The sequence below is a fragment of the Vibrio sp. 10N.222.54.E6 genome (assembly GCF_041473955.1).
Classification (GTDB): domain Bacteria; phylum Pseudomonadota; class Gammaproteobacteria; order Enterobacterales; family Vibrionaceae; genus Vibrio; species Vibrio tasmaniensis_A.
The window spans coordinates 271,059-328,729 of record NZ_JBFRTD010000013.1 but is presented as its reverse complement, the minus strand read 5'-3'; the positions used below and the strand labels follow the sequence as shown (position 1 = coordinate 328,729).

Annotated in this window: 57 protein-coding genes (2 of these 57 cut by a window edge); 11 read left to right on the top strand and 46 right to left on the bottom strand. The window is 43.4% G+C overall.

Annotated features, from left to right (window positions below):
* The 15 genes from AB4513_RS09260 to AB4513_RS09190 all read right to left on the bottom strand — a co-directional run.
* Nucleotides 1–349, bottom strand: the 5' portion of a protein-coding gene (locus tag AB4513_RS09260) for a hypothetical protein (RefSeq protein WP_009846824.1). The gene continues 8 nt to the left of window position 1, outside the view; 349 of the gene's 357 nt are visible here — the first part of the coding sequence; its start codon is at nucleotides 347–349; the stop codon falls past the left edge of the window.
* An 89-nt stretch (nucleotides 350–438) separates the two neighbouring features.
* Entirely contained in the window at nucleotides 439–873 is a 435-nt protein-coding gene (locus AB4513_RS09255; protein WP_017078753.1) for a GNAT family N-acetyltransferase, read from the bottom strand.
* Between the two features lie 77 nt (nucleotides 874–950).
* Entirely contained in the window at nucleotides 951–1,358 is a 408-nt protein-coding gene (locus AB4513_RS09250; RefSeq protein WP_009846826.1) for a VOC family protein, read from the bottom strand.
* An 87-nt stretch (nucleotides 1,359–1,445) separates the two neighbouring features.
* Nucleotides 1,446–1,883 carry an NUDIX pyrophosphatase gene (locus AB4513_RS09245; protein ID WP_009846827.1) on the bottom strand — a complete coding sequence of 146 codons (438 nt, stop codon included), beginning with the start codon at nucleotides 1,881–1,883 and terminating at the stop codon, nucleotides 1,446–1,448.
* A 25-nt stretch (nucleotides 1,884–1,908) separates the two neighbouring features.
* A complete protein-coding gene (locus AB4513_RS09240; protein WP_009846828.1) occupies nucleotides 1,909–2,325 on the bottom strand; it encodes an NUDIX hydrolase in 417 nt (138 codons plus the stop codon).
* 56 nt (nucleotides 2,326–2,381) lie between these two features.
* Nucleotides 2,382–3,227, bottom strand: a complete 846-nt coding sequence (locus AB4513_RS09235; RefSeq protein ID WP_009846829.1) for an MBL fold metallo-hydrolase — start codon at nucleotides 3,225–3,227, stop codon at nucleotides 2,382–2,384.
* 18 nt (nucleotides 3,228–3,245) lie between these two features.
* Entirely contained in the window at nucleotides 3,246–3,734 is a 489-nt protein-coding gene (locus tag AB4513_RS09230; RefSeq protein WP_009846830.1) for a GNAT family N-acetyltransferase, read from the bottom strand.
* A 62-nt stretch (nucleotides 3,735–3,796) separates the two neighbouring features.
* Nucleotides 3,797–4,429, bottom strand: coding sequence for an RraA family protein (locus AB4513_RS09225; protein WP_009846831.1), 633 nt, complete (start codon nucleotides 4,427–4,429; stop codon nucleotides 3,797–3,799).
* A 263-nt stretch (nucleotides 4,430–4,692) separates the two neighbouring features.
* Complete coding sequence (locus AB4513_RS09220; RefSeq protein ID WP_102258496.1) at nucleotides 4,693–5,553, bottom strand: NAD(P)-dependent oxidoreductase; 861 nt, start codon at nucleotides 5,551–5,553, stop codon at nucleotides 4,693–4,695.
* Nucleotides 5,554–5,671: 118 nt separating this feature from the next.
* On the bottom strand, nucleotides 5,672–6,418 hold the full coding sequence (locus tag AB4513_RS09215; protein ID WP_017061792.1) for a hypothetical protein: 747 nt from the start codon (nucleotides 6,416–6,418) through the stop codon (nucleotides 5,672–5,674).
* A gap of 311 nt (nucleotides 6,419–6,729) precedes the next feature.
* Nucleotides 6,730–7,143: a GFA family protein gene (locus tag AB4513_RS09210; protein ID WP_102258497.1), complete on the bottom strand. Its 414-nt coding sequence runs from the start codon at nucleotides 7,141–7,143 to the stop codon at nucleotides 6,730–6,732.
* A 78-nt stretch (nucleotides 7,144–7,221) separates the two neighbouring features.
* Entirely contained in the window at nucleotides 7,222–7,356 is a 135-nt protein-coding gene (locus AB4513_RS09205) for a hypothetical protein (protein ID WP_009846836.1), read from the bottom strand.
* Between the two features lie 94 nt (nucleotides 7,357–7,450).
* Nucleotides 7,451–7,825 carry a VOC family protein gene (locus tag AB4513_RS09200; RefSeq protein WP_017097421.1) on the bottom strand — a complete coding sequence of 125 codons (375 nt, stop codon included), beginning with the start codon at nucleotides 7,823–7,825 and terminating at the stop codon, nucleotides 7,451–7,453.
* 78 nt (nucleotides 7,826–7,903) lie between these two features.
* Nucleotides 7,904–8,602: a pseudouridine synthase gene (locus tag AB4513_RS09195; protein WP_009846838.1), complete on the bottom strand. Its 699-nt coding sequence runs from the start codon at nucleotides 8,600–8,602 to the stop codon at nucleotides 7,904–7,906.
* Nucleotides 8,602–8,763 carry a hypothetical protein gene (locus AB4513_RS09190; RefSeq protein WP_009846839.1) on the bottom strand — a complete coding sequence of 54 codons (162 nt, stop codon included), beginning with the start codon at nucleotides 8,761–8,763 and terminating at the stop codon, nucleotides 8,602–8,604. Before AB4513_RS09190 ends, AB4513_RS09195 begins: the two co-directional genes overlap by 1 nt.
* Nucleotides 8,764–8,972: 209 nt before the next feature.
* On the opposite strand from AB4513_RS09190, the gene AB4513_RS09185 reads away from it, so the two are divergent.
* Nucleotides 8,973–9,374, top strand: a complete 402-nt coding sequence (locus tag AB4513_RS09185; RefSeq protein ID WP_009846840.1) for a YkgJ family cysteine cluster protein — start codon at nucleotides 8,973–8,975, stop codon at nucleotides 9,372–9,374.
* Between the two features lie 53 nt (nucleotides 9,375–9,427).
* Here the strand turns inward: AB4513_RS09185 and AB4513_RS09180 are convergent, their stop codons facing one another.
* From AB4513_RS09180 to glpT, 9 genes are all read right to left on the bottom strand, one after another.
* On the bottom strand, nucleotides 9,428–9,829 hold the full coding sequence (locus AB4513_RS09180) for an NUDIX domain-containing protein (protein ID WP_009846841.1): 402 nt from the start codon (nucleotides 9,827–9,829) through the stop codon (nucleotides 9,428–9,430).
* A 228-nt stretch (nucleotides 9,830–10,057) separates the two neighbouring features.
* Entirely contained in the window at nucleotides 10,058–10,438 is a 381-nt protein-coding gene (locus tag AB4513_RS09175; RefSeq protein ID WP_009846842.1) for an STAS/SEC14 domain-containing protein, read from the bottom strand.
* A 113-nt stretch (nucleotides 10,439–10,551) separates the two neighbouring features.
* Complete coding sequence (locus AB4513_RS09170) at nucleotides 10,552–11,148, bottom strand: class I SAM-dependent methyltransferase (protein ID WP_009846843.1); 597 nt, start codon at nucleotides 11,146–11,148, stop codon at nucleotides 10,552–10,554.
* Nucleotides 11,141–11,647, bottom strand: a complete 507-nt coding sequence (locus AB4513_RS09165; protein ID WP_102258498.1) for an HAD family hydrolase — start codon at nucleotides 11,645–11,647, stop codon at nucleotides 11,141–11,143. The genes AB4513_RS09170 and AB4513_RS09165 overlap by 8 nt, the downstream gene beginning before the upstream one ends.
* A 43-nt stretch (nucleotides 11,648–11,690) precedes the next feature.
* Complete coding sequence (locus AB4513_RS09160; RefSeq protein WP_050634411.1) at nucleotides 11,691–12,191, bottom strand: GNAT family N-acetyltransferase; 501 nt, start codon at nucleotides 12,189–12,191, stop codon at nucleotides 11,691–11,693.
* Between the two features lie 39 nt (nucleotides 12,192–12,230).
* Nucleotides 12,231–13,175: a D-2-hydroxyacid dehydrogenase family protein gene (locus tag AB4513_RS09155; RefSeq protein ID WP_102258499.1), complete on the bottom strand. Its 945-nt coding sequence runs from the start codon at nucleotides 13,173–13,175 to the stop codon at nucleotides 12,231–12,233.
* Nucleotides 13,176–13,270: 95 nt separating this feature from the next.
* Nucleotides 13,271–13,735: an ASCH domain-containing protein gene (locus AB4513_RS09150; RefSeq protein ID WP_102258500.1), complete on the bottom strand. Its 465-nt coding sequence runs from the start codon at nucleotides 13,733–13,735 to the stop codon at nucleotides 13,271–13,273.
* A gap of 262 nt (nucleotides 13,736–13,997) precedes the next feature.
* Nucleotides 13,998–15,053, bottom strand: coding sequence for a glycerophosphodiester phosphodiesterase (gene glpQ, locus AB4513_RS09145; protein ID WP_102258501.1), 1,056 nt, complete (start codon nucleotides 15,051–15,053; stop codon nucleotides 13,998–14,000).
* A gap of 78 nt (nucleotides 15,054–15,131) precedes the next feature.
* Nucleotides 15,132–16,505, bottom strand: a complete 1,374-nt coding sequence (glpT, locus tag AB4513_RS09140) for a glycerol-3-phosphate transporter (RefSeq protein ID WP_017097431.1) — start codon at nucleotides 16,503–16,505, stop codon at nucleotides 15,132–15,134.
* A 554-nt stretch (nucleotides 16,506–17,059) separates the two neighbouring features.
* Between glpT and AB4513_RS09135 the strand changes: the two genes are divergently transcribed.
* Nucleotides 17,060–17,779 (top strand): membrane lipoprotein lipid attachment site-containing protein, encoded by a 720-nt coding sequence (locus AB4513_RS09135; RefSeq protein WP_102258502.1) that lies wholly within the window; start codon nucleotides 17,060–17,062, stop codon nucleotides 17,777–17,779.
* A gap of 177 nt (nucleotides 17,780–17,956) precedes the next feature.
* Nucleotides 17,957–18,457: a hypothetical protein gene (locus tag AB4513_RS09130; protein ID WP_102258503.1), complete on the top strand. Its 501-nt coding sequence runs from the start codon at nucleotides 17,957–17,959 to the stop codon at nucleotides 18,455–18,457.
* Nucleotides 18,458–18,561: 104 nt separating this feature from the next.
* Here the strand turns inward: AB4513_RS09130 and AB4513_RS09125 are convergent, their stop codons facing one another.
* The 4 genes from AB4513_RS09125 to AB4513_RS09110 form a co-directional block, all read right to left on the bottom strand.
* Nucleotides 18,562–18,816 carry a DUF3297 family protein gene (locus tag AB4513_RS09125; RefSeq protein WP_029223190.1) on the bottom strand — a complete coding sequence of 85 codons (255 nt, stop codon included), beginning with the start codon at nucleotides 18,814–18,816 and terminating at the stop codon, nucleotides 18,562–18,564.
* Between the two features lie 243 nt (nucleotides 18,817–19,059).
* On the bottom strand, nucleotides 19,060–19,518 hold the full coding sequence (locus AB4513_RS09120) for a GNAT family N-acetyltransferase (RefSeq protein WP_102258504.1): 459 nt from the start codon (nucleotides 19,516–19,518) through the stop codon (nucleotides 19,060–19,062).
* Between the two features lie 64 nt (nucleotides 19,519–19,582).
* A complete protein-coding gene (locus tag AB4513_RS09115) occupies nucleotides 19,583–19,717 on the bottom strand; it encodes a hypothetical protein (protein ID WP_276605430.1) in 135 nt (44 codons plus the stop codon).
* Between the two features lie 24 nt (nucleotides 19,718–19,741).
* A complete protein-coding gene (locus tag AB4513_RS09110; RefSeq protein ID WP_102258505.1) occupies nucleotides 19,742–20,875 on the bottom strand; it encodes a PcfJ domain-containing protein in 1,134 nt (377 codons plus the stop codon).
* A 235-nt stretch (nucleotides 20,876–21,110) separates the two neighbouring features.
* Between AB4513_RS09110 and AB4513_RS09105 the strand changes: the two genes are divergently transcribed.
* The 4 genes from AB4513_RS09105 (at nucleotide 21,111) to AB4513_RS09090 (ending at nucleotide 25,411) form a co-directional block, all read left to right on the top strand.
* Nucleotides 21,111–21,533, top strand: coding sequence for a universal stress protein (locus tag AB4513_RS09105; RefSeq protein ID WP_012604051.1), 423 nt, complete (start codon nucleotides 21,111–21,113; stop codon nucleotides 21,531–21,533).
* Nucleotides 21,534–21,714: 181 nt separating this feature from the next.
* The gene (locus tag AB4513_RS09100; protein WP_102258506.1) at nucleotides 21,715–23,115 is read left to right on the top strand and encodes a DASH family cryptochrome; all 1,401 of its coding nucleotides are present in this window, start codon (nucleotides 21,715–21,717) and stop codon (nucleotides 23,113–23,115) included.
* On the top strand, nucleotides 23,112–24,671 hold the full coding sequence (locus AB4513_RS09095; RefSeq protein WP_102258507.1) for a cryptochrome/photolyase family protein: 1,560 nt from the start codon (nucleotides 23,112–23,114) through the stop codon (nucleotides 24,669–24,671). The genes AB4513_RS09100 and AB4513_RS09095 overlap by 4 nt, the downstream gene beginning before the upstream one ends.
* Nucleotides 24,671–25,411, top strand: coding sequence for an SDR family oxidoreductase (locus AB4513_RS09090; protein WP_102258508.1), 741 nt, complete (start codon nucleotides 24,671–24,673; stop codon nucleotides 25,409–25,411). The genes AB4513_RS09095 and AB4513_RS09090 overlap by 1 nt, the downstream gene beginning before the upstream one ends.
* Before the next feature lie 147 nt (nucleotides 25,412–25,558).
* On the opposite strand, the gene AB4513_RS09085 is transcribed toward AB4513_RS09090, so the two are convergent.
* The 7 genes from AB4513_RS09085 to AB4513_RS09055 all read right to left on the bottom strand — a co-directional run bounded on the left by AB4513_RS09085 (nucleotide 25,559) and on the right by AB4513_RS09055 (nucleotide 34,326).
* Nucleotides 25,559–26,443 carry a PA4780 family RIO1-like protein kinase gene (locus AB4513_RS09085; RefSeq protein ID WP_029221996.1) on the bottom strand — a complete coding sequence of 295 codons (885 nt, stop codon included), beginning with the start codon at nucleotides 26,441–26,443 and terminating at the stop codon, nucleotides 25,559–25,561.
* Nucleotides 26,444–26,532: 89 nt separating this feature from the next.
* The gene (locus tag AB4513_RS09080) at nucleotides 26,533–26,676 is read right to left on the bottom strand and encodes a DUF2256 domain-containing protein (protein WP_076671818.1); all 144 of its coding nucleotides are present in this window, start codon (nucleotides 26,674–26,676) and stop codon (nucleotides 26,533–26,535) included.
* Between the two features lie 423 nt (nucleotides 26,677–27,099).
* Nucleotides 27,100–30,816, bottom strand: coding sequence for an SbcC/MukB-like Walker B domain-containing protein (locus AB4513_RS09075; protein ID WP_102258509.1), 3,717 nt, complete (start codon nucleotides 30,814–30,816; stop codon nucleotides 27,100–27,102).
* A 5-nt stretch (nucleotides 30,817–30,821) separates the two neighbouring features.
* Nucleotides 30,822–32,075 carry an exonuclease subunit SbcD gene (gene sbcD / locus AB4513_RS09070; protein WP_102258510.1) on the bottom strand — a complete coding sequence of 418 codons (1,254 nt, stop codon included), beginning with the start codon at nucleotides 32,073–32,075 and terminating at the stop codon, nucleotides 30,822–30,824.
* Between the two features lie 233 nt (nucleotides 32,076–32,308).
* Nucleotides 32,309–32,965, bottom strand: a complete 657-nt coding sequence (locus AB4513_RS09065; RefSeq protein ID WP_102258511.1) for a glutathione S-transferase family protein — start codon at nucleotides 32,963–32,965, stop codon at nucleotides 32,309–32,311.
* A gap of 291 nt (nucleotides 32,966–33,256) precedes the next feature.
* Nucleotides 33,257–33,853: a LysE/ArgO family amino acid transporter gene (locus tag AB4513_RS09060; protein WP_041472819.1), complete on the bottom strand. Its 597-nt coding sequence runs from the start codon at nucleotides 33,851–33,853 to the stop codon at nucleotides 33,257–33,259.
* 14 nt (nucleotides 33,854–33,867) lie between these two features.
* A complete protein-coding gene (locus AB4513_RS09055; RefSeq protein ID WP_102258512.1) occupies nucleotides 33,868–34,326 on the bottom strand; it encodes a GNAT family N-acetyltransferase in 459 nt (152 codons plus the stop codon).
* Nucleotides 34,327–34,552: 226 nt separating this feature from the next.
* Here AB4513_RS09055 and AB4513_RS09050 point away from each other — a divergent pair, with 226 nt between their 5' ends.
* The gene (locus AB4513_RS09050) at nucleotides 34,553–35,878 is read left to right on the top strand and encodes a sensor domain-containing diguanylate cyclase (RefSeq protein ID WP_017099858.1); all 1,326 of its coding nucleotides are present in this window, start codon (nucleotides 34,553–34,555) and stop codon (nucleotides 35,876–35,878) included.
* 126 nt (nucleotides 35,879–36,004) lie between these two features.
* Nucleotides 36,005–36,748, top strand: a complete 744-nt coding sequence (locus tag AB4513_RS09045) for a class I SAM-dependent methyltransferase (RefSeq protein WP_017099857.1) — start codon at nucleotides 36,005–36,007, stop codon at nucleotides 36,746–36,748.
* Nucleotides 36,749–36,888: 140 nt separating this feature from the next.
* Here AB4513_RS09045 and AB4513_RS09040 read toward each other — a convergent pair whose 3' ends face one another.
* From AB4513_RS09040 to dmeF, 6 genes are all read right to left on the bottom strand, one after another.
* Nucleotides 36,889–38,883, bottom strand: a complete 1,995-nt coding sequence (locus AB4513_RS09040; protein ID WP_102258625.1) for a TonB-dependent receptor domain-containing protein — start codon at nucleotides 38,881–38,883, stop codon at nucleotides 36,889–36,891.
* 253 nt (nucleotides 38,884–39,136) lie between these two features.
* Nucleotides 39,137–40,057, bottom strand: a complete 921-nt coding sequence (locus tag AB4513_RS09035; RefSeq protein WP_102258513.1) for a LysR family transcriptional regulator — start codon at nucleotides 40,055–40,057, stop codon at nucleotides 39,137–39,139.
* Nucleotides 40,058–40,276: 219 nt separating this feature from the next.
* The gene (locus AB4513_RS09030; protein ID WP_102258514.1) at nucleotides 40,277–41,275 is read right to left on the bottom strand and encodes an acetyltransferase; all 999 of its coding nucleotides are present in this window, start codon (nucleotides 41,273–41,275) and stop codon (nucleotides 40,277–40,279) included.
* A 282-nt stretch (nucleotides 41,276–41,557) separates the two neighbouring features.
* On the bottom strand, nucleotides 41,558–43,282 hold the full coding sequence (locus tag AB4513_RS09025) for a methyl-accepting chemotaxis protein (protein ID WP_102258626.1): 1,725 nt from the start codon (nucleotides 43,280–43,282) through the stop codon (nucleotides 41,558–41,560).
* 613 nt (nucleotides 43,283–43,895) lie between these two features.
* Complete coding sequence (locus AB4513_RS09020) at nucleotides 43,896–44,312, bottom strand: MarR family winged helix-turn-helix transcriptional regulator (RefSeq protein WP_102258515.1); 417 nt, start codon at nucleotides 44,310–44,312, stop codon at nucleotides 43,896–43,898.
* Entirely contained in the window at nucleotides 44,290–45,297 is a 1,008-nt protein-coding gene (gene dmeF / locus AB4513_RS09015; RefSeq protein ID WP_102258516.1) for a CDF family Co(II)/Ni(II) efflux transporter DmeF, read from the bottom strand. Before dmeF ends, AB4513_RS09020 begins: the two co-directional genes overlap by 23 nt.
* Nucleotides 45,298–45,671: 374 nt before the next feature.
* Here dmeF and AB4513_RS09010 point away from each other — a divergent pair, with 374 nt between their 5' ends.
* Nucleotides 45,672–47,189, top strand: a complete 1,518-nt coding sequence (locus AB4513_RS09010; RefSeq protein ID WP_240797153.1) for an arylsulfatase — start codon at nucleotides 45,672–45,674, stop codon at nucleotides 47,187–47,189.
* 67 nt (nucleotides 47,190–47,256) lie between these two features.
* On the opposite strand, the gene AB4513_RS09005 is transcribed toward AB4513_RS09010, so the two are convergent.
* Nucleotides 47,257–48,171: a LysR family transcriptional regulator gene (locus tag AB4513_RS09005; RefSeq protein WP_012604073.1), complete on the bottom strand. Its 915-nt coding sequence runs from the start codon at nucleotides 48,169–48,171 to the stop codon at nucleotides 47,257–47,259.
* Nucleotides 48,172–48,365: 194 nt separating this feature from the next.
* Nucleotides 48,366–49,277, bottom strand: coding sequence for a LysR family transcriptional regulator (locus AB4513_RS09000; RefSeq protein ID WP_102258518.1), 912 nt, complete (start codon nucleotides 49,275–49,277; stop codon nucleotides 48,366–48,368).
* 119 nt (nucleotides 49,278–49,396) lie between these two features.
* Here AB4513_RS09000 and AB4513_RS08995 point away from each other — a divergent pair, with 119 nt between their 5' ends.
* Nucleotides 49,397–50,656, top strand: coding sequence for an adenylosuccinate synthase (locus AB4513_RS08995; protein WP_102258519.1), 1,260 nt, complete (start codon nucleotides 49,397–49,399; stop codon nucleotides 50,654–50,656).
* An 86-nt stretch (nucleotides 50,657–50,742) separates the two neighbouring features.
* Here AB4513_RS08995 and AB4513_RS08990 read toward each other — a convergent pair.
* The 3 genes from AB4513_RS08990 to AB4513_RS08980 form a co-directional block, all read right to left on the bottom strand.
* A protein-coding gene (locus tag AB4513_RS08990; RefSeq protein WP_102258520.1) for an IS3 family transposase occupies nucleotides 50,743–51,947 on the bottom strand; the annotation gives its coding sequence in 2 pieces (ribosomal slippage) (nucleotides 50,743–51,560 and nucleotides 51,560–51,947; 1,206 coding nt in all).
* Nucleotides 51,948–52,270: 323 nt separating this feature from the next.
* The gene (locus AB4513_RS08985; protein ID WP_102258521.1) at nucleotides 52,271–54,946 is read right to left on the bottom strand and encodes a DEAD/DEAH box helicase; all 2,676 of its coding nucleotides are present in this window, start codon (nucleotides 54,944–54,946) and stop codon (nucleotides 52,271–52,273) included.
* Nucleotides 54,939–57,671 carry the 3' end of a sacsin N-terminal ATP-binding-like domain-containing protein gene (locus tag AB4513_RS08980; RefSeq protein ID WP_017104387.1) on the bottom strand. 4,818 nt of this gene lie beyond the right edge of the window, so 2,733 of the gene's 7,551 nt are visible here — the last part of the coding sequence; the start codon falls outside the window, past its right edge; it ends in the stop codon at nucleotides 54,939–54,941. Before AB4513_RS08980 ends, AB4513_RS08985 begins: the two co-directional genes overlap by 8 nt.

The following is a 57,671-nucleotide window of genomic DNA, read 5'->3' as shown; positions in this document are numbered from 1 at the left end:
CATCGCTAGTGTCTCGAGAACCGTAGTTTGGGAAGTTGATATTAAGAACGTTATCATCCTCAAGTGTGAATAGAACGCTTCCATTCTCGACACCAGTTTCGTTCCTATCTGAACAACCTAGAAACAGCTCCCAATCAAACGAATATTGAAGGCGGTATTGATTCGCATTGATGTGTAGAACGTCTTTGATTTTAATACCGTCCACCACGTGTGCCATATCATCGATGTATGACAGGTCTGGGATTAACTTTTCTTCGAAATCACTCTTATGCTCGGTTAAGAAATTGAGCAGCTCAGAACACAACTCGGAGCCTTGAATCAATGGTTTAGACAGACTAAAAAACAACATTTCTAAATACTCCAAGGATTGTTTTGATATTGGGAAGATGCGCGCGAACCTGTTACAAATTAACGCTCAGCCAACACTAACCTTTAAGGCTAAACGTTACTATTATCCGAGCTATTAAACGAGTACATTCGAACTTCATCTCGAGGAAACCAGCCCAATTTTTCGTAAAACTGTTGAGCGTTGATGTTGTCGTTATAGACAAACAAGTGGGTCTTCGGGATGCCTAACCCTGCAAGTGCGTTGACCGCCTCTGCGACAAGCTTACAACCTAACTTTTGTCCTCTAAAGTTGGCCGAGACAGCTAAATGTTGTAAATACCCACGACGTCCATCCGTTCCTACTAACACAGCGCCAATGATCTCGTTGTTACTTTCAGCCACAAAACTCAGACCAGGGTTACGATCTAAATAGCTCGCAATGCTTTCTTTCGAATCGGCATCGCGAATACTCATGCCTTCTGTCTGGCACCACAACGCGATCACTGAGTCGTAGTCTGAAATTGCCATTTCCCGAATGTTGACCACTCTACTCTCCTTATTTATACGGGTACTTAGTTAGCCGTGTTTCTCGTAATAAATGAGTAGCTAATAATACTTATGTGTTAACGAATATCTTGGCAGAACCTAAAGAGATAACCGTCAGGAGTTTGAACGATGAACTGCTTCTGAGTCGCGATCGAACCCCCACATTGATAAGACTTCGACTCTAACGCTAAGTAAATAGAATCAGCGGCGCTTTCGTTAACTCTCTGATAAAGTGGTTCGATATCGATAACATCCCATTGAAAGTTAACGCCACGCCCTAAAGGAAATTCCAGGTCACCTGAAAGCCATTTTCGACTTTTGCCCGCAATCCCTTCAAGCATCACATCAACACCATCAAGCGTTAGATAAACAAACTCTTCATCTGGGCGCTCGTATTTCACTTCAAATCCCAACACATCGACAAAGAAGGATTGGCTCACATTAATATCGAAACAATAAAGCTCAGGAACTACTCGTAATGTCATGATTTACCTATTCACTAAATAGCGAGAGATTAGTAAGAATCTAATCAGGATTTCCACTCTAATATAGAGTTAATTAATCTGTGTACTTTAGCTAGCTTTATAAAGCCTTTCGTTAATCTCCCAAAGCGCGTTTCTGTTTGAGTCATATGTTAGAAGTTCAATAGCTTCTTGGTAGTCGCACCAACGGTAATCTGTGTGTTCACTTGATAGTTCAGGATCTTCTGTGACTTTAACTGAGAAGGAATGCTCAGGAATGACGAATGGATGCTCAGTCCAATTGTGATTCCCTGCATAAAAGACTTTTGGAAGCATGCACATTGAATCAAGCTGCTGCCAGTTATCACCGGCTAACTGAGTTTCTTCAGAAAGCTCTCGTTTTGCTGCTTCAAGAATTGATTCATCATTTTCGCCACCACCGGATATTGCCTGCCATACACTATTGTCACTTCTGCGTACGATTAAAAACCGAGGTTTGGTGTCGACTGTTTTGTAGGGAAAGACTAAAACTTGAAAAGGTGCTCTCATTGATTTGCCCTCCAATCATTCGCGTTTACTGCGCCAGCTTCCCAAGGACGACCGGATCGCTCAACAGATTCGTCAGAGGAAGAAACAATGGCTCAGGTAACTCATCTAGCTTAAACCATTTCCATTGCTTACATTTATCAGGTTCTGTTATCTCTGGTTCGCCGCTAGCGTCAGAAGCAACAACAAACAGCGTTATGTAGTGCTTGTTCTCTTTCTCAAAAATATCATTGGTAAAAGTCAGCTTCTCAAATGCACTAACAACTAAGCCAGTCTCTTCGAGTGTTTCGCGTTTGGCACACTCTTCGATACTTTCACCCCACTCAAGGTGTCCGCCAGGCGTTGCCCACGTATGAGCCCCATGAGAACCAATTCGTTCTCCAAGTAGTACTCGTCCTTCACGTAGAATAACCGCAGCGACACCTACTCTTACTTCCTGACTCACTTAAAACTCCTTAATTCTTACCAAAAGACAAACGTACATCTAAGGTTTGACCAACGTTACACATGAATACATCGACCTGTCGGCATTGCCTCAAGACGCTTACCTAATACTTCTTTCAACAGGCCATAAGCTTTCTTGCCTGTGCAGTGCCCTGTATACAGTTTATCAATGGGGTATTGAGACAACGTCAATCCAAGATCTCTAATGTCTTGCTTTGTGCCACCAATACTATTGAACAATGGTAAGCCCACTAAATGGAAGCCCCCGACAACCGCTTTTATTCTCTCTCCTGGGAACAGAGTAACCGCTGTATCAACCATATTAAGAACGCCACTATGCGCACATCCCGTGAATATAACTAAACCATCTGGCTCTTTAACCACTAACAGTAATTCATGATCAAATGAGTCGCGCTCCCGTCGATTCTTAGACTGTGTATAAAGGTATTTATTACCCTTAGGTTGTTCGTGTTTCACGCTAATATCTGTGATAGCAAAGACATTTGGAGCGATCTCAGTCGTACGATTAACGAAGACTAACCGCTCGTTGCTGTTTTCTAGTAAGTCCGGATTGATCCCGACATCACTTTTAAAACCGAAAGCCCGAAAATGGTAGTTTTTCTGTTCACAATTTTTCAGAAACACTTTGCCTTTAGAGTTATGAGCAACAAAATCAGCGGTGCCACTACAATGATCATGATGCCTGTGTGATATGACAGCGAGGTCTACATCTTTGATATCAATACCCAGTAATGGTGCGTTTTGACAAAACGTATCGCCACTTCCCATATCGAACAAGATCTTTAGCGATTCAGTTTCAATATGCAGTGATAGTCCGCGCTCAACGGCTAAATCTTTCCTATTATCCAGTCGAGAGTTATCAACCAGCGTCGTTATTTTCATAGTTCTCTTTTTATGTGATCACGAGTCGGACATTGTCCAACGGAAATAAGGTCTTTGACCATCCATTCGCTCAACCTCTGCACCCAACCTTTTGTAGAAATCATGCGCTTTCTTATTATGTGGACTTGCCGTCCATGAGATGTGAGAGGCATATGATGACTCCGCTTGTGACTTTAAAGCCAACATAAGTTCACGGCCATACCCTTTTGATCTTTGATTTCCTGTAACCAATAGGTCGTCAAGCCAGATTGATGACTCTCCACTGAAGGATGAATATCGATAGTGATACAGTGCGAAGCCAAAATGCTCACAATTCCGTTCCAATATTAATGAATGGGCAAATGCGTAATCACCAAATAATGTGCGTTCGATTTTCTCTATAGTTGTCGAGATTTCGCCACTAAACCCTTTCATACTCCGGTCAAAGTCAGCTTTTTGTTCAATAAACTCTAACAAGACACTTGAGTCTTCTTTCGTCGCAGTCCGTACGATCACTCTCTTCTCCATGGATGAATTTATTCGTTGTCGCCTAACGCCTGTTAATTGATGAAAATGCCACGCGTTACAAATCAACTTGTAGCACTACTTAAGTTTTGTTTCGCAGACGTTATTGCTTGCGCTATTTTAGCCCTATGACTCGTTTCCCACTCAGCGAGTGTTAATGAAGCTTCGTCACTTGCTTTCTTTGAAGCCATTAAAAACACTTCGTCTTTCTTTGATTTAGGAATAACGACAATACCCTCTGCATCAGCAACAATGATATCTCCCGTAGAGACCTTTGCTCCCCCGCAAGTGATCGGAGCGCCCAATTCAGAATAGATCTCTTTCTTTCCCGGTACTGGATGAACACCTTTCGCAAAAACTGGAAACTTCATATCTGAAATTTCAGTCAAATCTCGAATGACACCATCAATAATAAAGCCTTTGATACCTCGACTCTTCGCGACTGCGCATACATTACCACCAGCTACTGCATATTCGCTATCAACTCCATCCACTACAATGATGGAACCTTCAGGTGCTTCGTATATGGCTGAATGAAGCATTAAATTATCACCAGACGTTAACTGGACAGTAAACGCTTCTCCACAAATTCGTGGCATTCCCTGCCAAAGAGGACCAATACTAAAATTAATAAAGTGGTCGTTACTCAGTATGTTTCCGTAATCGGTTGTCGCAAGTTTTGAAAAGTCTGACTTCATATTTTCACTCCATGTTTGAACTAATCCTCACGCCAAACAAAGGTGTGACGCACGCTTGTCATTCAATGATATAGAGCTAACTCAAAGATAACGTTGACCTCGGACTCAGCTCTACAAAAAGATCTATTCCTGCGACTCGGTAGCTTCATATCTGTTACGAAAGGAAATTATTGTGACGCTACCGATTAACTTAAGTACAGACGCCGGAGAGACTAAACTCAACTAAAAGTAACTAGGGTTGGTAATTAGAAATAAGCACTCAACTATATGTAATTTTCAATATATTCACTAATTGACTCAGTAGCCTCAAACGAAGAACTAATTGGTAATTTTAGATTCAGTTGTTCAATACCAACGGCCATAGAGCCATTTTCTGACTCAAACTCTTCCCAACGGATCTTTCTTACTTTTGTTACAGCTTTTGCAGCTAGTAAGAGTCGAGCGAACTCTGCAGGACTATAGCCTTGCGTCTCAGCAATAAAATGCTGCTTTTCTAAGGTTCGGCCTTGCGCCAAAAGTAGATAGAACTTCGCAATGTCGTAGACATGAACATATTGGTTATAGCCTATAGACGGCACACCTACTTGAATCGTTTGGCTAGCGAAAGATTCTACAATTCGTTTTAGCTGACAATCCTCACCGCCATAAACCAAACTAGGACAGTAGACGACGTGCCACCTGTTTCTAATAGCGCTATGTATCGTTTCTACGTCTAATCTAACGGCGTCTAAGGGTTTCAGTCTAAACTGTCTCAAATCAGCGCTAGATGCGTTGCCAAAAAGCCAAACACCTGATGTATGTATCTTTGTTGCGCCTTTAGCGGCAAGTAGGTCTAACTCAGAGAGCAATTTCTGCTCCACATCGGCTATTTCATGTGCGGAGAATTGTGACCAATGTGGACGCGCACAATTCACAACCACGTCAAAGAAGCCTTCAAAGTCAGCTCTATCTTCTATTAACCCAACTATAGGAGGTGTGACGACTTTGTCTCTACCGTATGTAAAAACTTCAAAGCCACTTTTTGTGAATAGCGATGTAACGTGACGACCAATGTATCCACTAGCCCCCGCAATTAATACTTTCGTTATTCCCTTATTCTGTCCATTACACATAACCAATGACATGCATCTCCCTTTGAAGAAACATTCTTCAATATACGATCAGCCAATACACTCTTAGCATTTATGTGTTGATCAAGCTAACAAGCCCCTTTGATTCCAAAAAGTATTGTGTGGTGAGTAGTTAGATATCAACCTTTTCTGTGAGCCTTGCTTTCAATTTTATGCCCAACTTAATGTGGGCTTTGGGTTGAACCATTGGCTCTAAGCCAAACTGCTTTCTTGTATTATTCAATAACAAAGGCGGTAACTTTTCTTCACAGTACATGGCGTATTTTTCAAAGTACAGCCTCGAGTATGCACCATCAGCGATATCAAAAGGTTCATCAAGTTGAAGTCGCTTATGTTTAACCCAACCTTCGAGTGAGTACCAACATGATAGATATAAAGGCCCCCAAAGATTCAGAAAATGCTTTTTTGATACCAAATCATGAGTAGCAAAGTACCCCATTCTCTGCAACGCGACACTTACAGCTTGAGCTGCTTGTAATTCTTCTTTGCTCCATGTCGATACATAATCCACACTAACGTCACTAGTTACCTGACTATAAGGCTCTCTTTTGTGAGCGTCTGTCACCAACCTAATCGCAGGTTTTAATGCTGACATCTCTTCCATCGCCCAATTCAACAATTCGGCGTTACGACTTCGGGTCGATTCCTCAATAGATTTCGAACCTTGTTTCAGTCCAACCAGTAAGACGAAAGTTAAAATAACCATGACCATGTCCATTACACCGGAGACACCACTCCAATCAAACTCATGGAGCTTTACTGTCACTTCTTTTGAAATGTCTATTGCTGATGAAATTGTTAGAAATAAAGACGCAACAAACACCGATAGTAAGACAATGTTTAATATTATTTTTCTCATAACCTTCGTCCAAAAATTTTGTATATCAAATCAATACTGAGCTAAATAGTAACCTAAGTAATTACCAACATTAAGTAACTCTTTTAACCAGTCAAAAACCGTACATAGTTGATGCCAAAAATGGTGAGCTATACTTGTAAGAGAACATGGTTCATTCGGATAGGCATCATTGGATAGACGAGTTATCGCCGCTTTAAGTGGTTGACATGGCAACCACCTCACCTCAACCATTGTACCGAAAACACTAAAGTTAATTCGAGCTGGAAATGCAGAGTGTTGGGAATTAGTCTTAAGCCAACAAAAACTAAGTGCTACTCTCCACTTTCAAAGTGGGCAAATACTTCTGCACCAGTCATATTTTGTGTTTCATTTTTAAATTCGTAGTATGCGGGCTTTTCATCGATAAATATCTGATGAGTTAATTTGTAGTCATCCCCAGACATCAATAAACCGACAGGAAGGTGATACTGATTATTCGGCACCAAAAAGTAAAACAAGTGAGTACCACATTTACCGCAGAACCCTCTCTCAGCCCACTCGGATGACTTATATCTCACTACATTTGATTCACCTGATATTTTAACTGAGTCAGCGCAATCAATGACTAACATCGGACCGCCAGACCAATTTCTACACATACTACAATGACAAGCCCCCAATTCATTACTGGCGTACTCTACTTCCAACTCAACCGAGCCACATAGGCACTTTCCTTTACCTTTCATGAATCCTCCAATCTTTGCAATGTGTGTAAAATGAATAGCAGATAACGTTTTTTATACCGATGACTTAATAAGAAAAGGCTATTTTTTGTTTCCCTTATCCGACAGATACGCGGCATACTTTTTAGAGATCCATTTATGAATATGAAGCCCTGTTTTACGAACAAGATACAAATCTATAGCAGCTAGAATCACCAAACCGATTACAGTTCCCATTACAAAACCTCCATGCTCATTAAATTGTCACTCTAGCAAATAGGACAGAAAAGCACCGTGAACCTAGACATACTATCAATGCAAGTTGGATGAATTAACGCGGCCTGATGTTTTCAGCCACACGCCACAGCACACCACTTGGGTCAGTGATACAAAACTCAAGCATTCCCCAAGGCTGTTCAACAACCTCGGAAACGGTAACTTCAAATTCCGACACTACATTAGAGTTCTGGATGTGTTGATACCAACTTTTTACGTCTTCAACCAGCAAGTGCATCATGTAATTGTGACAGTGCGCAGGTTCATAAAAGTTTTGCAGAAGGAACGCACAACCGCCGTGTCGTAGATAGGCGATATCGTGAAATTCAGACATCACTTCGAAGCCGATTGACTGGTAAAAGCGCTTGGATAAATCGAAGTCTTTCGCGGGTACGAAAGACTTAATTTCTGAGACTTTGAGGTTTTCCATCCTACATCCTTATAGTGTTGATATTCTTGTGCTGACACGCTTAACGCTTTAAGTGGTTACGGCGTTTATTCAGAGCTCTTATTCAGAGTCTTGCTGAAATGAGTCAACTTCGGCTTTAGTTAGATAACGCCACTGGCCTGCTTCAACATCCAAACGAACGTCACCAATCTGTTCACGGTGTAGGCCAACAACTCGATTCCCGACCGCAGCAAACATTCGTTTTACTTGATGAAACTTGCCTTCTGTAATGGTCAACAGCACTTGTTTACTGGTAATCACCTCGAGCTCTGCCGGACGCGTCGGTTTTTGTTCGCCCTGCAATTGAATGCCCGCTTTGAACTTATCAGCGACATCGTCTTTGATACCTCGTGACAATGTCACGCGGTACACCTTCTTACATGACTTGGTTGGCAGCGTAATATTGAATGACCAGCGCCCATCATCGGTAATCAAGACTAAGCCTGTAGTGTCGGCATCTAAGCGCCCTGCTATGTGCAGTTCTGATGCTTTGTCTATCTCGATGTAGTTAAACAATGAAGGATAAACTTCATCGATATTAGAGCAGATAGTACCCGCAGGCTTGTGCATTAGGAGGTAACGAAATTCACGCAACTTAAGCGGCGTGCCATTTAACAAGATGGTGTTGCTTTCATGAACCTGAGCTGACTCATCAGTAACTGTTTCACTGTTTACGTTCACCTCGCCATTATGGATGCGTTCAATCGCTTCAGGCTTGGTTAGGTCAGTGCTTTTACATAGGTATTTATCAAGGCGCATTAATCGTCGGCACCACATTTAGCACAAGGCTTGTAAGTTCGTTCACCTTGAGCAATCACCACATAGTCTCGAACGCACTTGTCACATAAAGCGAGCTTTGGGTAAGCCTCTTTTTGTTTCTTTGCGTTAATGTTGCCTTCGGTGGTGTATACGGTTCTCATTTTGATGCCTTTGCTTGAATAACGTGAGATGCGCAAATTGTATCACTGTTTACAGCTTTGATTGGAGTGGTGGTGCATAGATAAATTGATTTTAAGCGCCGTCATTCCATGTTCTCGCCCCGTAACGGCTTAACCATGAACAACAAAGTCAACGTGCCACGCCTATCAGTGGTAAAATGATAAAAGCTCACCAACTTATGAAGTCGATAATGAAAGATTGTAATCAATGCGGAAAATGCTGTATCAAATACGGAGATGGCGACCTTGCCGCGACTCAAGAAGAGATCGATTTGTGGGAGTTGTTCAACCCAGACATCTTTGAATATGTTCGAGGAAGCGAGATCTGGTTCGACCCTGAATCTGGTGAACGTTTAACTCGCTGCCCTTTTCTGGAGCTGGTTCCGACGAAAGATACCAAGCCTCAAGCCAAGTACACATGCAGCATTTACTTAGACCGACCAGAAGATTGCCGACACTATCCAAGCCTGATTAATGAGATGGTACGAGATGAGTGTGAAATGATTGAGGTGGTGGATTTACAAGACACGAAGAAAGCTCAAAGGAAACTCGACCTGTTGATGAAAGACAGCCGCCCTTCAAGCTATTCGTAAGCGATGATCTTTTGAAGATCAATCTTCAGCATTCGCTAATAGCAGCTAAAACCTTAAGCCAAATACTGGTTCGCTTCTAACCAATCAAGCGCAACCAGTGCTGCCAACGAACATACCGCTCTGTCGTTGCCATCAACAAACTTAAGTTCTTCGATTTCGGCATCTGGAGACAGTTCGCCAGTATAATCAGCAAGATAACAAGTCAATTGCACTGATACGCCTTCCGCTTTGCCATCAGCTTGGCCTGTAAACGTCTCGACGTATATGATGGAATCACGCACCAAATCAACTGAGATCTCTTCTCTGATTTCGCGAACCAGTGCTTGCTCATCACTTTCGCCAGCTTCACGCTTACCACCCGGCAGGTAGAACAGTTCTTTGCCTTTGGATCTCACCATCAACAGCTTGCCGTCTTTGATGAATATCCAAGCCAGCTTATCAATTACCTTATGCATGTCGTTAGACCTTATTTCTGTTTTAGTTCTCGTTATTACTGAATCTGGCCGCGCTACTAGTCTCGACCAAACAAAGCCTACCTATGTTACACGCTGGAATGAATATACTCTATTGAATCGATTAGGAAATATCATAACCAAAACGAAAAATGACAGCGTTCGAGACAATGCTCATCAACTGTCATTAGCGTTGTTTACGGATTGCTCTCGAGCTGTCCGTGCATGGAATCAATCGACTAGCCACGTAAGTGCAGAGTCGTGGTCTTCGAATGACTTGATCTCGCCAGACACAAACCAGCTTCCGACTTTTGAAGCAAACTCTTGCCAGCTTTTGTCACCATAAATCGCGATTTTGTCTATCTTCGAATTGAGCTCTAATCCCAGTTTGAAATCATCCCAAGCAGCACGCAACTCCCAACCCGTTAAGGTAGAGATGTCGACCAGCATCTTGAGTTTAGATGAATCGAGTTCTTCTAGCGTGGTATTTAAAATTGGCATCATTGCTTGATAGTCATCGTGTGTGAGTTTGCCTTTCGCTTTAAACACAACGATGGTTGCACCGCTAACACGTTCAATTCCAACCGATATTCCGTGACGTTCGATACTCATAACCTAGCCCTCATAGTGGAAACTAAAATTAGCTTAGAAGATTAAACAGCAAAGAGATGAGAGGCTTGCGTCAAAACGGACAGGCATCCAAACGAGTTTTAGTTACTGACCATTTAACGACGCTTAATCGCAACGACCGAGTAAGTGTGCCAATGTTTCATCCTACCTAATGAGGTGAGTGCTTGTTCGTCCCGTTCATTGAATCGTACTACCTCAAAACTCTTAAATAAACTTAAGACTTTGGCTTTCGTTAATGGGGTTGTTGGGGTTCGATAGCCATGTGCCCAACTGTCATCCACGCCCATGAAATCACCAGCAAACACGCCGCCTACTTCAAGGCTGTTTTCAATCCTTTGCCAAATTTCATCAAAACGGGTGGGGTCGGAAAAAAACAGACTCGAATTGGCAATCACTACGCCAGATTTCGGGTAATCATAATTTTCAAATCCACATTCAGATATATCGACCAAAGGCTTGCGACCAAATCTGTCTCGACATATAGCAATGGAATCAGGATTAATATCAAAACCATAGACTTGATAAGCTTGCTGCTCCAAAAAGGCGATGTCACTGCCTGTTCCACAACCACAATCAATCGCAACATTTAAGCCTGACTCATTCAGTTTGATTGCGAATTCAGTTCTCTTTAAATGAGGTTTGCTTAGTGCTTTTTGGTAATACTGACGCCAGATCTCTGAATGTTCACCCATGGCGCTTCTCCAACAGTCCACTTAGGCTTTGAACTTGCACGATACGTGGATGCTGTGACTTAAGTTCAACTCCTTCCGTGTTCAACCACACCGCTTTCAAACCCGCTTCAAGTGCTGGGTAAATGTCTTTCTCTAGAGTGTCGCCAACCATGGTGATGTCTTGTGGTACAACACCGAGCTTAGAAATAATGGCAGGATAGAACCCCGACTCGAACTTAGAAAAGCCAATGCTCGCCTTACAAAAGTAACCCAAGATAGATTGAGACAGGCCAACGCGCTCAAAGGCACGAATGATGTCGTCTTTACTGGAATCACCAGCATTGGTGGCAACGTAGACTTGATGATTTTTGGAGAGTTCAGCCAGTAATGCACGAGCACCACTCACTTCTTGTACCGTTTCCCAGTCACACATCTTCCCTTGTGCGTCTGGGAAATCGACCATCAGCGTATTGCCCCAGTCGAATAAGACTATTTCTGTTAATTCGATTAGCTTTGTCATCTTGCCTCCTGCATACGATGAATTATCTAATGTTCAAGCGAGCCTATAGAAACTTCTCGATAAGGATCTCGTCAAAGTACTGGTCGCCAATCTTACCGTGTTTCTTAGCCGTTCCGACAATTTCAAAACCTTGCTTAAGGTATACCGCTAACGCGCGCTCGTTGTCTGCTCTTACATAGGCGAACAGCTTTTCATAACCTTTGGCTTTGGCTGATTTGAATGTGTAGCCAAACAACTGCTTGGCAACGCCCTGCCCACGGCTATTTGCATCAACATAAGTGCCAATAATACCAACGTGGTCAAAGGCCTTAGTGTAACTAGCGAATGGTTCTACATTCTGAAAACCAAGCAACTGGCTTGTCGTCTCGTTGACTGCAACGCTAAATACACCGCACTCAGGGAACGACTCAATGAATGCCTTTTCTTCATCAACAGTAAAAGTCTGATCCAAGATCGTATAACGCGCTTCGATAATGATTGGATTCAATACATCAATAATGCCTTGTGCATCTTGTACCGCGACTTCTCTGATTGTTAAGCTCATACTTCTCTACCTTTTTATTGCTTTCGGCAAATTCTATCGCTATATGCCATCTCTTTGATAGGACAGAATGTTGTCGAAAGCGATATCGAAGTAGAGTTCGTAGCTATTTTGTTCAACATAGCCCAAATGTGGAGTCGCTGTGACGTTTGTTAAGGACAGTAGCGGTTCGGTGTCTGTTGTTACGGGCTCACAATCAAACACATCAATAGCGGCTGTTTTGGTCGGTACCTCGCGTAGTTCATGATACAGAGCCATCGGTTCGACTAACTCCGCGCGGCTGATGTTCACAAGCAGTGAGTTCGGCTTCATCAAGCTGAGGTCGTGTGCCGTAACACATCCTCTGGTCACATCATTCAAACGCAAATGCAAAGAAAGCACATCAACTTCTCGGAAGAAGTCTTGTTTGGTTGTTGCTGCTTCTAATCCATCCGCTTGTGCTTGATCACGTGAAGCTTGGCTGCCCCACACTACGACAGACATCCCAAATACTTGGGCATATTGTGCAATGCATTTTCCGATTTTTCCGTAACCCCAAATACCAAGCTTCAAGCCCTTCAAAGTTCGACCTAACCCTAACGAGCCTGAATCTTGCCACTGGTTTTGCTTAAGGTTTGACGCGTAAGTAGGAATGTGGCGCGATGCAGCCATAATCAACGCCCAGCATAATTCAGAGGGTGCGACTGGCGAGCCTCGGCCTTCTAACACGGTAACACCAAATCGTTCGCACATTTGCGGGTCGATATGGTTACTTACTTTGCCCGTCTGGCTAATCAGCTTGAGGTTTGGGAGCTGCGATAACAAAGATTCGGTGATCTCGGTTCTTTCACGAATGAGCACAATGGCTTCAAACGAGACTAACTTAATGGCGAGCTCTTGCTCTGAATAAGTCTGGGTAAATACCGTGACATCGTGTTGTTCGAGTTTGTTGAAGCAATCGAGGTCTTTAACGACGTTCTGGTAGTCATCCAATATCGCTATTTTCACATCACTCTCCTTGTGAATGTTAATCTTCTGGCGTTAGTCAAAAGCAGCCTAAGTGCCATGCCTAACGAATCAACACATCACTCGCTGGGACTTCACTATTGATAAACCACTTTGAAACGCTCCAACATAAGTAGCATGTCTTCACTTGGTGAGATCTTAAGCTCTTCACATTCGCGAGAGAAGAAGTTCCAGTGTGCTTCTCGCCACCATTCTAGTGTTTTGTCACCCTCGCCTTCAGCGGCAGCAAACTCAGCCGTCACTTCGTTGTATTTGCACAATAACACCGAGGTAATCTCTACAATGCAAACTGGTATGCCATCCCAATCAGTGACGACTTGCAAATGGCCCACGACAGGCATCGCTTCTCCTTCATGGCTATACCAATATTCAAGGCTACAAGATGCTTGCTTCTCACCTTTTAGTATCAGTTGCGCACAGAGGTTGGCGTTATATTCGTCGGCGCAGTAATAATCAGTACTAAAGGAGGTGTATTGTGAGGCAACGTCTGCTGGTAATGTGTTGAGGTAGCTCTCGAGATAAGCTTTGCTTCGTTCTTCCATGATTTTTCCAAATTCAATATAAGCTTCAGCCGATAAGTACTTATAGATTAAGCATCTGACTGCATTGAGAGTAACCTATCAAGTCGTGTTATTGCTGTAAACCGAGTGAATATCAAAATGTGGGCTGAGAAAGAAGAATATGGGTAGGATTTCGAGGCCAATACAAGAAGATCCCAAAAGTGAAAGAAGAGCCAAAAACACCTTTAGTGTGTGCTTTTAGCTCTGAATATCTCGTTAATAGTCGCTCGTAATTAGCAGGATATTAACGGTTCAAGAAGTCGACCGCTTTGTCTGGGAAGTCAGTAAACACACCATCGACTTTGACTTGGTTGTAGAAGACATCCAACATGCCATCAAAGTTATCAGCATAAGCTGGGATTCTTCCCGGATCAGCACGGAACGTGTACGGGTGAACATCTAAGCCCGCGTCTTTTGCTGACTTCATTAACGGTTTAATAATAATGTTATCTTTGGTTGATGCATCGTCCACCAACATTGGCTTCCAAGGGCCTATTCCTTCCGCATAAGTCGCCACTTTTTCCATGCCACCAGCTTCAAACATCCAGTCGTAACTGTACGGCGTTACTTTGTCACCTTGATACGTCATGGTTTCATTCCAATCTGTATAGGCCATCAACTGAACGAGCTTAAGATCCATTTCCATCGCAGGCATGAGTTCATCATTGATGCGTTGGAGTTCATTGGCGTCAAAACACTGCAAATACACTTTGTCGTCTTTTGATAGGTAACCATATTGATGCAAGGTCGCAAGCACAGCTTTGGAGATGTCTTTGCCTTCGTGACGATGGAACCAAGGTGCTTTAATTTCAGGATAGATGCCCACGTCATAACCTAAGGTCTTATTTAAGCCTTGGATCAGTTCGATTTCTTCTGCAAATGTAGCGACACGGAAATCAGACTGCCACATTGGGAAGCGCGTTGGGTACCCTGCCACTCTGTTGCCTTGTTCATCTAAGTTAAAGCCTTCGGTCACCTTTAATGACTTGATCTCGGCAAGCGTAAAATCAATCGCATAGTAACGGCCATCTGCTCGTGCACGGTCTGGAAAGCGGTCAGCAACATCAGTGACGCGATCTAAGTAATGATCATGCAAAACCACCAATTGGTCGTCTTTAGTCATCACTACATCTTGTTCGATGTAGTCGGGTTTCATCGCATAAGCGAGCGCTTTAGCGGGTAATGTGTGTTCAGGTAAATAACCAGAAGCGCCGCGATGCGCAATCACTAAAGGATCGGCGAACGTATTTGCAGATAAACTTAGGGCTAATAAGGTCAGAGACAGTGACGTTGTTTTCATTATTGTTTCCCTTGATAAAACAGAAGCTGGATATACCTGCCTCTGTTGTTATTAGTATGGTGTGGTTCAGCTAATAAACTACTGAGTTAGCGCTTCTTTTTCTCGTTCGAGATCTTTTTGCTTATGGTGCGCACGCTCACCGAGGAAGGCGTAAAGCAGACAAATTATTGAAGCAACACAAGCTCCGACCAAAATCATGAAGCCGCCATCCCAGCCGTAATGGTCAACCATGAAACCAAGCACCGCATTGGCAGCAACTGCGCCACCTAAGTAACCAAACAATCCAGTAAGACCTGCCGCCGTACCTGCCGCTTTCTTTGGTGCAAGTTCAAGTGCATACAAGCCGATTAGCATTACTGGACCATAAATAAGGAAGCCAATCGCAATCAGTGCCAACATATCAACCGTTGGGTTACCCGCAGGGTTCAACCAATACACCAACACTGCGACAGTTACGAGAACCATAAACAGGATCCCTGCTGGAGCGCGTCGACCTTTGAATAATTTATCTGAAATCCAACCACACAATAACGTGCCAGGAATACCTGCCCACTCATACAGGAAGTAGGCCCAAGAGGATTTATCTACAGAGAAGTCTTTCGCTTCTTTTAAGTAAACCGGAGCCCAATCGAGTACGCCATAACGGATAAGGTAAACAAACGCATTAGCAATCGCGATTGACCACAACAGCTTGTTAGAGAAAACGTACTTAAAGAAGATCTCTTTCGCCGTCATTTCTTTCTCATGAGACGTATCGTAGTCGTCTGGGTAATCATCTTTGTGTTCTTCAATCGGTGGTAAGCCGCAAGATTGAGGTGTATCTCTTACAGTAAACCAAACAAAGACAGCAACGAGAGTGGCAAAAAATGCAGGAACATAAAAAGCGGTTCGCCAATCGTCGTTAAAAGCCCACAGCCCCAACAAGAACATTGGGCCAATCAAACCGCCACCCACGTTGTGAGCAACGTTCCATACCGATACGATCTCACCACGTTCTTTTCGTGACCACCAGTGAACCATGGTTCGCCCACAAGCTGGCCAGCCCATGCCTTGAAACCAACCATTCAAGAACAGCAGGATAAACATCGCAGTGATGCTGCCTGTCGCCCATGGCATGAAGCCGAAGCAGAACATGACCAATGCCGACATTAACAAGCCACCGCTGAGAAAGTATCGGGGGTTAGAACGGTCAGAAACACTGCCCATTAAGAACTTAGATAAGCCGTAAGCGATAGATACCGCCGCTAATGCAACCCCTAGTTCTCCGCGGCTAAAACCTTGTTCAATGAGATAAGGCATCGCCAAACTAAAGTTTTTACGGACTAAGTAATACCCCGCATAGCCAACGAAGATGCCGAGAAACAGCTGCCATCGTAGTCGTGTGTAGGTGCTATCGATCTTATCTGATGACAAGCGATCGATATGCGCCATAGGTTTGAATATTCCAAACATAGGAACCTCATAATTATTGGGCGAAGGAAGAGTTTAAATGCTCGAACGAAAAAATTAGCGCTTATTCGAAATCAAGGGAATTGTATGTGCTTCAGGATTAATTTCTGTGATAGAGGTGGTTATTAACAAAAAATAACTTTAAATACAGCATATTAGTTTCATTTAATTAGACTGCGCTTCATATTTTTGTTTGTGTTGTTCTTGAGTGCAGAGTGCGCTTGTATAGAAAACTATCTTTCGAGTGAGCAAATATCGAACTTTTCAAACAAGGATATGCAATTAAGTTAAACAATTGTAAACAGAATCAACCTCTTTGCACCCAATTAATGTGAATAGATAAGTCGCACATCGCAATCGGCAATGCGTATAACTAGCAATACATAGCCAATGGTGATGTTTTGTATTTCTTTCCGTTTATTTATCGAATTACCAAGGTTGTTTATTGTACATCTCAAGCGATGCAGCAATGTCTATACACAAGGTGTGTACCCATCACCTAGTAGTGAGGTTAGTCAGTGAGCATCTTACGAATTCAACAAACGTTAGGAAATATCATGAACAAATCACTTATCGCACTCGTTCTTACTGCTGTTTTAGCAGGTTGTTCATCTGGCAGTGGTTCTGAACCGGCACAACCTCAATTTGATGGTGACTATGGTTTCGAAAACATTGACCCAGGTTTTGGAAACGGCGACTCTGATAGTGATGTCGACAATGGGTTTGATAATATCGACCCTGGCTATGGCAAAGATGATTCAAAAAACATTGCTGATACCATTGAACAAGCTGATCTAGGCTTCGTCTACATCCCAGATATCGGTGATGTACCATTTTTTAATAAAGACACAGGTGAAGCTCATATAAGCGCCGTAAAACAACGTTCTGATGATCACGAAACGCTATACAGCATCTACGTAGATGATAAACGTGTTGGTGAAATCATCATTCGTGATAACTATGTCAAAGTTAGCTCTGGAGACAAGATGATCTCAGGTGAGCAGAAGTCTTATCTTGATACTGAACATACCTTTTGGACTATTCGAGGTACGAACGGCAATGTAGTTGGTGACTTTAAGCGTCTCGACGATGGTGTTTGGGTGTTCCGTGAAGAAATGAACCGTGAAACATTTGTGGTTAAGTATCACGACGGTCAGTGGAACTTCATCCCTGTCGCAGACATTAAAAACAAGGTTAAAGACAACTTGCCGTCGCAAGCACAAGCCACCAAAGTGCGAGCAAAAATGCAGGTTAATAAGCTACGTACTTTGAAGTAATACTTATCACCAATCCCATATCAAAAAGGCATCCTCAAATCCAAGAGGATGCCGATCAAGCATCAACCAAGAATACATAACTAAAAAGCTCAAGGAAGATCCGGACTAGGTTACTAATTTACTGGCATTCAGTACTTTGAATTCGCCGATATTTTGTATACATAAGCGAGAGATCCAATGACCATCAAAAAGTTCCCCCTTCTGACATTAGCCGCTGTCTTGCTGTTCACTATGTCTAACGCACAAGCCAATGAACAAAACCAAGAAGAAACTGCGATAACATTTGGCCTATCAGCTGAACGAGGGTGGAGAGATTGGTCTGCTTCTTACATCAAATATCGTGGTCCGGGAAGCATAGGTTATGGCATCGAGTTTACTCGCTCGGCTTATAACGAAGGTGAAGAATCGTACGAATACAAGCAACACGACAACGAATATCAGTTTCACGCCCCTATTGGTATCACCGAAAACTTGTACATCACCCCAGGTTACGGGATTAAGCGTACCCATATGGACGTCACTTTAGATAACCGTGAGTTCTCTGACAGCTCAACCAAACAAGTTGGTGGCTTAGATGCAACCTACATCATGGACAGTGGCTTTGTTGTGACCGCAGGTTTCGATAAAGCAGAAGGAGAAGACTTGGAGTTCTCAATTGGAGCAGGTATCGCTTGGTAAAGTCGACTTAAGGAAGCATACGCAAACAAAAAGGGCCTAGATTTCTCTAGACCCTTCTATATAACAGCGTTTTGTACTCGACATTATCGAGTTACACGAAGTGATTAATCTTCGATGTAGAAAGCTTCTACTGTGCCTTTTAGAGTAATAAGCATTGGCTGACCAAAACGATCTAGCGCTTTAGGAGAAGGGATCTTAACCCAACCTTCGCTGATGCAGTATTCTTCAACATCAGTACGCTCTTTACCATTTAGACGAATGCCGATTGGGTATTCGAAACACTCAGCCACGTGGTGTGGGCTGCGTGGGTTACCTGCAAGATGATCTGGTAAAGCTGGTCTTGAATTAGTATCGCTCATGTTCATTACCTGTATGTACGTAAATAAAAAAAGTGCGTCATTCTAGTCAATATAGGCTTGGTGCTCAACAACTGGTGCAATAAATCGTAGAGATCGTTTTAATCAACAGCGAGTTGTTTGATTTAAAAGCGATATAGGCATGAGTTTCAACGAAAATTTAACAGAGTTATGCATTGTTGATGAAAGAGAGAGCTTCATTACTCGAAAGGCAGATAACCTAATATCAAAGTTTTTATTTCGAACTTATCGATTAAGCTCAATACTCATCACTTTATGGTTCGGTTCTGATTCGATATCGACGATTGACCAACCAAGAGAAAGGTACAAAGGCGCAATATTGGTGTAGGCGTACAACTTAGACGTTGAATCTTTCAAGGGTTGGGATTGATAATAGTCTGGCATTTGTTCAACAGCTCGTTTAATCAATTCACTCGCAATACCTTGACCGCGCCATACAGGGCCAACAAACACGGCGTTTATCCACACCACATCCCGAACCTGGTGAGGCTCTTGAAAATAGGAATACGCCAAGCCACCAATGACCACATTATCGCGAAGTACTGTTATTACTGGAGGGAGTTTTACGTTTTCTTTATAGGTATCTTTAAACTTGAAATTACACCATTCGCTTTGAAATAAGCCCTCTAACTCACTCCAATAAGGTGAGTTTTCATCGCAATTTCTAAAGATTACTTTCTGCATTTGTCCATCCTTTGAAGGGCTAATACGGCCATCCTAACCTTGGTTTATATCAGGGTAGGTAAAGTTACTCTTCTTCGTCGTAACTGTCTGCTGGGTCTTCATTGATTTCTTCGCCACACCCCAAGCATTCGGCTTGCAAATCCGTAGGCATCACAATAATCAAACCACAATGCGGGCATAAATCACCTTGTTGAAACATCCTGTTATTCCTTCTACGTCACAGCTATTGCTTCGGATACTTTTGCTTACTCGCTTCTTCTAACCAATCATGAATAACTTGGCGAGCAGACTCGGATGGCGGTGCATTTCGTTTCCCACAAATCTGGTCAATTTCAAACGGAAAGGCTTTGCTTGGAACACGACGTAGGCCAATGGTTAAGCGCTGAGGCTTAAGCATTCGAAACACCACATAGCGGTCGCTCATGATTCGATTGTGATAGACGCCAATACAATGTTTCTGTTCCACGCCCTCTTGTTCAAGGTCGTAGTAATCAGTAAGCGGATGAATGTTGTCATTACCAAGTAAAGGAACGGGATAAGGGATGTCCATGTCCACAGGCCGATTTCCTTCTAGACGGCGTAACTGACGCTGTTCTGTCCATCTATCATGCAGTTGCTCAAACATAGCAAAGGAATTTTGGCTAGTGATTGCACGCAGTGGATCGTCCATCTCCAAATCTTGACCCAGTAAAATCGCGTCTTGGAACATGGCCATCTTTGAAGGCGCATTGAGCCTTCCCTCTTCAACCATTGCAATACCTAATCGACTGCCGGTTAAAAACGGATGAACCTGATCCAAACGCAGCGCTGTGTAGCCAACTTTGGAGTAATGCTTGAATTTAAGAACACGTCTTTGCAGGGGTTCGAGAATTCGCACAATGTGGTCAAGCTCATCACCGACGTTGTAATGAAGCTCTAGCTTATCGATAAATTTAAGGGTCGCTTTACTACTGTCTAATCCCAATTCGGTTAAGATTCTCTTCTGCCCTAGGCGACTCAGTTCCAATGCTTTCTTGTTATCGACACTGTGTTTCATGCAGATTAACGCCAAGATAACCGGCCTTAATTCAAGCAGTTGTGCTGCCTCATAAGTGTTCGCCGCGAGCCAAAGCATCTGGTATTGATACTCAGGGAAATCATCGGTTATCTCACGATAACGAGCAGGTAACGAATCTAACCAACGACCATTTACATCAAACTGTTCAACAAGATTGAGGCTTAAACCAATACCACCGTCGAGCGGGAGTCGACCATCTTCAAACACATGAAAGCCGACAAGCTTTTGAGACCAATCTCGGATCTCAATATCGTAGTCGAAACCTAACGTCCTAGTGGGAATGGTGAGTAGTGCTGTCATTGATGCCTCTTCGTTATTGGCGCATTAAACCGTAAAGCCTATCTAACAGAATAAGCTAGCGCTTCAACCACTATAACAACCTTTTGTAAATTTCTTATCAATCAAAGCGATATAAATACGATAGTGCTTAGAAGATCATTGAATGATGATTTTATGCAATATGAGATCTCTTCGATATCATTTGTGCTAACAAAAACTATGCTTGTTATATAACTGATAACATGAGGCTTTAATTATGGAATACCGACATATTCTGGTCGCTGTTGAAATGTCCGACGACACTAAGATTCTGATTGATCGAGCGACCTTCTTCGCAAACAAACTAGAGGCTGGCATTTCGTTTGTTTATATCGACGGCACGCATGGCGAGATTTACCCTGAACTCGTTGATATTCAGGGAAATGAAGGCGATCTACCCATCAATGAAGATTCCGTTAAGCATTTGAAAGAGTTTGAGGCGTACGCCAAGCACCCAATCAAGCACATATTCGTGGGAACGGGAGATTTGAATGATAAGCTCAAAAATACCATCGAGGTAAATGGCGTTGACCTACTACTATGTGGCCATCACCACGATTTTTGGCATAAAATCATTTCCCATTCGAAACAGATCATCGACACATCTCCAGTCGATATTCTAATCGTTCCAATGGATTAGATACTGCCGTTCGAACTTTAAAAACTTCCTGCATTGCCAGCCTCTATCGGTATTATTGGTTGGCTTACATCCCCTCTTATTTGCCCAAACCCAACTGTCACCCACTTGCTGAGTTCATTTGTGATCTTGTCAGCTTATCAACTCGTAAGCGTCTAATGATTAAAAATTACGAGTGTAAGTAATGAAAAAGATTGGTCTCTATCTTTTTACAAACGACTTAAGAATCAACGACAATCAATTGCTCCATTGCGCAGCACAGAGCGTCGACAAACTCATTTGCGCGATTGTCGAACCCACTTTGGTTCGTTTCTCTGCTGATCTCGCGCAAGAGCAAAGTTATGGCGCGCATCGCCAGACTTTTGTTTCACAATCAATAGACAATTTAGAATCGAATTTAGTGAGGCTTGGGCAGCAACTGGTTGTGATTCACAGTAATCATTTAGAACCAGACGCAGCCGAGCAAACACTCAGCCAAATCATTGCTACACAACACGTCACCCACTTTTTCGCCAATGCACACTGCGGTTACGATGAGAGACAATTGATTCATTCACTACAAAGTCGTCACCCTGACTTAATAACATGTTTGCCACACCACTCGACCTTGTTTGACTCACATGAGATGCCGTTTGAATTATCAAAAGTCCCGAGCTCGTTTACCAAATTTAGAAAGCTAGTCGAACACTTAGACGTTAATCGCAATGAGACGGTTATTTCAGCTCTACCACCAGCAGTGAGACTAGCATCGACATCGACATCGACATCGACATCGACAATCTCATTATTCAGTTCACCAAATGATGAAAGCGCAGTAATAAGCGATTATTTGGGTGGAGAAGATGCCGGACTAGCGCATTTAGATAACTACTTTTCACATGATTACGCTCTTAATTATAAGCAGACTCGAAACGCATTTGACGGCATCGAAAACTCAACCAAGTTCTCGCCGTGGCTGGCACTCGGCTGCGTCTCGCCTAAAACGATTTATCGCCATTTGAAACAGTTCGAAACCGAACATGGCAGTAACGAATCAACCTATTGGATCTACTTTGAGTTGTTGTGGCGCGAATATTTCTATTGGAAGTGTTTGTCATTGGGTTCGTCGTTGTTCGGTGAAACCTCAAACCATAAACTCGACTCTTCAAACTCCTCAGCGACGTTGAACCTGAATTTAGCCAAATGGAAAAGTGGCAATACCAACTATCCGATTGTCGATGCATGTATGCGCCAACTTAACGAAACAGGCTATATGTCTAATCGAGGAAGACAGCTTGCGGCTAGCTGTTTGATCTATGAACTAGGGATCGACTGGCGACACGGCGCAGCCTATTTTGAGAGCCAACTTATCGACTATGACGTGGCATCAAATTGGGGCAATTGGGCATATATAGCCGGGGCTCTCAATTCTCAGGTAAACACCCAAGCCAACAAGCAAAATGATGCTAAACAACCTAAACCTAAATCACGACATTTTGATTTGGGTAAGCAAACAGATATGTACGATCCAGACCATGCGTTCATCAACAAGTGGAATGCGAGCAGCAAAGAACCTGCCTTAACTAACATTCAGGATGTGTTATGAATTTCAAAACCGTGCGCCTTGTCTTAGGCGACCAACTCAATATCCAGCACTCTTGGTTTCAACAGGTTGACGACGAGGTCATTTACATCATTGCCGAACTTAAGCAAGAGACTGACTACGTTGCATCGCACATCCAAAAGGTGGCGGCTTTTTTCTCGGCGATGGGCTATTTTACCGACGAACTCAAACAACAAGGTCATCAGGTACTCCACTTAACTCTTGATGACACGACTCAATTTGAAAATTTCGATGCGCTATTGCAGCACTATGTCCACGAATTCGGCGCTGAGAAATTCGAATATCAAAGGCCAGATGAATATCGCCTTTTAGAGCAGATGAACAAGCTGAAGCTCACTAATGCGACCAAAGGTTGTTGTGATACGGAACACTTCCTCTTTCCATTCGAAGAGATAGAACAACAGTTTCCGAAAAACAAACACATCATGATGGAACATTTCTATCGCCGAATGAGAAAGCGCTTCGACATTTTGCTAGAAGACGGAAAGCCCGTTGGTGGAAAATGGAATTACGATGCGAGCAATCGAAAGAAACTCAAGAAACAAGACATTGAAAGCCTGCCTCAACCTCTGATGTTTGCCAACGACATTTCCGCGATTTTAGAACGCATCGAGCGTCATCAAGTTCAAACCATTGGTGAAGTTGGCGACCAATTATTATGGCCAGTTAACCGCGCACAAAGCTTGTCTCTGCTCGCTCATTTCTGCCAGGTTTGCTTACCGTTATTTGGGCAGTTTCAGGATGCGATGACTACAGAACACGACTCTAAATGGAGCTTGTATCATAGCCGTATTTCGTTTTCGCTGAACAGTAAACTGCTGAGCCCTAAAGAAGTGATTGGTGCTGCGTTATCAGCTTATCAAGTTCCTTCTAAGCCAAATGCACCCACTATCGATATTGCACAAATCGAAGGGTTTGTGCGACAAATTCTAGGTTGGAGAGAGTACATACGCGCCGTCTATTGGGCAAACATGCCTGCGTACGCCAATAAAAACCATTATTCAGCAACCAATAAGCTGCCCCATTATTTTTGGGACGGACAAACCAATATGAATTGCATGAAGCATGCGATTGACCAGTCCCTTGAGTTTGCTTACGCGCATCACATCCAAAGGTTAATGATCACTGGCAACTTCTGCTTAATTACGGGTATAGACCCCGACCAAGTAGACAGTTGGTACCTTGGTATATACGTCGATGCGATTGAGTGGGTCGAAATGCCAAATACGCGAGGTATGGCACTTTTTGCGGATGGCGGGATCGTCGGAACCAAACCATACTCTGCCAGCGGTTCTTACATCAACCGTATGAGTGACTACTGCAAAGGCTGTCACTACAAGATAAAAGAACGCAGCGGAGAGCAATCTTGCCCTTTCAATAGCTTGTACTGGCGCTTCATGAACAAACATCGCGATGCCTTAAATCGCAACCCTCGAATGGGGATGCTTTATCGCTCTTGGGACAATATGGATGAGCAAGACCAACAAGCGATACTCGACACCGCAGAACAACGACTGACTAACTTGGAGAACTTATAATGGTGGAACAACTCAGATTACACATATTGGTCATTGGTGGCAGCGGAGGTATTGGATTCGCTGTGGTTAAGCACCTATTGTCTGAGCTGTCTCGCTTTGATTTTCTCGATGTACATGTCGACGCGACTTATCATTCACAACGACCAGAATTGGAAGATAACCGTTTAAATTGGCACCAAGTCGATGCCACCAACGAAGCTGATATTGAACGACTAAGCACTCAATTCGAGCGATTGGATTGGTTAATAAATTGCGTGGGTATGCTTCATACGCCAGATCTAGGGCCTGAAAAGAATCTATCTTCTATCGACCCAGAGTTCTTTCTGAAAAACATCTCGGTAAACACCCTACCAAGCTTATTACTGGCCAAGCACTTTACGCCGATCCTCAAATCCAGTGACAATCCCAAATTTGCCGTGGTATCAGCCAAAGTCGGCAGCATTTCAGACAACCGATTAGGCGGTTGGTATAGCTATCGCTCATCTAAAGCTGCACTCAACATGTTCATCAAAACCATGTCGATTGAATGGCAACGTACATTGAAGAAAGGCACAGTGTTAGCGCTCCACCCGGGCACAGCAGACACGGCTTTATCTAAGCCTTTCCAGACCAATGTCCCTGAAGGTAAGTTGTTTGAGTCGAGCTATGTCGCCCATCAATTGGTGGACATCATTCGCACTGCTACACCTGATAACAGTGGGCACTTCTACGCTTACGATGGTGAGCAGTTAAAGTGGTAGTTAATACCAGTGGCCGTCTTTCATGAGTGTTAAAAAAAATAACCCAACAGAGTTGAGGCTCTATTGGGTTATTTTTTGAAAGAGCGCCTTAGTTTTTTAAGGCGTTATGACTGACATTTTACGAAAGATCAAAACGGGTCATTACGACTACTCAGCCCAATTGAACTTACTGTCGTCTACACCTTCTTTCTCTTCTTTAACACGCTCGCGTCGGTGTTGTTCTTCAATTCGCGCAGCATCTATCTCTTGCATAATGGCTTCGATGTCTGCCAAATCGTCAGTTTCTGTAAACTCGCCCGTCAGCTTGCTGTCTGGCTTTAAGTCGCCTTTCTCGTAAAGCGCCCACATTTCCTTGGCATACTCGGTTTTCGCCAATTCAGGAGCAAACTGAGCGTAGTAGTCACGGATATTATTGATGTCACGAGCCAACATCCACTCAGCGTTGTTGTTCGCCGAAGCATCAACCGCTTGTGGTAGATCGATAATCACCGGACCGTATTCATCAACCAATACGTTAAACTCAGACAAGTCACCATGGATCAAACCAACGCAAAGCATTTTAACCACGTAAGTCATCATCACCGCATGATCTTCAATCGCTTGTTCTGGTGGCATTACAACATCGTTCAAACGTGGTGCAACATAACCATCATCGTCAGTGACCAGTTCCATAAGCAGCACGCCATCAAAGCAACCGTAAGGGACAGGCACACGTACGCCCGCTTCTGCCAGTTTATATAAGGCATCCACTTCAGCACTTTGCCAAACCTTTTCTTGTTGCTCTCGACCAAAGCCAGAGCCTTTTTCCATCGCTCGAGCACGGCGGCTATTTCGGACTTTTCGGCCTTCACGATACGCGGTCGCTTTTTTAAAGCTGCGCTGGCTAATTTCCTTATATACCTTGGCACAACGGATCGTATCGCCGCAGCGTACAATGTACACAGATGCTTCTTTGCCACTCATGAGTTGGCTTGTCACCTCGTCGACTAAACCATCGTCAACTAAAGGCTGTATTCTTTTAGGTATCTTCATGTCGTCTTTATACATGAGTTACCTGACAGATAAAATATTAACTCGTTAAATGAGTGGTTATTCTCAATAGATTCTTAAATGAAGGGAGATTATGTGGGTTTTGTCTTATGGCGACGACAACGTTCAGAGCAATAAATCACCTCTTCCCAACAACGTTGCCATTTTTTACGCCATGAGAATGGTTTGAGGCAAACGGGACATGTCTTGGTGGGTAGATGTGGTTTCTTGTGCATGGCCGCTTCCTTTTTGATGAGTCCACTTCCTGCGTCTACTAGTGATTCTCTATTACGCTCGATTCTCGCTTCAGGGAATGACGAAGGTAATACGACCAACCCCAGATTCCCTATTACGTTCGTACCTCACTTGAAGGAATGACGAAGGTAAAACCAACAAACCTAGAGTCCCTACTACGTTCGTAGCTCACTTTAGGAAATGAAGAAAGTAATACCAACAACCCCAGATTCCCTATTACGCTCGTGCCTCACTTTAGGGAATGACGGCTGCTTTTTATTCGATCCTGACATTAAGGGATGACGGCGAAGTGATTAATTACAACTTCCGACTCCGTCATCCTCGAGAAGGAGGAACGACTGAGTCGGGGATCTGCTTCATCTAGCTTTATTTCTATTTCTGCGCTGATGGAATATAGCTAGAACCTAAGCAACAACCTTATACTGCTTCTCCATCTCACTGACACCTAAGCCAGAGTGTTTTGTCACTTTAAGCTGAACGGGCACTCGCTCTTTCAGTGCTTCAACGTGGCTAATGACACCGATCATCTTGCCTGATGCATTCAAGTTATCGAGCGCATTAAGGGCAATGTCCAATGTGTCGCTATCCAGCGTGCCGAAACCTTCATCCAAGAACAGAGAATCAATACTGGTTTTGTAGCTCACAAGATCAGAAAGCGCTAATGCCAACGCCAAGCTCACCAAAAAGCTTTCGCCACCTGATAACGTCTTGGTATCACGCATCACATCGCCCTGCCATGTGTCGAGCACTTGCAGTTCTAAGCCATCATCGGCTTTACGTTTTAGCTCGTAACGACCATGCAAACGTTGTAGCTGCTTGTTCGCAAGGTACACCAAGTTTTCCAACGTTAAACCTTGGGCAAACTTACGGAATTTATCGCCGTTCTTAGAGCCAATAAGTGAGTTCAAACGAGAGATATCATCAAACTCGACCTGCTGCTCGTCGATCTGCTTGAACAGATCTTGCTGATTACTGCGGTTCTGGCTATCCGTTTCAAGATTGGCAGAAATTGCGCCGATCTTGGTTGCATGGCTTTGTTGTTCGTTTTGACACTCAGTCGTCGCTTCTTCAACTTGCTGTTGGTTTTGCTCTTGCCACGCTTTAGCATTCTCGTGGTTTTGCAGCTCCACGTGCGCAGCTTTTGCTGTGTTCAACCTTGCTTGTGCACTGACAATCGCTTCGTCTAAAGACTTCTTCAGGCTTTGAAGTTGAGTTCTAACCTCTTCATCTAACAACGCCGCTTCAAAATTAGCTTCATCTTCGAACGGGCTGGTTTTCAGTGCTTCTAACCAAGCATTCGACGCTTGTGTGTAGCTCGATTGCTTACTGACTAACTCGTCCGAGAAACCAGTGTGTTTGGTTTGCTCAGTTCGATGTTCAAGTTCGCTGCGGTTAAGCACCAACTGAGCGGCATCAAATGCATTTACCGCTTCAATGACTTTTTGCTTCATCGCATTGCTGGTGGCTTGAATGTCTTTGTCACCAAACAACTCTGTTCTTTCAGCCGTTACACGAGTCAGTCCTAGCACCAGAGACTCACTCTCTTGCGTCAGTGTCGCGAGCTCTTTCTCAACACTGCTTAGCTTGTCGTCTAACATTTTCAATTCGGCATTTTGAGTAATCAGTTGCTTCTCAATATCAGCCTGTTGCTGTTTGGTTTTCTGCCATGTGCTTGATGCCTGTGATTTCGCAGTAAACCAATCATCGATATGTTCAAGTTCAGGCGCTTCGATAGAAGTTTGAACAATGCTCTCTTTCAAAGCGTTCCATTGCTGATCTTTCGCTTGAGCAATCTGTGCCACTTGTTCGTTTGTGACTTGGTTTTGCTTATTCAGATCCGCTAAGCGTTGCTCGGCCAACTCGAGATTAGACTGAGCCTTGTCAGCCATAACACTTACAGACAAGCGTTGTTTCTCCGCTTCAGCATAGTGTGCTTTAGCATCGCCCAACGCTTTGAGTTGCTGCGCGCTGTGACTTAGTTGAAGTTCACACTGCTGAGCAAAGGTCGCGACTGTAGCTTCATTGCCTAAATCGTGAATTGTTAGCAGCGCCAGTTCAGGAGCCATGCCAACGAAATCCGATAAGCTCTGTTGAAGCTTGCCGACAACGCCTTGCCAATTCAGCTGAGCTTGTTGAATATCCGCTTGCGCACGTTGAATGTCATCGTTCAGCGCCGCAATCATAGGGGCAAGAGAATCTAACTGCTGACGATGCTCTTGGCCTTCTTTTTTGATAGCCGTTAGTTCTAGGTTTTCCCTATCTTTTTGAGCAACCAAATTTGCAATGTCTTGCGACTGTTCAATCGAATGGTCTGTTGAACCACACAGTGGGCATTCAGATCCAGATTCTAGAGCTGCACGGTATTTCGCCAATTCGCCTTCTTGATCAATCAAACGCGTTAATCGCTCAAGCGAAGTCTCTCTCTCTTTATATCGCTCCACCAGCACTTCACGTTCTTTCGAAAGCTTGTCGACCAACTGGATGTTAGTTTGATGTGCCTGTGTTTTCGCGTGCAGCTGTTGCTGGGCATTTAGGAAGCCACGATTGATCTCAAGTAATGAATGGGTATTGCGGTTCCAAAACTCCAACAGCTCTTTTTGCGCATTCAATACTTGCTCACTGGTGTTGCCTTGCAATGCTTCCCACTGTTGCTTTGCACTACTCTCTAGCACAGCCAATTCAGCTAAGGCCTTATCTTGCGTTGCTTTCGCGTCTTGCGCAGATTTGATGATCGTTTGCTGAGCATCAACCGCAGACAAAGCTTGCTTCGCTGAGTTCAACTGTTCTGAATGCTGGCGCTCTAAAGTACGAACTTGCTCGACCTTTGCTTGCCACTGACCTAGGTATTTTTCCAGGTGTTGGTCAGCTTGATGTGTATTTAAGTACTCAGTACTGAGTTGATCTTGTTGCTTCAGTGCATCTGTTTTTTGGACTAAAACAACCTGTTGATTGCGCTGCTGCGTATGTTGTTCGTTTAGCGTATTCGCCGCATTAACGGCCGCCGTTTGCTTATCTTTGAGTACGGCAATTTGGTTATCGAGCGGACGGACGAGATCGATGATCTTCTCTTGATCTTGTTGCTCGTTTTTCGCCTGTTGGACAATCGCACTGCTTTGCGTCAGTTTAGTTTGCGCGTCTTGCTTTTCTGCATCACGAACGGCAAGTAACTTGGTGCTGTTATCTAGGTAAGCTTGAGTAGTGTTCACCTCTTGTTCGCAACGCTTTAAATCTTTGTGCATTGGGCGCAGCTTTTCAGCCGGCTCACTGTTTGCTAAGCGCTCTAATGAAGGTTGATTACGGTCTAGTTCATCTTGAGCGGTTTTAAGATCGTGTTCACTGACCGCAATAGTTTGCTCAGCTTTAGTCACGTCTTTCCACCAGCTTAGTTGCGCTTGCCACTCTTTTAACTGCTCAGCTAATCGCTTCTGTTCGGTTTCTAACGTTTCACGCTCTGCAGTTAGCTCTTGGATTTGCTCTTCAGACAGTAAGCTGACACCTTCAGCTTTCGCTTTCAGGTGGTTCAGTGCTTCTTCACTCGACTTGAAATGATCGTAGATGCGCTCAGAGATCAGGCTATAGACTTCTGTACCCGTCAGCTCTTCAAGTAGCTCGGCACGGTCGTTAGCATTGGCATTTAAGAACGCCGCAAACTCACCCTGAGACAACATGATGGATTTAGTGAAGCGTGAGAAATCGAGACCCGTTACCTGCTCCACCAACTTTGTCTTCTTGGTCAACATAGTCTCTAAGACTTTATCGGTGTCCGCATCCGCAAATTCACACGTTGGCGTTTGTAATGCGCCATCGTGCTTTCCGCGAGCTCGCTTTTGGTGGAAGTTAGAGCGATACGTTTTGCCCTGCACTTCAAATTCAAGCTCAGCGAAACACTCACCCGTGCCACGCGTCATTAATTCGTTGTTGCCTTTAGCGATGCTCTTTAAACGCGGTGTGCGGTGGAACAATGCCAAACAAATCGCATCAAGAATCGTTGTCTTACCCGCCCCCGTTGGGCCGGTGATCGCAAACAAGCCATTTTCCGCAAACGGTGATTGGGTAAAATCGAGCTTCCAACGTCCTTTCAAAGAGTTCAGGTTTTCAAATTCTAGGCTTAAAATCTTCATACTGGCTACTCTTCTACTTTATTGGGCGCTTGAGCGCTCTCAGACACTTCAACCATCACTTGTTTAAACTTCACCGTCATACGCTCTAAACGCGCTTTTTCAGAATCGGTTTCAAATTCTTCTAAGGCAATACGCTTCGTAAACACGTCCATCGGGCTCAATTCTGACAGCGTTTCTGCCGACTCTTGCTCTAATGCTTGATTGCGACGTTCTCTTGCGCGGCGCAGTTGCAGCACTTCGACGTTCAATCCTTCGGTAAGTGCGCGCATACGTTCTTGAAGATCTGATAAGTAATCTTGCGCTTGCACTTCTATTGATAACCACACGCTTTGTTCGCTATCTAAACCTATGTATTGGTTCAGCTGAGATTCGATCTCGCTCAAGTCACCTTTGATTTCAGCTAGGGGTTGAAACGTTGGAACTGGCAATTGAGAAATGGTGCGCTCGCCTTCAACAAACTCAACCACACATACCTGCTTTTGAGATTTAAGTTCATCAAAGCTTAATGGTATTGGTGAGCCGCAGTAACGAATGTATTCACGCTTTGCCACCACTTGTGGGCGGTGGATATGACCAAGTGCAATATAGTCTGCGTCTGGGAAGCCATCAGCGGCAAAACCATCAAGGTTACCGACATAGATGTCGCGTACCGAATCCGATTGTTGAACACCCATCGCCGTTAAATGACCAGTAGCGATAATCGGCATGTGCTCGCTGTTTTCAAACTCCGCACGTTTTTCTACAGCGGCATCATAAACACTTTGGTAGTGCTGTTTGATTGCATCTCCGAGTTGCTTCTGACGCTCAACGCCTGTGACGCCCGCCTGGCTGGTCAACACATCGCGAGGGCGAATAAAGGGAATGGCACAAACCAGCGCTTCTACATCGCCGTTCTTGCCTTTTAGTTCGACAACCTGAGTCGCATGATCTTCATTGGTATTAGGAATCACGTATGCACCCATGTATTTGAGCAGCTGTTGTGTCTCTTTAAGCACAGAGACTGAATCGTGATTTCCACCTAACAACACCAATTGGCAGCCGATCTTGTTCGAATCGACCACAAACTTATTATACATCTCACGAGCGTAACTCGGCGGTGTGCTGGTATCGAAAATGTCGCCAGCAACAATGATCGCGTCGATGTCGTGCTCTGTAACTTGCTCAAGTAACCATTGTAAAAACCGTTCATGTTCATTCTTACGGCTTTTATTGTAGAAGTTTTGGCCAAGATGCCAATCGGACGTGTGAAGAATCTTCATTGCTGCTCACTGGAAGTCTGTAATAGCTTTAATTTACCAAAATACCGATCAACTACCAAATGAGTTAGCATTATTTACCGTTTATAAGCTTGTGAAAACCAACTAATTTCAGGCTTTGGACCAACTATGCCCATAGCGTGACCAATCGTTATTTTTGACATAAAAAAACCGCTCAACGTTAGAGCGGTTTTAGTTGTCTGTGGCCTAAACGCCATAAAATACTTAATCTTTTTTTAGCGAGCTTCTGCTAGGCTTGCCAGGTAGTTATTCGTTAAATAAAAGCCGCTGAACTTGTCAATAAAGTCCGCTGGAACGGTTTTATCGGTCAATCCAGATTCAATCAGCGCCGCTTGCCACTTCTGTACTTTCGGGAAGCTTTCTAGCATATTGAAGCCTGAACGCTCTTTAATAACAAATGCTCGGTGTAACAGTGGTAACCAAGCGATGTCGACGTTAGAGATGTAATCCCCTTTAAAGAACTCAGTATCACCCAGTTTTTTCTCTGCCTTTAGGAACGCCTTTTGTAAATTGGCTAAGCGTGTTTCAAATGTCTCTTTGTCTTTACTCGCCATGGTGCCGCACTGTGGCATGTAATGTTTGCTCGCTTGATAAGACCAAGCACGGTCGAGTGCTTTCTGCTCGGGTGAAACCTCTTCAATCGGCGTATATTTATCGTCTAGGTATTCAACAATTGCATCAGATTCAAAAAGGACGGTGTCGTTCTCTGTAATTAATACAGGTACCTGCCCGTTCGGTGAGATATCCAAAAACCACTGTGGTTTGTTATTCAGCTCAATGTACTCAATTTCAAACGGGACGTTTTTCATTACTAGTGAACCCATTACACGTTGAACAAATGGGCAGTTTTTAAAGCTAATCAATTTAGTCATTTTTGGCTCCGAATCGGATTAATAATTTCTTGTTACCCCCCTAAGACGAACCCAAAATCCAAAAGACGAAGAATAATTCGTTATTTCACGAAATAATTTAATTTGTTGTTATCAAGACGTTTAAAACCAACAGAGAAATGCGAAATCTTTGCAAAGAATAATTAATAGCTAGGGAGGCAAGACAGAGGGATACAGTACTAATTACTAATTAACGAGCTAGCAAGCTAACAAGCCGTACTTTCCCCAACAGCGTTCAACTGACGAGGAGAAGTTAACGAAAGCAGAGTAAAACTAAACAACCAAAGATAGTGCAATAGATGCCATGATCACTCCTACAACAAACTCCAACATCTTCCATGATTTCGGGTTCTTAAACATTGGAGCTAAGAATCGTGCACCATAGCCAAGTAAAAAAAAGAACACGAATGAAGCCGATACTGCACCTGCACCAAACAACATTTGATTTGGTTGATATTGTGTAGAGATAGAACCCAGCAATACCACAGTATCCAGATACACATGCGGATTAAGCCAAGTAAACGCTAAGCACATGGTAACTGCTTTGGTTAAAGAGTTTTTGGTTTCGACACCGGCTTCTAAGGCATGATTTTCGGTAAATGCTGAGCGAAAGCTCAAGAATGAGTAAACCCCTAAAAAGATAGCCCCACCGTAACGAGCAAACTGCTCAATTTGTGGAAACTGATCAACGATTGCGCCAAAGCCCATCACACCAAAGCTGATCAGTAATGCATCTGAAATCGCGCAGACAGCACAAATAGCAAACACATGCTGATTCTTTAAGCCCTGTTTAAGAACGAACGCATTTTGAGAACCGATCGCGAGGATAAGCGAAAGCCCAAGAGTAAAACCTGCAAAATAAGTCGGTATCAAAGGTTAGCCTCTTAACGTAACTCAATACTCATGAACTGACTGTGCGGATCTAACACATAATTAGCAAAAGGTTCACAGTAACCAAAGCCAAATTTTTGGTACAAATTACGCGCTGGCTTAAAGTAGTCTTCCGATCCCGTTTCTAGGCTAATACGTCGATATTGGCGAGCGGTTGCCGTATCCAAAACGTGCTGCAATAGCTTGCTTGCGACACCGGACTTTCTTGCAAACTGCGAGGTTCTCATCGACTTCAGTTCAGCGTGTTGTGTATCAAGCTCTTTAATGGCGACACACCCAAGCAGTTGGCTGTTTTTCCAAGCACTGAAAAAAGTAATCTCTGGCGACTTGAGCCCATCTAGATCCAGTGCATGAACGCTTTCGACTGGCGATGTCGCATACATATCCGCTAAATGCTCTTCGAGTAGCTCAATAACCTCTCCACCCAACAAATCATCAATTTTTATTTCCATAACTCTTTAATTATCCTTAATAATTTTTTTATCCGTTTTAGATACAGTAAAATTACGCTACCCTCAAAAAGTTGCGTACGGCACACTTTAATCACATAGTCTCGTGACGCTTGCCGTGTTAGGTATCTGATAGCTTTGTCGATATACAGCAGTCACAATTTATTTACGACACCACCATTTATTTAAAGCACCTGTTTTTGGTGAGAGGATATGTAGTCAGATCTATATGAGCATCCAACTAGATTTAACCACAGCCACCCCTAGGCAGAATTTCGACTCTGCACAGGGCTATATTACGCTGCAAGACCACCGTGTCATCGATGTCGACGAAAACATTGCAAAAATCTTCGGTTACAGTTGCCGTGAAGCACTTCTCAACAACGTCGATTTTGTCTACTCATTAATACCCAAAGATTATCACGGCTCTGTCCGTGAACGTTACCTTTCTGCGATTAAAGGCCAACTGGGAAAGGGAAAGCTCTATAAAGATATTCCGGTGAATAACCGCCTTCTTTCGCTGTTTAGCCTTGCTCAAGCGGTCAGAGTCAACGACCGCCCCGCTCTTCGTGTAATGATCATAGATATTACCTCAGTTGTTGCTTCAGAGCGTAAACATCAAGAAAAAGATCGTATGTACCGGACTTTACTCAATAGTTCGAAACAGGGCGTGCTCGTCCACCAAAATTTCAAGCCTCTAATGGTTAATCAAGCCTGGGTTGAAATGCAAGGTGCCAAATCGATAGAAGCAGTGCTTGCCATGGACTCAATCATTTCAATTATTCCGCCGGACAGTCGTATCAATGCCATGAGACGCAGCCAGAGTATTCTTGCCGGTGATACACCAAGCTTCAGTTCTGTGGTTGAAAACCAATGCTTTGATGGGAGTAAAAAACACTTCAACATCTACGACAACATCATTAATTGGGAAGGCGAGAAAGCGATTCAAGTGGTGATAGAAGACGTTTCCGACAAGGTGATATTAGAACAAGAGCTATTGCACCGCGCACTTCACGACGATCTAACACAAGTGTTCAGCCGCAGTGCCATTTACGATTGGTTAAAAAAGCCGTTAAAAGAACAAACTGAGATGTCTTGTTTACTGTTGGATATTGATGACTTCAAAAAGATTAATGACCAATTTGGACACAGTGTTGGTGACGAAGTGATTCGCACTCTCGCGAATACCATTAAGAAGCACGTCAAAGCCTTGAACGGCGTGGTTGGCCGCTGGGGAGGTGAAGAGTTTATCGTCTTCTTTCCAAAAAACCGAACGACTCATGGAACCATTCTCAACACGGCATACTCACAAGCAAAAATTGTTGGTCAACGTATTTGCGAAGAATTTCGAACCCATCAATTCTTGGGATTTAATCGCACCAAGTTTCAATCAAGCGTCAGTATTGGCATTACCGACAGCTGCATCGTTCGTACCAACAACTCCCTAGATACGTTGATTCGAGTTACAGACGACGCGCTCTATCGTGCTAAATCCAACGGAAAAAATAGAGTCTCAGTAAACCACGAAGGTGCATGTATAGAGTGTGGCTCGTGAAACAATTGCTAAGCATCAAGAAAAGGTCATTTAAGCCTATAAGTTGACCCAAGATTTTCTTGTTATTTTTAAGTTCTAGTTTACTATGCGCCACCCCAATTTTTTCAGCAAATGCTGCAGGCAAACATGTCCGCCAACGCACTCTATACCGACCTATCCGGTTACTATGATTTAATGTGTGTCGATATTGACTACCAAGCGCAGAGTGACTGCGTTCGTAGGTTACATCAGATTTTTGGAAATGAAGGAAAAACACACCTCGACCTTGGATGTGGCACTGGACCACACGTTCGCCATTTTATTGATTACGGCTATCAAAGTAGTGGCCTTGATCTGAATAAACCAATGCTCGACATTGCTCAAGTTCGTTGCCCTGAAGCTAACTTTTCAGTACAAAACATGAGTAACTTTGAGGTCTCAGAACCGCTCGATCTTATCACTTGTTTCTTGTATTCCATCCATTACAACGACGGTATTGAGAGACTAAAAGAGTGCATTGCAAGCGTGCACCGAGCTTTGAAACACGAAGGTGTCTTCTGCTTCAACGTGGTTGATAAAGAGAAGATAAGCAATGACTTGTTTGTTCGACATACAGCCAACAAAGAGCATGATGACTTTACCTTTCGCTCAGGTTGGTATTACTCCGGCGAAGGTAGCAAGCAAACGTTAAAGCTAAGCATCGAAAAAACGACTGCCGGTGAAACTCAAGTATGGAATGACGAACACCCTATGGTGGCATTCTCGTTTAAGGAATTGATCGAGATATTGAAGCCTTACTTTGAGGTTCATATTTTTGAGCACGATTATGACAAGCTGCTGCCTTGGGATACCAAATCAGGTAATGCTTTGGTCACTTGTGTAAAAATCTAGGTAAGCCAATTCCAAACGAATTAAACCGATACAAGCACACAAAAAAGAACCCACACTCGCCGTTCTCTTTATAGAGTATCGAGCCAATGTGGGTTCTTCGTTTTTATATGTATCTTGCTACCAAATCAAACACAGATTGATTAGAAGTCCGCTGTCATACCTACGTAGTAAGTACGTGGCTCTTCAACATAACCCATACTCTCTAGCTCTTGTGATACAGCTTCATCAGTCAAGTTAGTGATACCAGCGCGCAGTCGAACAGAATCATTAACGTTGTACACCGTACCGATGTTCAGTGTTGTGTATGCGTCTTGCGTTAAGTCGCTTTCGATATTGCGCTCTCCACGGTAACGCGCACTAATAAAGGCATTCAGATCGAAAGTTGGGCTCCAGTTCAGTTTAACTAAACCTGAATGCTTGTAACGCTCAAGCAGTTCTTCACCCGTTGACTTATCTTCTGTGTCTAAGAACGTGTAGTTACCAGACACGCCCCACTCATCGGTAATCTGGAATTGACCCGTAAGTTCAGCACCTTGAACCACCGCCTCAGATACATTGGTATAAGTACGCTTCCCTTTCACATAGCCAGTAGAGCTAGAACTGTCTGCGCATCCTTTACCCGATTCAAACACTCCGCCGCTCTCGCAGTACGTTTCATCGCGATCAATAAGGTCATTGATTTCGTTGCGGAACAAGGCACCTTCAACATTCCAACGTGGTTGGTTGTATATTGCTGCAATTTCATAGTTCAAGCTCGTTTCAGGCTTCAGGTTTTCGTTGCCATATAAATCGCACGCTCCCTTACAGCTATTAACAGTGTAGTCAGCTTGGTTTTGAGTTAACGAAGGCGCTTTAAACGCCTTACCCACGCCGCCTTTGATGATGAGGTCATTAGTAGTTTGGTGAACCAAGTACACACGCGGGCTGAATTCTTCACCGTACAATTCGTGCTTATCTAAACGTCCACCAATGGTTGCGGTGAGTTGTTCAGTCATCAACCACTGGTCTTGAACAAACAAAGCACCTTGATACGCTTCTGATGTACCGTTGGTCAAGTTTTCTTTGTTGGTTAATTCGCTCAACTGGTAGTCCATACCAAAAGTTACGGTGTGACTATCACCAAGATAAGTCGTTGCTGACGCTTCTACTATTTGAGTTAGCTCTTCTACATCGCTACTGTAATTGTTACCTAGATCAGCGGCATCGTTGTCTGTCACGTTTTCACGAGAGTAACGAACTTGTGTGTCACCCCAGTTCCAAAAACCGCTGTGTGTAATCGCTTGACTGTTACGTACAACATTACTATCCACTAGGTTCGAACCTGTAGCGTGTTCTGCTAAACCATCACGTTTATCGTCACTATAGCCAAGGTCTAAATCAATCGTCTGATTGTCTGTCATATTCCATGTCAGGTTGGCAAGCAAACTTAAAGTGTCGCGTTCCTCTAGAGCGGTAATATTCTCACGACCATTACCTGTATATGGTTGCCATGCGTCACGCGAGGTTTGATTTAAAGAAAAACGCGCAAATAACTCATCATCAATCAATGCACCGGACGTGGTAAAACCAACAGAATATTCTTCCCCACCATTGCCGTCTAATGGAGATGAAGTGTCCATGTTAATCGTTGAGCTCCAATCATTTTCTGGAGCTTTGGTGATGATGTTGATTGTGCCACCCATACCATCTGAACCGTAAAGTGCAGACATTGGGCCGCGGATGATTTCAACACGTTCGATTGACTCAGCTGGAATAGTCGAGAGATCGAAATCGTTACCACGAATGATGGCACTTGCAGAGCTTAAGCGACGGCCATTCACCATGATAAGCGTATAGTCTGAATCCATACCACGAATAGAGATCATCTGACGGCCAGCACGTGTGCTATCAAAATCAGATTCCACACTCGTTGATTCTGCAACGATGTCAGCCAAAGTGATTCCAGGGCTGTCTTCGATGTCTTGAGCGGTGATAACCGACATTGAAGCTGGCGCTTGTTTTAGAGCCATTTCAGTACGAGTTGCCGTAACAACCATTTGCTCATCTGTCGCTTGCGCTTCTTTTTGCGCTAACACGTTAGCCGATAGTGAGGTGCAAATAACAGCTACTGCGACCGAAAGGGGTTTACGAATCATAAGAGGTTTGCGAACTATAAGGGATTTGCGAACTAAAAGAGGCTTGCGAATCAAAAGAGATTTCTCAGACATGATATTTATTCTTATATGTAATTAGTAATGATAATGGTTTGCATTAAACAGCCAGTTATCACTCCAATCAACGAAAGTTTCATGCTGAAAATTCATTATGATTATTCATTTATCAAATAATGCAGACAAAATATATTCAATTCATTAGCATTGAGCCCGTAACATTCATGTGCCAGATAACTTAGGAGTATGTCTCTTTAAATAGTTCACGAATCCAACGACACATAGGGTCATTGTGGAAACGTTTATGCCAGTAGAGATATACGTCTTCTGATGGGCTCCTGATCGCTTTGGGTACGCGTTTACAAACAAGGTTTCTCTGTTTTGCTGCTTGTTGAGCAAAAGGTGTCGGCAGGTGAAAGATGATATCGGTCGCTTCAGCCATATCTGGAGCGACGTTAAAGTTAGACAGTTGAATCGGTATCGATAGCTGACGCTGCTTATCGATCAAGCCCAAATCTTTGAAACGACTTTCAATCGAGAGCTTCTTATCCCCTTGCAGTGAGATCTGGCCGAGTTGGCTACTCAATAAATCATCAACGGTGATCTCTTTATCCGCCAGAGGGTGGTCTTTGCTCATCAATAACCGATAATCGCGACTGATTACGAACATTCGATACAAGTTTTGTTCAGAACTTAATGGTTCATGCGTCGACAATACAAAGTGCGCATCACCTGATAACAGAGGTTCAAAGTGTCGCTTAGGAATCGAGTCGATATCGACAACCATATTCGGCGCTTGCTTGCGGATTTGTGCCACGACTTTTGGCAAAAGGTGTGAAACCTGAGGAACCAAGCCAAAGAACCGAACGGTACTATTACTCGTCTCCGGTTCAAATACGTCTCCATGGACCAATTTCTCAAGGCGTGTGAGCACAGAATTGAGGTCTTGCTTGATGACTTCTGCTTTCGGGGTTAGCTCATAACCATAGGCTGCGCGGACTAACAAGTCATCGTTGAATACCGTTCGTAGTTTTTGTAGTGAACGACTCACCGTCGGTTGGCTCATGTCCAACGCCAAGGCTGTGTTTGATACGTGCTTCTCTTCAAGAAGGTGTTTAAGAATAACGAGTAGGTTAAGGTCGACCTGGGCAAGATTCATTATAAGGATATTCAAAATACTGAAGATTCAATATGCGTATAGTGCTATTTCCCCAGAATTAATACAATTGATAATCACTCTTACTTTGATGTCATACAATGTGAAGTGCCGAATTTGATGCTAACTAAGTTTTTGAAAGGCTTATTTGGGTGACTTTAGACACAAAAAAAGAAGCCAAATGGCCTCTCTTTACCCTATTCACTCTCGCTGCTATTTTCGTTAGCGCTCAACACTCGGCGAATAATAAGCGTCCAACAGTGAAATGAAATTCCCTCTATCAAGTTCGCTAAGTTGATTAATGCCAGCCGCTGCTTTTCTTCCTCCACCAGTTACAAAGCTAGAGCAAATTTCATCTGCGCCTGTTCTATTGGATAGTGGTGCTCTTAGGCTAACAGTATAAGATTCGCCATCTTGGTTTTTCGTTAATACTGCTTGCGCTCGGTTTGGATCTTGATTCACGATCTCATTGCCAAATACACCGCTGATACGTCTTGCCCAAGTCTCACCAGGCAGTTCAAACACACGTGCGAATACACTTTCATACGCAGGGGCAAGGTTTGATAATTGCTGGCGGTCATTCTGGTAAGCAGCTCGTAGTCGATAAAACACCGAGTCTTTGTCATCCATAAGATCGAACGGGTTCGGATATTGATAAAGGTTTTGGTAGAGCTCAACTGGCGTGAAGTGCAAATCGCTCAGTGATGTACCGTAGCCGTTGTAATTAACCAAGGTACCTAGCTCTTCTAAGAACTCAATTTGTGATTGTTCGAATCCATTTTCATCAGCTAACTGTGCGGCCACTACTTTTAAATTATCACCAAAGGCCGCCGCGATTGCCCAAGCTACGAGTGCACCATTTAGCTTCTGGTTAATCAGTAAACTCGTGCAGCTCTCTGGAGAGGTGTCTATCAGAGTGTCTAAATGCTCAGAGATTGGCACGTCCCCTGTTCGATGGTGATCGCAGTAAAACACATCGATGTTGGCATCTAACAGTGAGTGCAATGCTGGCAGGTTCTTCTCCATCGACACATCAAGAACGGTAACGGAAGAGACATCATTTGGATTGCCCGGCTCTATGATTTGACTGGCAACTTGAGAAACCAATTTAATATCACGCTTTACACCGGTAACGAGTACGCTTTTTCTTGGTTCACTTAATCGCAGTTGTAGCAACGCGATGATACCGTCTGCGTCTCCATTGAATACGTCGTAGTGCATGCTGTTCCTCTTCCGTAAGATTTAACGTTTATTTGAAACGCGCCAAAGATATGGCTCACGTCAATGCGTTCGTTCATCGTTAGTCTGTCATTATTTTAGTTTTATTCCACAGATACTTAAGTCTATTTTGTAATGCCTTATTCTTATTTCTATCGATTCAGGAACTTGCCTATCCTTCAGGCACAAAAAAGGCGCGAATAATTCACGCCTTTGTTTTCTATGAACTCACGCCTTGGGTTTCAAATACTTAACATATTTGGTTTCTAACTTGCTCTAGCAGTCTTATGACGTCTTGAACTGTGCTACCGCTTGATCCATATCGTTCGCTTGCTCAGCTACTTTATCGACTTCGACCAAGCAATGCTGCGCCGAAGCGTTGTTATCATTCGAGATGGTATTCAACTCAGTAATTGAGTCACTTACTTGTGTCATTACCGCACCCTGCTCTTCAATCGCTGAAGCAATACGTTCTGAGTTGCCTTGAATGCTTTCCATATCACTCAAGATCAGTTGCAAGCTTGCATCCAGTTCTTCTGAATCTTTAAGTGTCAGCTGGCCTTGTTGGTTACACTCGCCAATCTCTGTCATAGAAGCATTCATTTGGCTCTGGATTGCAGTGACTACACTGGTGATTTCAGTGGTTGATTGGTGCGTTCTGCTTGCTAACGCTCGGACTTCATCCGCAACAACGGCAAAGCCACGACCTTGCTCACCAGCACGAGCGGCTTCAATGGCTGCGTTTAATGCCAATAAATTAGTCTGTTCCGCAATACCTTGGATAATGTTAACGGCACTACCAATTTGATCGACATGGTGATTCAAAGAACTAATCGAATCTTGGCTACTTGAAAGGCGTTCAGACAACTGGGTAATGTTATTTATAGTATCGACCACCACTTCACGACCTTTGTCGGCATTCACTTTCGCTTGATGAACGCCTTCAGCGGCAACCGATGTACTTTCTGATATCTCCCCAATAGTCAGTACCATCTCTTGCACTGAAGTTGTCATTGTTGAGGTGTGGTTTGCTTGAACTTCGAACTGTTTGATGACCGACTCTAGCTCGTCATGCATGCTCGACGTACTTTGTGTCAACTGATGTGACTTAGATTGAGACGTCGCAATCAACCCTTCAAGCTGGTCTAGCAGTTGATTGAAGTATTCGCCTAGCTTACCGAGTTCGTCTTTGCCATTCTCCGTCGCACGAATAGACACGTCGTTCGAGTCGACAATATTACGGATCACAGTAAGTAGAGATTCAATCTTACCGATGATTGAACGTACGATTAACCAGCTGAATAGAATGATCGCCACTAACAGTGTGACGCAAAGGGTGTTGTTGATCAGCGATAGTTTATCCATCTCTTGCTGTGCCTGTTGATCTAACACGGCCGAGAATTCTTTGAATTGAGTCTCGATAACGTGCGAACCTGTTCGCGCTTGCCCTAGTAACCCTTCGTTATGTTTTAACCCTATCACTCGTTTCTGATCTACGACTTGACGAGCTGCTTCTATCAAAGCAGCTGAGCCACCCGCATTAGAAGTAATAGACAGAACACTTGGGGCGAACTCACCCTTCTCGATCAGATCATTGAAGAGATACAGCTCAATTTTTTGTTCAGCACTCGCGGTGGCACTGATGTTATCGAGTACAGCATGAAATTCCCCTAACAAGCCTCTGTCTCGTGCTAGTCCATACACTTGGCTGGCTTTAACAAGGTTAACAAAGCTTGTGTGGTACGTTTCGATATCTTCACGCAAATGCGTACTGTTGGCCAAACCCAGACCATTCAGCACAGCATTAAGCTCAGATTCAGACGCTAAGAATTTTTTGTAATTTACGTCGAACTTGTCGAGGTATTTCAGATCACTGCGAAGTAAGAAATCTTTCTCGTTACGACGAAGGTTTAGCAGTCGCACTTCAAGTTCTTTGGTAATTTGTTTGGCTTCGCTCATTTTAGCGGTGGTGTCCGCAAATTGAGATGTGGTAAACAACAATGAAATCATGCCGAAGATGGAGAACACCCCCAACGAATAGAGCTTTTTCTTTATATTCATATACATGGCTCGTCTTTACTAAATTAACTATAAGTATCTAATTGATCGCATCAAAGCATGGATATATGGCTAGTGCGATCGAGTTATTGTTATGATTTTTTATCAGTAATGGGGTTGAGTTTTTGCAGCGGCCCTGCCCGCCAGTAGTGACATCATCAATACATTCAAACAAAGAAGACCCAACCCATTAACGACAGATTAATCAATAACACATTTTCGCTACATGTACATTAATAGAATTATAAAACTGAGAGACAGATATTTGACGGGGTATAAATAGCTGAACGCCTTGCTATTAAGGCTTTGAATTAAAACAGTTTGGGCAATTATTGATCTGACGGCTGTGAATGACATTTTTTTGGCTCATCAGCGGAGCAAGAACGAAGAGCAATATTGGGAGGTTTTGACTTGTTTTTTAAACGGTGAGTCCATCGATTGGTGATTGTATAGTCGATCGAAAACGGCGAAAAAATGGACCTACTCAATTCGAGTCAGGTCCATTTTTAGATTTCTTAATCAATCGCTTTGTAGCTAATAAGTTAGGGTTCGAACTTAAGGCTGACTAAAACGCTTTTACCATCTTAGATAGGCACTTTAGTAATACCGCTTTCTCATCTTCTTCGATGTCTTGCGTTAATTCATTAACTAGGCTCAAGTGAAGCTGATTGTGGTGAACGTGAATCTTCTGCCCTTCATCAGTTAGAGCAACCACGATTGCACGACGGTCCGTTGGGTGTTCATGGCGTTCGATCAATTCGGCTTTAACCAGCTTTTCGATTTGAACGGTCAATGTACCCGTGGTGATGCCCAGCTTTTCAGCGAGCTCTTTCATTCTTAACGCGCCATGCATACCAAGTACTTCAATGGTGTGTACTTGAGCCAGGGAGTAACCCGTCTCTTTGACTACAGACTGTTCCCACGAAGACATTTTATCGTAGAACTCAGTCAGTATTTGGTTAAGCTGTTCTATATTTCGCATGGTCGTTTGAATGCACTTCAAGAGTAAGATGATTAATCTTATCAAACTTGGCGAGCATTTGTTTATATTCAGAGACGGTTTTATCACTGTTTGATTCAAGAGTAATCGCTGCCGAATAGTGATGTCCACTCACCTTCCACATATGGAAATCGGTGACAGACGCATAAGGCGTTAAGGTTTCGGTCACTGAGTCACGATAATCTTGGTCGATATTCTCATCAAGTAGGATTGGGCTGGTTTGTTTCATCAGGTTCATCGTCCACTTAGCAATCACGAATGCGCCAACCATTCCCATTGCTGCATCTAACCAGTTCCAACCGTAAAACTTACCAAACAGCAGCGCAACAATCGCAAGCAGCGAAGTTAGAGTATCCGCCAACACATGCATGTAGGCTGCGCGTAGGTTGTGATCATGATGGTGTCCGTGATGCTCGCCATGTTTATGACCATGGTCGCTGTCGTGCTCATGGCTATGTGAATGACCGTGATTCTTACTATGATTGTTACTATGATCGTGGCCATGCTCGTGTCCGTGATCATGATGGTGATCGCCAAGTAAAAACATACTCACCACATTCACAGTTAAACCAATACAAGCAACGATGATCGCTTCATTGAACTGAATCGCTTGTGGGTTAAAGAAGCGATGCACTGATTCCACGAGCATCAACAATGCCACAATCCCCAATGCAATCGCGCTGGTGTAGCCCCCTAACACGCTGACTTTGCCGGTACCGAAAGAGAAACGTTCGCTCTCGGCATGTTTCTTCGCATATCGGTATGCAAACAAAGTGATACCAAACGCTGCAGCATGCGTCCCCATGTGCCAACCATCGGCAAGCAATGCCATAGAGCCATAAATAGTGCCCGCAACAATTTCGACAACCATGGTAACGACGGTCAATAACAGGACATAGAACGTGCGTTTCTCACCTTGGCTGTTATGTGAAGAAAAGTGGTGTTGGTGACGTGTTGGAAAACTCAAAATGGCGTCCTTAGCTGATGTTTGTGGTTAGATTATCGTTTTTAATAAAAGCCCTTTGATTGACAAGTAATTTGACAATCAAAGTAATTAGTTGAAATTTAGTTTGATTATCAAAGTTTGTCAACGGCGAATTTGGTTTTCGAAATGGGACGAAAATGAATAAGGCTCACTTAATCAAGAAATAAACTCTGGGGCAGGTCTCTGATTTTGAGTAAAACACTAGCCCTGATCACGGCTCCACTATTCCTCTAAGTAACTAGAATTCATACCCAGTAGTCCTCTGAGTTAATACAAAATTGGTATTTTCTTTCTAAACAAATAGAAACTAAAGAAAGGACATTACCTTGACTAAATTAACCAAAACCGTGTTAGCAATGAGCGCACTCAGCGTTGCTCAAGGCGTCGCTGCGGCAGACCAACCGAACATTCTTGCTATCTGGGCAGATGATCTTGGTTACTACAACACTAGCGCATACAACCGTGGAATGATGGGCTACGAAACGCCGAACATCGATCGTATTGCTCATGAGGGTGCTATTTTTACGGATATGTACGCACAACAATCTTGTACGGCTGGCCGTGCTTCGTTCGTGACAGGTCAACACCCATTCCGTACCGGCCTACTTACCATCGGTATGCCAGGTTCAGCACACGGTATTCCTGACTGGGCTCCTACCATTGGTGATGCTCTTAAAGAAGAAGGTTACGCCACTGCACAATTCGGTAAAAATCACTTAGGCGATCAAGACAAACACCTTCCTACAAACCATGGTTTTGATGAGTTCTTTGGCAACCTTTACCACTTAAACGCGGAAGAAGAGCCTGAAACCTACTTTTACCCTAAAGACCCAGAATTCAGAAAGAACTACGGGCCTCGCGGCGTTATCAAAGCAACCTCTGATGGCAAAATCGAAGATACGGGTCCACTGACTCGTGCTCGTATGGAAAACATCGATGAGGACTTTACCGAAGCGGCTATCACGTTCATGGAGAAATCTGTAAAAGAAGATAAGCCTTTCTTTATCTGGTACAACTCGACTCGCATGCACGTTTGGACTCGTCTGAACGAACATTACAGCGGCATTTCTGGTCAAGGTATCTACGCTGATGGTATGGCTCAATTAGACGACAACGTCGGCGCGTTGCTTGATACTCTTGAACGCTTAGAAGTTGCAGACAACACGATTGTTATCCTTTCTACCGATAACGGTGCAGAAAAGTTTACATGGCCTGACGGCGGTACATCTCCTTTCCACGGTGAGAAAGGCACAACTTACGAAGGCGGCATGCGTGTTCCACAAATCGTGAAATGGCCTGGTGTAATCGAACCTGGCTCTGCGGTTAATGCGCTAATGTCTCAAGAAGACTGGTTACCGACACTAGCTGCCGCTGCCGGCAATGACTCTATCGTTGAAGACCTTAAAGAAGGTGTTTCTCTAAATAATAAAGATTGGCGTGTTCACCTAGATGGCTCGAACTTTATGCCATATTTTGAAGGAGAGGCTGAAAAGTCACCCCGTGAAACTATCTTCTACTTCTCTGCAAACGGTGACTTCAATGCGCTTCGTTGGAACGATTGGAAAGCAAGCTTCGCGATGATGGAAGGCACGATGCAATCAGCTATCCGTCAAGCTCCTGCTTGGGCTTCAATTACAAACCTACGTATGGACCCGTTTGAAACCGCAGCGAAAGAATCTGGCATGTACACTCGTTGGATGGTAGACAACATGTGGTTATTCGTACCAATGTCTCAAGAAGTGATTAAGTTTATGGGCTCTCTAAACGATTACCCAATGCAACAAGGCCAAGGCTTCAGTGCCGCAGACATCAATTACAACACGCTAAAAATGCAAAAGCTAATTCAGCAGATGCAAGCACAAAACGCGAAATAGCGGAGCAAGGGTTAAACAGCGAAGCAACAGCTAGATAACCCGGCTACCGACCATTAAAGATAACTGACTAATTAAAGCCCCACTGGGGCTTTTTTTGTGAGGCATCAACAATCTTTTTTCTAAACCATGAATGCGCCATATCTGCATTACGACTCTTGTGCCACACCAGATATTCAGTACCAAGATCCGATTCAAACGGTAAAGGCGACAGCTTAAAATCATCCAGCAAGCCATACCTTTCAAGTATCGATTTCTGACTAATACAAAGCCAATCCGTTCCTCTTACCATATCAAGCATTTCAAATGGGCCAGGCGCCTTTCGTGCAACCTTTCTACTCTTCGCATACTTACTGGTTTTGGTTAACGGCGATTCTTTGGTATCCCACATACTATGAAGAACATGCTTCTCTTCAAGGTATTCTTCCAACGTAATCTCGTTCCCTAATCTAGGGTGGTTTTTATCATAAGCAACCACCATAGGTTCGTTAGAGAGCTGAATACATTCCATTGCCGGATCGTTGATAGGCGTATGGACTATACACAAATCATATCGGTGTTGGCGAAGGTCTAGAATGATGTCTGCAGTATAGTAAGGGTCAATATGAAGACCTATATCTGGCGTTTCCGCATAGAGGATATCGGATACACGCTTCATCAATGAATAAGTTGCACCACTAATGCAAGCGACGTTAAACGACCTTTCAATTTTTGTTGGGTCGAACTTTCGCTTACTCGGGAAAGTCGATTCAAAGGCATCGTAGGCCTGTTTTATCTGAGGGTAGATGTCATAACAAAAACTGCTCGGTCTATAGCCTTCCTTTGTTTTCACAAACAACGGGTCATCATAGGTTTCTTTTAGTCGGTTAAGCGCCTTACTAATTGCGGGCTGAGTAACGCCAAAACGTTTCGCGGTATTCGAGATAGAGAGCTCTTCCATCATGACAACAAAATACGGGATCAGACTAAAATCAGTGTTTTTCATGTTCTATTTACCAAACTCGCGTACTAAATTAACTTTCATATCATTGAATTATACCGTATCAACCAAGCACTTCATTAGCGACCCTTTTATTTTGGGAAGTCACCTACGAATTAGCATGCTAGAAAGCGATGATTAACAGAACACAAAAAGCCGACACTTGGCAGGCTCAGGTAACTCTAAGTCAGTGATGGCGTTTATTTGCTTTGTAGCAGAGTAATCTCATCATTCACCCAGCCTAATAACTGCTTGGTCGCTTTAGACAAGACTTGATTCTGCCTCACGATATAGCCTAGGCTGGTGCTAGAGAAATTGGTCAATGGCGTAACCTTTGAATTCAAATGCTGCTTAGTGGATATCGCAAACTCAGGAATGATGGCCACTCCAAACCCAGCTTCTGCCCAGTCGATTTGAGCATCGACACTCCCTACTTCCATGACTCTATGATTGGGTAGATTAAGGCTTGGTAAACCTTCATCAATGAAGTCACGGGTTCTCGTATCGTGGCCAAGTAGAATCAAGGTGAGTTCTGTCTCTATATCGCCATCTTTAACCTCGTTTCCTGTCTTGCTATCAGAGTATTGCATGTCGAAGCCATCGCCTAACGCACACCATGAAAGCTCTTGAAGCTTAGTAAAATAGAGCGACTCGTTGTGTTGCTCTTTCGCAATCACAAAACCAAGATCCGCCTGAGCGTTCTTAACTAAACTCGATGCTTGAGATGACGTAGTGTTCAGTAGCGTTAGGTCGATACCCGGATACTGCGCTTTGAACTTCTGGAACGGGCGAATTAGCAAGAATCGAGAGATGATGTCGCTCACGGCAATAGTTAACGTGCCTATTTTAAGGTCGTTAATGGCGTTGAGATCGGCCTGACAAATCTGCAGTTCGAGTAATGTTCTTTGACTTGTCTCTAGTAACCTTTCACCTGCTTGAGTCAGTTGAAACGGACTTCGCTCTATCAACTTGATGCGTGTTTGTTGTTCCAGTTGTTTTAGGTGCAAACTCACATTAGGTTGTGTCATATGCAGTGCGTTGGCTGCTTTTCCGAAATGCTTATATTCCGCTAGCGTCACAAACGTCTTCAACAAATTAATATCGAGCATCATATCCCTCCCAGGTTTTTTACATGATATATGAAATCCTTATCAAGATAATAAAGATAATTAATTTCTCTTATCCACTTTGTAGGCCTAACATGATTTCTCAATCAGTCAGGAGAAAAATTATGCCATCTATTGTTGTTGTAGGCGCAAACTGGGGCGACGAAGGCAAAGGCCGTATCGTTGATTTTTTAGCAGACCAAGCTTCTGCTAGCATTCGCTTTCAAGGCGGAAACAATGCCGGCCATACCGTAGTAAACGACTTCGGTACATTCAAACTGCATCAACTGCCTAGTGGTATATTTAATCCTGATTGTACGGCTGTTCTTGGCCCTGGCATGGTGATCAGCCCTGCTGCGCTAACTGAAGAAATTGCAGAAGTACAAGCAGCTGGCATCAAAGTGAAAATGGCGATATCAGACCGTGCGACACTGTGTCTACCTTTACACGCCCTTGAAGACACGCTTGAAGAAGAACGTTTAGGCGATGGCGCTTATGGCTCAACACGTCAAGGTATTGCACCAGCGTACGGCGATCGTGTGATGAAGAAAGGCATTCTTGTTGGCTGGTTGAATCAACCTGAAATTTTGGAGCAACGCATTCAATTCTTACTTGATTGGAAGATGCCTCAACTTAAAGCGCTATACCCACAATGTGACTTCTCTCAGACTGCTTCTGAAATGACAGAATGGTTACTTGAAGTGACTAAAGCTTGGCGCCCATTCATTTGCAACGTAACTGAGCCGCTTAAAGCACTGCAATCGCAAGACGCGAACTTACTGTTCGAAGCTCAGTTAGGTGCAGGTCGCGACCTTGTTTACGGTGAATATCCTTGGACGACATCTTCAAATGTAACCGCTGCATACGCAGGCATCGGTAGTGGTTTACCTGCCCTTCGCCCTGAGCGCGTTATTGCTGTGGCTAAATCGTTCAGCTCATCTGTAGGTACTGGTACGCTAGTGACTGCAATGGAAGAGCAAGATAGCTTCCGCGAAAGCTCTAACGAATACGGCGCAACAACAGGCCGCCCACGTGATATGGGTTACTTCGACGCAGTAGCAACTCGCAACGGTGTTGACCTGCAAGCTGCAACGGAAATCGCACTGACTAAGATTGATTGCCTGTCTGGTTTGTCTGAACTTAAGATCTGTACCGCTTACTCTGGTGAGCACACTGAAAACCCGATTTGGCCACAAACGGCTGAACTAAAGCCTGTATATGAAGATATGGCTGGCTGGGATGAAGACATCACGAGCTGTCGCACGTTTGAGAGCCTTCCTCAAGCGGCACAAGATTACGTTACACGTATCGAAGAATTGATGGGTGTGCCAATTGTGATGGTGTCAGTAGGCCCTGAGCGTGAGCAAATGATCATTCGAGGTTAGAGCTCTACTCAAGTCTTTCAGCTAAAGCGGTTGCTTTAGCTGAAAGACGACATGACCCGTCCTGATATGGGTTGACACTTGATTGACTAAAACGCTCGATGTACTTCATCGGGCGTTTTGTATTTTAGAGCTGTGTGAGGCCTATATTCATTATAGATTTTTACTGATTCGGCGACCATTTTCTTTGCTTCATCTAAATCATTAGGCTTATTCAACAGATACTCCATCTTCAGTATTCCGTTGATCCTCTCTGCCAACGCATTCTGATAACAGTCATAGCCATCAGTCATTGAGCAAGATACATCATACTGTCGATGCAACTCTTGGTATTCAACAGAGCAGTACTGAACACCTCGATCTGAGTGATGTACAAGCTCACCTGTATTATTCCGTTCTTTCAACGCGTTTAAAAAGGCCTGCTTGACCGTGCGAGCTTTCATATCATCACTTATGTGATAGCCCACGATTTTTCTTGAGTAAGCGTCCGTCACTAAACTGAGATAAGTACTACCACGCCGCGTTGCTAGATAAGTAATATCGGCAACCCATAATTGCTCTGGTCTTTCCGGTATTAAGCCTTCTTTGACACGATTCGGATGGCAGTAAAAGCGATGATTACTGTTTGTGGTTCGATGATAAGCCCTTCGATTCTGCACTAATAATCGATTCATTCTCAGCAGAGAGAATAAGCGGTCTCGCCCTATTTCAATATCGTTCTGAGCAAGTAAATACTTGATCTTACGAGTTCCTATACGAGGGTGCATCATCCTTTGCTCCTTCACAAAACCGAGTACTGATTCATCTTTCTTTGTCTGATGAATTTCTGCAACACAGCGCTTGTAGAAAGCTTGTCGTGTAATACCTATGAAGTGACAAGCTTTAGTGACGGTCAACTTTCTGACCGTTTTTTCCTTAATAACTCGGCCTTGCGCTTCTTTGAGATTCGGACACCGAAATCTCGATCCATGACTTTTACAACCGCTTCAAAGAACTCAGCTTTGAGCTGAGTCTCTTCTAATTGCTGCTCGAGTTCTTTGATTCGTTGCTCTGGGGTTTGAGTTGAGGAAGAGTTTGACATAGTCGCTCCTAACGCTCTCGATTGTTCTATTCCTTTAGACCAATCTAGTTGACCATGTTTACGAAGCCAAACTAAAACGGTAGAGCGACCTTGGATCCCATAACGTTCTTGAGCTTGCTTATAAGTCATTTCGCCTTTTTCAACTTGGCTTACGACTGCCAATTTAAAGGCAAGAGAATAATCTCGTTGAGTACGTCTACTTGTTGTTTTCATGACACTCTCCAATTTCATGTTGGAAATGTGTCAACCATATTTAGGACGGTACAACAGGCACAAAAAAGCCCACGATAGGTGGGCTTTTTTACTTGTTTGTAAAGAACGAATTGGGTCGCTACTGGACTCTACTATCCAACTTATCCAATTGATTAAATTAAATAATATAAAAATAGAGTTTTAAGATGTTACTTCTGGTGTTACTTTGGAAAAAACTGACCTAAAAACTACCTCATGCCACCTAGTCTAGAGCAATAAAATACTACGCTCCCAGCTCTTAGTAAGTACAATTTGAGTTATAGATTAAGGTATATCTTTAACTTTTAAGCTTTATAAAAGGCAGTCAAAGGCTCTAAAGCAGGCAATTTATACGGTAACCCTAGGCGAGATACATGCTCAGACAAGAAACCTTTTGCAACTTCAAGAGTAGATAGCATTTCACTATGCTCTTTCCCCACACCTTCTAAAGCGCTACTTTTCACAATATCGTTTAACAAATGAATTAGCTCTTCATCTTTCAAAATATAGCAATGCATCTCCGCATCAACTGTAATTCCAACTATGCTGCTTTTCACCGACGCATCTGTACCTGTGATTTGGTCCTGAACCTTGAATATAATCAAATCATTCGCTAGGTTTTCAACGTAAGTAAAGCTTCCCGAAATTTGTTCACCTTGAGCAATTGCCTTAGACAACATCGGATGGCCGAACCCCATAATATCTGCTTGGCTATCTATTTGCTTAGCTTTACGGTCAAAGTAGATCTGGTCGTAAGATCGCTTGGTTCGGAACTCACCTAACCAACTAACGGGAGTAATAAATGACATCCCACCTAGCTCGTCAAACTTGTAGCGTCTCTGATTCATAGCCAACATTTGGGTAAAAAATGGCTTCATGTCAGCAAGATCCAAACGAGGAACATCCTCTAAGTCCTGATAATCAAACCGTTCGGCTCGTCCTGTTAAATCCTGCACCTTCTGTACAATAGATTCTCCACCAAACGTTTTAGTTTTATGGTCAAACCAAGAAGCCAATGAGTCTGGATTATCCCGTATAACAGCTTCTGCAAATAGCTCATTAAAGAGGGAACTATCAGCCATACCCAGGATAAGCTCCATAAGATTTTCTGGTTCATCCATTGCACCAACAACTGAGCGCATTATCAGGTCAATCTTTGAATTTAGTAAATCCCAAATGCGGGATTCTACTGTATCTGGATTCCGTAACGTAATGACTTCCACTGGCATTTGTTGCCCGTAACGGTTGAGACGTCCTACACGCTGATGAAGCCTCATAGGGTTCCAGGGTAAATCTACATGGATCATGGAGTAGCTGTTCTTTTGAAGATCAATCCCCTCCCCACCAGCCTCAGTAGAGATAATAAAACGCACTTTGCCTTCATTGAACATTTTTGCGGCTGTATAACGGTCTGTATTGTAATCGGCACTCTCTCCTTGTTGAGTAGCCACGTTATACAACTTGTTTTCGCCGTTGATGAAAGTTACACAACCGTCCCCATATTTTTTGTTTAACGCCCCCATCAATAGAGACTGTGTTGCTTTGTACTCAGTAAAGAACACAACGGTTCTATCTTTAAACTCTGTCTCCAGAATATCTAAAATAGTCGTAATTCGAGTTTCAAATTCAACATCCTGACAGGCTTGCAGCAGCTCCTTAATACGTGGAAGTTCATCAGTCATTAACTGAACACGAGTCGAGGTTTCGATAAATTCAATTTCTAAAAGAGCCAGCTCTTCAGCAAAACTAGGGGTTGCAGCTCCCAAATCATCCACTTCTAACTGTTCAGTTAACTCACTTTGTAACTGTTCGATATCTTCAAGTCGCTTCTGACCTTGTTTTTGTTTCTCAATCCTACCTTTTAATGCTCGCTCGATAGCAGCAACAGAGCTTGAAGCCAGCTTTTGCATCGCTGTTAGTACTAATTTTACCGCTCGCTGATCTCGAGAACTCAATGAGGAGGCATATGCCTGACCAGAAACGATGAACTTCGTGAGTAGATCGTAGAAGTTCTGCTCTTGTTCACTGTACGCATAAGTTCGTGAGGAAACCGTTAATGGCTTGAAAAGTCGCTCGCCATTCATATCCGTCACCGACTGTTTGTTGTTTCGGATTAAGACATCTTTCACAAATGGACGCATTTCATGTTCAGACATTTTCCTAGCGTTGATAATATCTGGTCTTAACAATTGAAGCAGCGAGAAAAAGCCATACTCTTTCCCTCTATGAGGCGTTGCAGTGAAAAATAACTTAGACTCAAACTTACCGTTATCAACAAGGCTCTGGATCAACCTAAATCCCTGAGTTCCGCCTTTATCCTCTGTAGAGTTCAGATGATGTGCTTCATCTACAATAAGCATGTCCCAAGGCTCGGCATTGAGCATGCGCTCTTGCCGACCATTTTTGTCATTTCTTAACGTGGGTAGAGATGCCACAACCATATTATTTGCACCCCAATAATCCACTCGATCAGTGTCATTTTCCGGTGCATACATGCTTAACCTAATATCAAACATCTCAAGCATCCGCAGTTGCCATTGCTCAACTAAAGGCGCAGGGGTCAATATGAGTAAACGCTTGATTTTTTTTCTTTCAATCAAAGGCCAAAGAATCAACCCCGCTTCAACCGTTTTCCCCAACCCTACATCATCTGCGATTAACTGATTGGTTGGCCACTGCCTGAGTACACGATGACAAACCCATAGCTGATGAGGTAACAAATTGATATTCGACTTCGAGAAAACACTCCAACTTTCATTGATACTCTTGAGTGAGCTCGCTAAAGACTTTAAAGCCAGATCCGTAGCTTTCACGGCATTCCCAGACTGAATATCTGATTTGAGATCAGCAACAGGCTCAAGGTCACTGTTTAAACACTCCTCAAAACCGTGTTCAAATCTGACCAGTGATGTTTCTTGTTTGGCAAATTCAATCTTCCCTAATCCAAATTTCGGATGATTGACGCGTGCTACGTTATCCATGTTCAGCCTCACCTAAATCTAATGGCTCAAAATCAAAGCAGCGCTTAAACGCCTTTCTATCATTCAAAAGTACTCTAAAAGGGATATCAAAACTCAGTCCAAAGTGGCTATCATCTTCAACAAGCGTTTCTAAGAAAAAACTATAGAGCTGCTCTGAATTAGTCGGATTAGCTTCTGTATTTAAACCAGCTCCGATTTTGTTTAACAAGGTTCTAAGCCTCAGAGGTAAAACAAATGCATATTTATGAGTCGAAGAGCTAAATTCCTGTTCGATAACATAGTGCCTTGTGAGTTCTCGTAGAATAAAATTGATTCCAATTCCTAACGTTCCTTTGAGTTCAGCGACATCAATACCCGAGCCGGATAGTAGGCTTGAACTATTGGGCTGCAATAGGTCATTGAGGTTATTTATGAACGATGCATTCCTAAACAAGTTAACATAGTCTGTTAGCTTTGTAGCAAAACGATACAAAGGTAGAATCTGTACCCATACTCTATAGCGCTCATTAACCTTTGCTGTTTTCAGGTACTCTTCCATCAATTGGTTCCAATAGTCCGGCTTTGGCCCACCAGGTTGAGCTAACTTGTCCCACCACCCATGATTTTCAAACCATTCAATGACATTTCTATTCGCTGCGTCATTAGAATAAGCCAAGGTTTGGCAACAGCCTAGGTAGAACAACTTTAACCAACCTTTTCGTGTTTCTATCTGCTCTAAAGCAAAATCTTCTGCCATTAATTCCCATGGCATAGATTGGGCATACAGCAATTTATCGTGTTCAACTAAGTGGTAATCCTTTGTTTCGTTCCACCACTCCACGATGTTCTCTAGGATAGTGCTACTATCATCAACATTAGGAACAAACTCTTTCTGGGCATTTCTGACGTGTTGCGCCTTATCAGCTTCAGAGTCGATCCAAAGGCGAATAAAGCGAGACTGCTTATCAATATCCCATTGCCATTTATCAAGAACCTTAGGGTCAAATATACCCTCTTTGAGGAAATGAGGTCGAGATTGTTTTAGCTTGCTGAGCAGGGTCGCAGTGTGGGTTCCATCAACTATGTAAGAACACAAACCGTCTTGCTTTCCACCCTTGCCTTTATCGTCACTTTCTATCTGATGTGCCCAAGAATAAGGTTCGAACTCGGATTCAGAGCGAGCTAAATTAGCAAGTTTTTCACCATCACTGTCGTATTCCTCGCTGAGAATCGAAGTGGTTGGTGCAAAACGATTCAATAAGCTGTATTCGTTTACTCCCTTAAATAGCAACTTGTTAGATGGAACATAAACGCCAATCTTATTGTTGTTCAAAAAACGCATTTGCGAGAAATGCTCTTTTAATTCTCGTGTCTCTGATATGGTGGCATTAGACTTTGAGATTCGCTCTTCAAAGTTACCGTCGAACAAGCGACCGTAATAAGACGCTTTTGTAGGTGGAACTTCATAATTCGGAAGATCGTCTTTAATGAGTTCAATTAATTCCAGTTTTTTTAGGTTACCACTAAGTGGTGAAAATCCTATTCGCTCAAGCACATCAAAAACTTCATTAGAAACGATTCGATTTTGTTCAGATAACCTAGATAGTCGCTCATGCCCAGATAGAGAAGAATATACAGCACTGAGCAAACGTCCTGCTCCAATTTCAACACTTTTCAGATCGATTAGTTTACTTTCTTCACCAGCAAGTTTCGTCGGAAGTGCTGGATGACGTTTATAGAAATCAATAAGGCCATTCGAGCAAGTGAACATACTCTTTATCAATTCAGCTTTCGAACTATGATCACCTAGTTGATTGGGCCATTGTGTCGTAATTACATTCCAAACCGTTCGCCAGAAACCAGTAAATGTTGCTTTTTCACCTAGTCCCAGTTCCTCTGCAAACTCATCCCAATACTGGCATGATCTCTGATACATTTCCTCTAAGGCCACAGTAAGCTCCTGCCCTAGCAGCTTAGCCAACGCAATGTTGTCATCATTATCAACCGCTAACTGAGACCGACCTATGTCTACCGAAAATTGAGCATTAATACAAAAGCCTAGTTTGAGTTCTTCATCAATAGGGTTGAGTACCCAGAAGCTACTTAGCTTCTTTCGGTCCTCCAAAGAAACCAAGCCACTTTTATCTAACGCAAATATAAACTGGCCAGAAGCAGTCGTCACCGAAAGTACCTTACTGCTTCGAAGGTTTACTTCGCCTTGAGTGGCCTTATTTGTTGGCAGTTTGACGTCACCAATTGCTACCCCCTGCAGATTGTTAACGGCTGCACCCATCCATTCGAAACGCTTACCGTTAATATTAATTTGGCGAACATGGCGAGAGAACACTGTTAAAAGGCCCGCGCTACTCTCAAAGCGCCTTAGAATCGACGCTAATTGTTCTGTTGGTACTTTACAATTTGGTAGTTGAATCAGAGTTGGAATTTGATTATTGAACGCGTACCTTTCTGTGGCTTCTGTCAACGATGCCATTAGTGCTTTTTCTGGTATTTTGGGTAGAACCCCTGCTTGAATTTCGGCACAAATATCACCACTCACAATACGTGGTGTGTCTGAAAGCAATAGTGCACTCTTAAAGCCTAATCCAAATTTACCTGTTTTACCTTCGGCTTTGTCAGAAACATTCAGGCTCACCATTTTCTCTAAATCGCGTTCAAACCTATTTTTTCCAGCTGAATAGTTACTCGAACAGTAGTTAACTTCTCTCCCCCAATGACAGAAATTTAA

What these genes read in the sequence shown, in the direction of transcription:
- AB4513_RS09095 (WP_102258507.1), top strand. Translation starts at nt 23,112, where the DNA reads ATGAATTTCAAAACCGTGCGCCTTGTCTTAGGCGACCAACTCAATATC.
- AB4513_RS09005 (WP_012604073.1), bottom strand. Translation starts at nt 48,171, where the DNA reads ATGAAAAACACTGATTTTAGTCTGATCCCGTATTTTGTTGTCATGATG.
- AB4513_RS09190 (WP_009846839.1), bottom strand. Translation starts at nt 8,763, where the DNA reads ATGAGAACCGTATACACCACCGAAGGCAACATTAACGCAAAGAAACAA.
- AB4513_RS09120 (WP_102258504.1), bottom strand. Translation starts at nt 19,518, where the DNA reads ATGCAGAAAGTAATCTTTAGAAATTGCGATGAAAACTCACCTTATTGG.
- glpT (WP_017097431.1), bottom strand. Translation starts at nt 16,505, where the DNA reads ATGTTTGGAATATTCAAACCTATGGCGCATATCGATCGCTTGTCATCA.
- AB4513_RS09165 (WP_102258498.1), bottom strand. Translation starts at nt 11,647, where the DNA reads ATGACAAAGCTAATCGAATTAACAGAAATAGTCTTATTCGACTGGGGC.
- AB4513_RS09085 (WP_029221996.1), bottom strand. Translation starts at nt 26,443, where the DNA reads ATGAAGATACCTAAAAGAATACAGCCTTTAGTTGACGATGGTTTAGTC.
- AB4513_RS09170 (WP_009846843.1), bottom strand. Translation starts at nt 11,148, where the DNA reads ATGGGTGAACATTCAGAGATCTGGCGTCAGTATTACCAAAAAGCACTA.
- AB4513_RS09135 (WP_102258502.1), top strand. Translation starts at nt 17,060, where the DNA reads ATGAACAAATCACTTATCGCACTCGTTCTTACTGCTGTTTTAGCAGGT.
- AB4513_RS09025 (WP_102258626.1), bottom strand. Translation starts at nt 43,282, where the DNA reads ATGATTTCATTGTTGTTTACCACATCTCAATTTGCGGACACCACCGCT.
- AB4513_RS09105 (WP_012604051.1), top strand. Translation starts at nt 21,111, where the DNA reads ATGGAATACCGACATATTCTGGTCGCTGTTGAAATGTCCGACGACACT.
- AB4513_RS09160 (WP_050634411.1), bottom strand. Translation starts at nt 12,191, where the DNA reads ATGAGCTTAACAATCAGAGAAGTCGCGGTACAAGATGCACAAGGCATT.
- AB4513_RS09010 (WP_240797153.1), top strand. Translation starts at nt 45,672, where the DNA reads ATGAGCGCACTCAGCGTTGCTCAAGGCGTCGCTGCGGCAGACCAACCG.
- AB4513_RS08985 (WP_102258521.1), bottom strand. Translation starts at nt 54,946, where the DNA reads ATGGATAACGTAGCACGCGTCAATCATCCGAAATTTGGATTAGGGAAG.
- sbcD (WP_102258510.1), bottom strand. Translation starts at nt 32,075, where the DNA reads ATGAAGATTCTTCACACGTCCGATTGGCATCTTGGCCAAAACTTCTAC.
- AB4513_RS09000 (WP_102258518.1), bottom strand. Translation starts at nt 49,277, where the DNA reads ATGATGCTCGATATTAATTTGTTGAAGACGTTTGTGACGCTAGCGGAA.
- AB4513_RS09180 (WP_009846841.1), bottom strand. Translation starts at nt 9,829, where the DNA reads ATGCATAAGGTAATTGATAAGCTGGCTTGGATATTCATCAAAGACGGC.
- AB4513_RS09175 (WP_009846842.1), bottom strand. Translation starts at nt 10,438, where the DNA reads ATGAGTATCGAACGTCACGGAATATCGGTTGGAATTGAACGTGTTAGC.
- AB4513_RS09235 (WP_009846829.1), bottom strand. Translation starts at nt 3,227, where the DNA reads ATGAAAATAACGACGCTGGTTGATAACTCTCGACTGGATAATAGGAAA.
- glpQ (WP_102258501.1), bottom strand. Translation starts at nt 15,053, where the DNA reads ATGAAAACAACGTCACTGTCTCTGACCTTATTAGCCCTAAGTTTATCT.
- AB4513_RS09125 (WP_029223190.1), bottom strand. Translation starts at nt 18,816, where the DNA reads ATGAGCGATACTAATTCAAGACCAGCTTTACCAGATCATCTTGCAGGT.
- AB4513_RS09150 (WP_102258500.1), bottom strand. Translation starts at nt 13,735, where the DNA reads ATGGAAGAACGAAGCAAAGCTTATCTCGAGAGCTACCTCAACACATTA.
- AB4513_RS09185 (WP_009846840.1), top strand. Translation starts at nt 8,973, where the DNA reads ATGAAAGATTGTAATCAATGCGGAAAATGCTGTATCAAATACGGAGAT.
- AB4513_RS09050 (WP_017099858.1), top strand. Translation starts at nt 34,553, where the DNA reads ATGAGCATCCAACTAGATTTAACCACAGCCACCCCTAGGCAGAATTTC.
- AB4513_RS09230 (WP_009846830.1), bottom strand. Translation starts at nt 3,734, where the DNA reads ATGGAGAAGAGAGTGATCGTACGGACTGCGACGAAAGAAGACTCAAGT.
- AB4513_RS09220 (WP_102258496.1), bottom strand. Translation starts at nt 5,553, where the DNA reads ATGTCATTGGTTATGTGTAATGGACAGAATAAGGGAATAACGAAAGTA.
- AB4513_RS09210 (WP_102258497.1), bottom strand. Translation starts at nt 7,143, where the DNA reads ATGAAAGGTAAAGGAAAGTGCCTATGTGGCTCGGTTGAGTTGGAAGTA.
- AB4513_RS09035 (WP_102258513.1), bottom strand. Translation starts at nt 40,057, where the DNA reads ATGAATCTTGCCCAGGTCGACCTTAACCTACTCGTTATTCTTAAACAC.
- AB4513_RS09020 (WP_102258515.1), bottom strand. Translation starts at nt 44,312, where the DNA reads ATGCGAAATATAGAACAGCTTAACCAAATACTGACTGAGTTCTACGAT.
- AB4513_RS09205 (WP_009846836.1), bottom strand. Translation starts at nt 7,356, where the DNA reads ATGGGAACTGTAATCGGTTTGGTGATTCTAGCTGCTATAGATTTGTAT.
- AB4513_RS09225 (WP_009846831.1), bottom strand. Translation starts at nt 4,429, where the DNA reads ATGAAGTCAGACTTTTCAAAACTTGCGACAACCGATTACGGAAACATA.
- AB4513_RS08995 (WP_102258519.1), top strand. Translation starts at nt 49,397, where the DNA reads ATGCCATCTATTGTTGTTGTAGGCGCAAACTGGGGCGACGAAGGCAAA.
- AB4513_RS09215 (WP_017061792.1), bottom strand. Translation starts at nt 6,418, where the DNA reads ATGAGAAAAATAATATTAAACATTGTCTTACTATCGGTGTTTGTTGCG.
- AB4513_RS09130 (WP_102258503.1), top strand. Translation starts at nt 17,957, where the DNA reads ATGACCATCAAAAAGTTCCCCCTTCTGACATTAGCCGCTGTCTTGCTG.
- AB4513_RS09110 (WP_102258505.1), bottom strand. Translation starts at nt 20,875, where the DNA reads ATGACAGCACTACTCACCATTCCCACTAGGACGTTAGGTTTCGACTAC.
- AB4513_RS09250 (WP_009846826.1), bottom strand. Translation starts at nt 1,358, where the DNA reads ATGACATTACGAGTAGTTCCTGAGCTTTATTGTTTCGATATTAATGTG.
- AB4513_RS09245 (WP_009846827.1), bottom strand. Translation starts at nt 1,883, where the DNA reads ATGAGAGCACCTTTTCAAGTTTTAGTCTTTCCCTACAAAACAGTCGAC.
- AB4513_RS09100 (WP_102258506.1), top strand. Translation starts at nt 21,715, where the DNA reads ATGAAAAAGATTGGTCTCTATCTTTTTACAAACGACTTAAGAATCAAC.
- AB4513_RS09090 (WP_102258508.1), top strand. Translation starts at nt 24,671, where the DNA reads ATGGTGGAACAACTCAGATTACACATATTGGTCATTGGTGGCAGCGGA.
- AB4513_RS09195 (WP_009846838.1), bottom strand. Translation starts at nt 8,602, where the DNA reads ATGCGCCTTGATAAATACCTATGTAAAAGCACTGACCTAACCAAGCCT.
- AB4513_RS09115 (WP_276605430.1), bottom strand. Translation starts at nt 19,717, where the DNA reads ATGTTTCAACAAGGTGATTTATGCCCGCATTGTGGTTTGATTATTGTG.
- AB4513_RS09045 (WP_017099857.1), top strand. Translation starts at nt 36,005, where the DNA reads ATGTCCGCCAACGCACTCTATACCGACCTATCCGGTTACTATGATTTA.
- AB4513_RS09080 (WP_076671818.1), bottom strand. Translation starts at nt 26,676, where the DNA reads ATGCACAAGAAACCACATCTACCCACCAAGACATGTCCCGTTTGCCTC.
- AB4513_RS09200 (WP_017097421.1), bottom strand. Translation starts at nt 7,825, where the DNA reads ATGGAAAACCTCAAAGTCTCAGAAATTAAGTCTTTCGTACCCGCGAAA.
- AB4513_RS09065 (WP_102258511.1), bottom strand. Translation starts at nt 32,965, where the DNA reads ATGACTAAATTGATTAGCTTTAAAAACTGCCCATTTGTTCAACGTGTA.
- AB4513_RS09055 (WP_102258512.1), bottom strand. Translation starts at nt 34,326, where the DNA reads ATGGAAATAAAAATTGATGATTTGTTGGGTGGAGAGGTTATTGAGCTA.
- AB4513_RS09040 (WP_102258625.1), bottom strand. Translation starts at nt 38,883, where the DNA reads ATGATTCGTAAACCCCTTTCGGTCGCAGTAGCTGTTATTTGCACCTCA.
- AB4513_RS09075 (WP_102258509.1), bottom strand. Translation starts at nt 30,816, where the DNA reads ATGAAGATTTTAAGCCTAGAATTTGAAAACCTGAACTCTTTGAAAGGA.
- AB4513_RS09030 (WP_102258514.1), bottom strand. Translation starts at nt 41,275, where the DNA reads ATGCACTACGACGTATTCAATGGAGACGCAGACGGTATCATCGCGTTG.